The 57,671-nt window shown below is 54.0% G+C and carries 48 protein-coding genes, 1 tRNA gene and 3 rRNA genes (2 of these 52 running past the window's edge); 38 read left to right on the plus strand and 14 right to left on the minus strand.

Annotation, left to right across the window (positions count from 1 at the left end):
* The 4 genes from ugpE to M495_RS01045 form a co-directional block, all read left to right on the plus strand.
* On the plus strand, positions 1-497 hold the 3' portion of the coding sequence (gene ugpE / locus M495_RS01030) for a sn-glycerol-3-phosphate ABC transporter permease UgpE (RefSeq protein ID WP_020824827.1). It extends 349 nt beyond the left edge of the window; only the last 497 of its 846 coding nucleotides appear in the window; the start codon falls outside the window, past its left edge; its stop codon occupies positions 495-497.
* Between the two features lie 16 nt (positions 498-513).
* Positions 514-1,473, plus strand: coding sequence for a sn-glycerol-3-phosphate import ATP-binding protein UgpC (locus tag M495_RS01035; protein ID WP_407694258.1), 960 nt, complete (start codon positions 514-516; stop codon positions 1,471-1,473).
* Between the two features lie 112 nt (positions 1,474-1,585).
* A complete protein-coding gene (gene ugpQ, locus M495_RS01040) occupies positions 1,586-2,332 on the plus strand; it encodes a glycerophosphodiester phosphodiesterase (protein WP_020824828.1) in 747 nt (248 codons plus the stop codon).
* Positions 2,333-2,437: 105 nt separating this feature from the next.
* Entirely contained in the window at positions 2,438-3,394 is a 957-nt protein-coding gene (locus tag M495_RS01045; protein WP_020824829.1) for an AEC family transporter, read from the plus strand.
* On the opposite strand, the gene M495_RS01050 is transcribed toward M495_RS01045, so the two are convergent.
* Entirely contained in the window at positions 3,375-3,704 is a 330-nt protein-coding gene (locus M495_RS01050) for a hypothetical protein (RefSeq protein ID WP_020824830.1), read from the minus strand. The genes M495_RS01045 and M495_RS01050 overlap by 20 nt on opposite strands.
* A gap of 150 nt (positions 3,705-3,854) precedes the next feature.
* Between M495_RS01050 and M495_RS01055 the strand changes: the two genes are divergently transcribed.
* Positions 3,855-4,718 (plus strand): carboxylate/amino acid/amine transporter, encoded by an 864-nt coding sequence (locus M495_RS01055; RefSeq protein WP_020824831.1) that lies wholly within the window; start codon positions 3,855-3,857, stop codon positions 4,716-4,718.
* Positions 4,719-4,750: 32 nt separating this feature from the next.
* Here M495_RS01055 and metR read toward each other — a convergent pair whose 3' ends face one another.
* Positions 4,751-5,701, minus strand: a complete 951-nt coding sequence (gene metR, locus M495_RS01060; RefSeq protein WP_020824832.1) for an HTH-type transcriptional regulator MetR — start codon at positions 5,699-5,701, stop codon at positions 4,751-4,753.
* Between the two features lie 90 nt (positions 5,702-5,791).
* Between metR and metE the strand changes: the two genes are divergently transcribed.
* On the plus strand, positions 5,792-8,083 hold the full coding sequence (gene metE / locus M495_RS01065) for a 5-methyltetrahydropteroyltriglutamate--homocysteine S-methyltransferase (protein ID WP_071846546.1): 2,292 nt from the start codon (positions 5,792-5,794) through the stop codon (positions 8,081-8,083).
* Positions 8,084-8,175: 92 nt separating this feature from the next.
* On the opposite strand, the gene M495_RS01070 is transcribed toward metE, so the two are convergent.
* Positions 8,176-9,012, minus strand: coding sequence for a dienelactone hydrolase family protein (locus M495_RS01070; protein WP_020824834.1), 837 nt, complete (start codon positions 9,010-9,012; stop codon positions 8,176-8,178).
* 512 nt (positions 9,013-9,524) lie between these two features.
* Here M495_RS01070 and udp point away from each other — a divergent pair.
* The 12 genes from udp to hemB all read left to right on the plus strand — a co-directional run bounded on the left by udp (position 9,525) and on the right by hemB (position 20,189).
* Complete coding sequence (udp, locus tag M495_RS01075) at positions 9,525-10,286, plus strand: uridine phosphorylase (RefSeq protein WP_020824835.1); 762 nt, start codon at positions 9,525-9,527, stop codon at positions 10,284-10,286.
* Positions 10,287-10,457: 171 nt separating this feature from the next.
* Positions 10,458-11,240, plus strand: coding sequence for a tyrosine-protein phosphatase (locus tag M495_RS01080; protein ID WP_020824836.1), 783 nt, complete (start codon positions 10,458-10,460; stop codon positions 11,238-11,240).
* 87 nt (positions 11,241-11,327) lie between these two features.
* On the plus strand, positions 11,328-11,858 hold the full coding sequence (locus M495_RS01085) for a DedA family protein (protein WP_020824837.1): 531 nt from the start codon (positions 11,328-11,330) through the stop codon (positions 11,856-11,858).
* A 140-nt stretch (positions 11,859-11,998) separates the two neighbouring features.
* On the plus strand, positions 11,999-13,546 hold the full coding sequence (rmuC, locus tag M495_RS01090) for a DNA recombination protein RmuC (RefSeq protein WP_020824838.1): 1,548 nt from the start codon (positions 11,999-12,001) through the stop codon (positions 13,544-13,546).
* A 79-nt stretch (positions 13,547-13,625) separates the two neighbouring features.
* A complete protein-coding gene (gene ubiE, locus M495_RS01095) occupies positions 13,626-14,381 on the plus strand; it encodes a bifunctional demethylmenaquinone methyltransferase/2-methoxy-6-polyprenyl-1,4-benzoquinol methylase UbiE (protein ID WP_020824839.1) in 756 nt (251 codons plus the stop codon).
* A 13-nt stretch (positions 14,382-14,394) separates the two neighbouring features.
* Positions 14,395-15,003, plus strand: coding sequence for a ubiquinone biosynthesis protein UbiJ (gene ubiJ, locus M495_RS01100; protein WP_020824840.1), 609 nt, complete (start codon positions 14,395-14,397; stop codon positions 15,001-15,003).
* A complete protein-coding gene (gene ubiB, locus M495_RS01105) occupies positions 15,000-16,631 on the plus strand; it encodes a ubiquinone biosynthesis regulatory protein kinase UbiB (RefSeq protein WP_020824841.1) in 1,632 nt (543 codons plus the stop codon). The genes ubiJ and ubiB overlap by 4 nt, the downstream gene beginning before the upstream one ends.
* 80 nt (positions 16,632-16,711) lie before the next feature.
* On the plus strand, positions 16,712-16,975 hold the full coding sequence (tatA, locus tag M495_RS01110) for a Sec-independent protein translocase subunit TatA (RefSeq protein WP_020824842.1): 264 nt from the start codon (positions 16,712-16,714) through the stop codon (positions 16,973-16,975).
* Positions 16,976-16,978: 3 nt separating this feature from the next.
* Positions 16,979-17,545, plus strand: coding sequence for a Sec-independent protein translocase protein TatB (gene tatB, locus M495_RS01115; protein ID WP_020824843.1), 567 nt, complete (start codon positions 16,979-16,981; stop codon positions 17,543-17,545).
* Positions 17,546-17,548: 3 nt separating this feature from the next.
* Positions 17,549-18,319, plus strand: coding sequence for a Sec-independent protein translocase subunit TatC (gene tatC, locus M495_RS01120; RefSeq protein WP_020824844.1), 771 nt, complete (start codon positions 17,549-17,551; stop codon positions 18,317-18,319).
* Positions 18,320-18,369: 50 nt separating this feature from the next.
* Positions 18,370-19,152 (plus strand): 3'-5' ssDNA/RNA exonuclease TatD, encoded by a 783-nt coding sequence (gene tatD, locus M495_RS01125; protein ID WP_041415158.1) that lies wholly within the window; start codon positions 18,370-18,372, stop codon positions 19,150-19,152.
* 14 nt (positions 19,153-19,166) lie between these two features.
* Positions 19,167-20,189: a porphobilinogen synthase gene (gene hemB, locus M495_RS01130; protein WP_020824846.1), complete on the plus strand. Its 1,023-nt coding sequence runs from the start codon at positions 19,167-19,169 to the stop codon at positions 20,187-20,189.
* Between the two features lie 45 nt (positions 20,190-20,234).
* Here hemB and rfaH read toward each other — a convergent pair whose 3' ends face one another.
* The gene (gene rfaH, locus M495_RS01135; protein WP_020824847.1) at positions 20,235-20,723 is read right to left on the minus strand and encodes a transcription/translation regulatory transformer protein RfaH; all 489 of its coding nucleotides are present in this window, start codon (positions 20,721-20,723) and stop codon (positions 20,235-20,237) included.
* 244 nt (positions 20,724-20,967) lie between these two features.
* On the opposite strand from rfaH, the gene pepE reads away from it, so the two are divergent.
* From pepE to fre, 3 genes are all read left to right on the plus strand, one after another.
* Positions 20,968-21,693 carry a dipeptidase PepE gene (gene pepE / locus M495_RS01140; protein WP_020824848.1) on the plus strand — a complete coding sequence of 242 codons (726 nt, stop codon included), beginning with the start codon at positions 20,968-20,970 and terminating at the stop codon, positions 21,691-21,693.
* Positions 21,694-21,756: 63 nt separating this feature from the next.
* Positions 21,757-23,277 (plus strand): 4-hydroxy-3-polyprenylbenzoate decarboxylase, encoded by a 1,521-nt coding sequence (gene ubiD, locus M495_RS01145; protein ID WP_020824849.1) that lies wholly within the window; start codon positions 21,757-21,759, stop codon positions 23,275-23,277.
* 174 nt (positions 23,278-23,451) lie between these two features.
* Positions 23,452-24,153: an NAD(P)H-flavin reductase gene (gene fre, locus M495_RS01150; RefSeq protein WP_020824850.1), complete on the plus strand. Its 702-nt coding sequence runs from the start codon at positions 23,452-23,454 to the stop codon at positions 24,151-24,153.
* 168 nt (positions 24,154-24,321) lie between these two features.
* Here fre and fadA read toward each other — a convergent pair whose 3' ends face one another.
* Both fadA and fadB read right to left on the minus strand, forming a co-directional pair.
* Positions 24,322-25,485, minus strand: a complete 1,164-nt coding sequence (gene fadA / locus M495_RS01155) for an acetyl-CoA C-acyltransferase FadA (RefSeq protein ID WP_020824851.1) — start codon at positions 25,483-25,485, stop codon at positions 24,322-24,324.
* Between the two features lie 10 nt (positions 25,486-25,495).
* Positions 25,496-27,685: a fatty acid oxidation complex subunit alpha FadB gene (gene fadB, locus M495_RS01160; protein WP_020824852.1), complete on the minus strand. Its 2,190-nt coding sequence runs from the start codon at positions 27,683-27,685 to the stop codon at positions 25,496-25,498.
* 233 nt (positions 27,686-27,918) lie between these two features.
* On the opposite strand from fadB, the gene M495_RS01165 reads away from it, so the two are divergent.
* The 9 genes from M495_RS01165 to rrf all read left to right on the plus strand — a co-directional run bounded on the left by M495_RS01165 (position 27,919) and on the right by rrf (position 38,791).
* Entirely contained in the window at positions 27,919-29,115 is a 1,197-nt protein-coding gene (locus tag M495_RS01165) for an MFS transporter (RefSeq protein ID WP_041414122.1), read from the plus strand.
* A gap of 117 nt (positions 29,116-29,232) precedes the next feature.
* Complete coding sequence (gene pepQ, locus M495_RS01170) at positions 29,233-30,564, plus strand: Xaa-Pro dipeptidase (RefSeq protein WP_020824854.1); 1,332 nt, start codon at positions 29,233-29,235, stop codon at positions 30,562-30,564.
* Positions 30,564-31,178, plus strand: a complete 615-nt coding sequence (locus tag M495_RS01175) for an IMPACT family protein (protein WP_020824855.1) — start codon at positions 30,564-30,566, stop codon at positions 31,176-31,178. The genes pepQ and M495_RS01175 overlap by 1 nt, the downstream gene beginning before the upstream one ends.
* A gap of 35 nt (positions 31,179-31,213) precedes the next feature.
* Positions 31,214-32,665 carry a Trk system potassium transporter TrkH gene (gene trkH, locus M495_RS01180; RefSeq protein ID WP_020824856.1) on the plus strand — a complete coding sequence of 484 codons (1,452 nt, stop codon included), beginning with the start codon at positions 31,214-31,216 and terminating at the stop codon, positions 32,663-32,665.
* A gap of 22 nt (positions 32,666-32,687) precedes the next feature.
* Entirely contained in the window at positions 32,688-33,221 is a 534-nt protein-coding gene (hemG, locus tag M495_RS01185) for a menaquinone-dependent protoporphyrinogen IX dehydrogenase (protein ID WP_020824857.1), read from the plus strand.
* Positions 33,222-33,658: 437 nt separating this feature from the next.
* Positions 33,659-35,199 (plus strand): 16S ribosomal RNA (locus M495_RS01190).
* A gap of 145 nt (positions 35,200-35,344) precedes the next feature.
* Positions 35,345-35,420: transfer RNA gene (locus M495_RS01195), tRNA-Glu, on the plus strand.
* A 245-nt stretch (positions 35,421-35,665) separates the two neighbouring features.
* Positions 35,666-38,573 (plus strand): 23S ribosomal RNA (locus tag M495_RS01200).
* Between the two features lie 102 nt (positions 38,574-38,675).
* A 5S ribosomal RNA gene (gene rrf / locus M495_RS01205) occupies positions 38,676-38,791 on the plus strand.
* Together the 16S, 23S and 5S rRNA genes with 1 tRNA gene alongside form the textbook arrangement of a ribosomal RNA operon.
* Positions 38,792-38,989: 198 nt before the next feature.
* Here rrf and actP read toward each other — a convergent pair.
* The 3 genes from actP to acs all read right to left on the minus strand — a co-directional run bounded on the left by actP (position 38,990) and on the right by acs (position 43,001).
* Entirely contained in the window at positions 38,990-40,642 is a 1,653-nt protein-coding gene (gene actP / locus M495_RS01210) for a cation/acetate symporter ActP (RefSeq protein WP_020824858.1), read from the minus strand.
* Complete coding sequence (locus tag M495_RS01215; RefSeq protein WP_020824859.1) at positions 40,639-40,950, minus strand: DUF485 domain-containing protein; 312 nt, start codon at positions 40,948-40,950, stop codon at positions 40,639-40,641. Before M495_RS01215 ends, actP begins: the two co-directional genes overlap by 4 nt.
* Before the next feature lie 92 nt (positions 40,951-41,042).
* A complete protein-coding gene (gene acs, locus M495_RS01220) occupies positions 41,043-43,001 on the minus strand; it encodes an acetate--CoA ligase (RefSeq protein ID WP_020824860.1) in 1,959 nt (652 codons plus the stop codon).
* A gap of 833 nt (positions 43,002-43,834) precedes the next feature.
* Between acs and gltP the strand changes: the two genes are divergently transcribed.
* Positions 43,835-45,151, plus strand: a complete 1,317-nt coding sequence (gltP, locus tag M495_RS01225; protein ID WP_041414125.1) for a glutamate/aspartate:proton symporter GltP — start codon at positions 43,835-43,837, stop codon at positions 45,149-45,151.
* Positions 45,152-45,222: 71 nt separating this feature from the next.
* On the opposite strand, the gene actS is transcribed toward gltP, so the two are convergent.
* On the minus strand, positions 45,223-45,972 hold the full coding sequence (actS, locus tag M495_RS01230; RefSeq protein WP_041414127.1) for an amidase activator ActS: 750 nt from the start codon (positions 45,970-45,972) through the stop codon (positions 45,223-45,225).
* A gap of 210 nt (positions 45,973-46,182) precedes the next feature.
* Between actS and M495_RS01235 the strand changes: the two genes are divergently transcribed.
* The 6 genes from M495_RS01235 (at position 46,183) to M495_RS25290 (ending at position 51,898) form a co-directional block, all read left to right on the plus strand.
* On the plus strand, positions 46,183-46,806 hold the full coding sequence (locus M495_RS01235; RefSeq protein ID WP_020824863.1) for a DUF2238 domain-containing protein: 624 nt from the start codon (positions 46,183-46,185) through the stop codon (positions 46,804-46,806).
* 79 nt (positions 46,807-46,885) lie between these two features.
* Positions 46,886-47,632 carry a sulfite exporter TauE/SafE family protein gene (locus M495_RS01240; protein ID WP_041415160.1) on the plus strand — a complete coding sequence of 249 codons (747 nt, stop codon included), beginning with the start codon at positions 46,886-46,888 and terminating at the stop codon, positions 47,630-47,632.
* A 532-nt stretch (positions 47,633-48,164) separates the two neighbouring features.
* Positions 48,165-48,734, plus strand: coding sequence for a fimbrial protein (locus M495_RS01245; RefSeq protein WP_020824865.1), 570 nt, complete (start codon positions 48,165-48,167; stop codon positions 48,732-48,734).
* Between the two features lie 11 nt (positions 48,735-48,745).
* A complete protein-coding gene (locus M495_RS01250) occupies positions 48,746-49,273 on the plus strand; it encodes a fimbrial protein (RefSeq protein ID WP_020824866.1) in 528 nt (175 codons plus the stop codon).
* A 69-nt stretch (positions 49,274-49,342) separates the two neighbouring features.
* Entirely contained in the window at positions 49,343-50,359 is a 1,017-nt protein-coding gene (locus tag M495_RS01255; protein ID WP_020824867.1) for a fimbrial protein, read from the plus strand.
* 624 nt (positions 50,360-50,983) lie between these two features.
* Positions 50,984-51,898, plus strand: a complete 915-nt coding sequence (locus tag M495_RS25290; protein WP_081667689.1) for a fimbrial protein — start codon at positions 50,984-50,986, stop codon at positions 51,896-51,898.
* A 130-nt stretch (positions 51,899-52,028) separates the two neighbouring features.
* Here the strand turns inward: M495_RS25290 and torD are convergent, their stop codons facing one another.
* The 3 genes from torD to torC are packed head-to-tail and all read right to left on the minus strand — an operon-like array spanning position 52,029 to position 56,393.
* Positions 52,029-52,670 (minus strand): molecular chaperone TorD, encoded by a 642-nt coding sequence (torD, locus tag M495_RS01265; protein ID WP_020824870.1) that lies wholly within the window; start codon positions 52,668-52,670, stop codon positions 52,029-52,031.
* Between the two features lie 12 nt (positions 52,671-52,682).
* Positions 52,683-55,217: a trimethylamine-N-oxide reductase TorA gene (torA, locus tag M495_RS01270; RefSeq protein ID WP_020824871.1), complete on the minus strand. Its 2,535-nt coding sequence runs from the start codon at positions 55,215-55,217 to the stop codon at positions 52,683-52,685.
* Positions 55,218-55,229: 12 nt separating this feature from the next.
* Positions 55,230-56,393 carry a pentaheme c-type cytochrome TorC gene (gene torC / locus M495_RS01275; RefSeq protein ID WP_020824872.1) on the minus strand — a complete coding sequence of 388 codons (1,164 nt, stop codon included), beginning with the start codon at positions 56,391-56,393 and terminating at the stop codon, positions 55,230-55,232.
* A 134-nt stretch (positions 56,394-56,527) separates the two neighbouring features.
* Here torC and torR point away from each other — a divergent pair, with 134 nt between their 5' ends.
* A complete protein-coding gene (gene torR, locus M495_RS01280; RefSeq protein ID WP_041414129.1) occupies positions 56,528-57,223 on the plus strand; it encodes a two-component system response regulator TorR in 696 nt (231 codons plus the stop codon).
* On the opposite strand, the gene torT is transcribed toward torR, so the two are convergent.
* Positions 57,134-57,671 carry the final stretch of a TMAO reductase system periplasmic protein TorT gene (gene torT, locus M495_RS01285; RefSeq protein ID WP_020824874.1) on the minus strand. It continues 581 nt past the right edge of the window, so only the last 538 of its 1,119 coding nucleotides appear in the window; the start codon falls outside the window, past its right edge — the gene reads right to left on this strand; the stop codon is at positions 57,134-57,136. The two genes, torR and torT, sit on opposite strands and share 90 nt — an antisense overlap.

The following is a 57,671-nucleotide window of genomic DNA, read 5'->3' on the forward strand; positions in this document are numbered from 1 at the left end:
TATTCCTCACCCTGATGTTGCCGGTTGAGGTGCGTATTTTCCCGACGGTGGAGGTTATCTCCAACCTCAACCTGCTGGACAGCTACACCGGCCTGACGTTGCCGCTGATGGCGTCGGCGACCGCCACCTTCCTGCTGCGCCAGTTCTTTATGACGTTACCGGACGAACTGCTGGAAGCGGCGCGGATTGACGGCGCCGGCCCGATGCGTTTTTTCTGGGATATCGTGTTGCCGCTGTCGAAGACCAATCTGGCGGCGCTGTTTGTCATCACCTTTATCTACGGCTGGAACCAGTACCTGTGGCCGATTCTGATCACCAGCGATGCCTCGATGGGCACCGCAGTGGCGGGTATCAAGAGCATGATCTCCACCTCCGGCGCGCCGACCCAGTGGAATCAGGTGATGGCGGCGATGATTCTGACTTTAATTCCACCGCTGACGGTGGTTCTTCTGATGCAGCGCTGGTTTGTACGCGGCCTGGTTGATAGCGAAAAGTAACGAGAGAAATTTTCACATGGCAGGTTTAAAACTACAGGCAGTCACCAAGTCTTACGACGGTAAAACGCCGGTGATCAAGCAAATTGACCTCGACGTGGCGGACGGCGAATTTATCGTGATGGTCGGCCCGTCCGGCTGCGGTAAATCGACGCTGTTGCGCATGGTGGCCGGGCTGGAACGCACCACCAGCGGCGATATTTATATCGACAGTCAACGCGTAACGGATATGGAGCCGAAAGATCGCGGTATCGCGATGGTGTTCCAGAACTATGCGCTGTATCCGCACATGAGCGTATACGACAACATGGCCTATGGCCTGAAAATTCGCGGCTTCGGCAAACAGCATATTCAACAGCGGGTGGAGGAAGCCGCGCGCATTTTAGAGCTGGAGCCGTTGTTGCAACGCAAGCCGCGCGAGCTTTCCGGCGGCCAACGCCAACGGGTGGCGATGGGGCGCGCTATCGTGCGTGAGCCGGCGGTATTCCTGTTTGATGAACCGCTGTCGAATCTGGATGCCAAGCTGCGCGTCCAAATGCGCCTGGAACTGCAACAACTGCATCGCCGGCTGAAAACCACCAGCCTGTACGTGACCCACGATCAGGTGGAGGCGATGACGTTGGCACAGCGGGTGATCGTCATGAACAAAGGCGTGGCAGAGCAAATTGGCACCCCCAGTGAGGTCTATCAGCGCCCGGCGTCGCTGTTCGTCGCCAGCTTTATCGGTTCGCCGGCGATGAACCTGTTGCCCGGCACGTTGAGCGCCGACGGCAGCCAACTGCAACTGGCCGAGGGGATGACGCTGAATTTACCGCAACCCAAAGCGCAGTGGGGCGGTCGCCGGTTGACGCTTGGCATCCGCCCGGAACATCTTCAATTGACCACCTCCGAGCAAGGGGCGTGCCCCTGGCGCTGCAAACGCTGGAGTTATTGGGCGCAGATAACCTGGCGCATGGGCAGTGGGGCGGTCATGGCGTGATTGCGCGTTTGTCGCATGAAACTATGCCGACGGCGGGCAGCACGCTATATTTGCAGTTGCCTGCACAGGCGCTGCACTTTTTTGATACCGATAGCGGATTACGGATGGAATCATGACCACAGCCTGGCCTTACCCCCACATTGTCGCCCACCGCGGCGGCGGTTCTCTGGCACCGGAAAATACCCTGGCGGCGATCGACGTCGGCGCACGGCACGGTCATAAAATGATTGAGTTCGACGTCAAGCTGGCGCAGGACGGGCAAATATTTCTGTTGCACGACGATACCTTGGATCGCACCAGCAACGGCTGGGGCGTGGCGGGTGAGCTGCCGTGGGACAAGCTGGTACAGCTGGATGCCGGCAACTGGTATAACTCCGCTTACAAGGGCGAACGTTTACCGTTGTTGGCCGAAGTGGCGGAGCGCTGTCAGCAGCACGGCATGATGGCGAACATTGAAATCAAGCCTACCACCGGCAGCGATGATGAAACCGGTCGTGTCGTGGCGCTAGCCGCACGTTTGTTGTGGCAGGGGCAGACCGATCCGCTGCTCTCTTCTTTCTCGATTGAGGCGCTTGAGGCGGCGCAGCGTACGGTGCCGGAACTCCCGCGCGGCCTGTTGCTGGATCAGTGGGACGACAACTGGCAGGCGTTGACCGAACGATTGGGCTGCGTTTCGTTGCACATCAACCATAAAGAACTGACGGCCGAACGGGTGTCGGCGCTGAAAGCCGCAGGGCTGCGCATCCTGGTTTATACCGTTAACCAGCCGGCGCGTGCGCGCTTGTTGTTGAACTGGGGCGTTGACTGCATTTGCACTGACCGGATAGATTTGATCGGACCGGACTTTCCCAACGCGTGATCCCGTTGCCACGGACGCAGTTTGCTGCGTCCGTGAGAAAGTCGTCGGCGCCTGTTGAATTTTGCGACGTCAGTCCTTTGCCGCCGCGCTAACGGAAGGGATGTGATGTCTGTTTTTATGGGTTCGTTATGGCATCAAATAGCGCTGTCTTTGCCGCTATTTGTGCTGATCGTGTTGGGATATGGGCTTATCCGCTGGGGTAAATGGCCAGCGACCATCACCGACGGTTTAACGCGTTTTGTCTTCTCTTTGGCTCTCCCCGCCATGTTGTTCCGCATGATGTGCGACTTTTCGCAGCGTCCAGCGGTAGATGCCCGCCTGTTGATCGCCTTTTTCGGCAGTTGCCTGATTGTGTTCGTGATCGGTCGCATCACCGCGCGTCGGGTGTTTAAACTGGATGGAGTGGCGGGATCGGTTTTCGCGTTGGGTGGAATTTTCTCCAATAACGTGATGCTGGGCCTGCCCATCGCCAGCGTCATGCTTGGCGAGGCGGCAATCCCATCGGTGGCATTGGTGTTGGTGTTTAACGGCCTGATCCTCTGGACGCTGGTGACTATCTCCATCGAATGGGCGCGCAATGGTTCGCCGACGCTGCAGGGCTTTATCAAAACGGCGCGTAGCGTGCTGACCAACCCGCTGATTATCGGCATTCTTTCCGGCACGCTGTTCAGCCTGACCGGGTTGCCGCTGCCGACGTTTGTCGACCAGCCGGTCAGCATGCTTGGTCAGGTTGCCGCACCGCTGTCGCTGGTAGTGCTGGGTATGGGGCTGGCGGAGTATCGCATCAGCGAAGGCTGGCGCCTCAGCAGCGGCATCTGTTTCCTCAAGCTAATTGTTCAACCGCTGATCATCTGGCTACTGGCCTGGATGATGGACCTGCCGCCGATGGAAACCCGGGTGGTGGTGTTGCTGGGTTCGATGGCGGTCGGGGTCAATGTTTACCTGATGTCACGCCAGTTCAACGTATTGACCGGGCCTGCCGCCACCAGCCTGGTGATGTCCACCGTGCTGGCAGCAGTGACTACGCCATTGATCCTGACCATCATGGGCGTGCGGGGCTAGCCGGCAGCGGTGCCTGGGGGACTGCAGGTGCTGTGCGGTTAAATGGGCTGCGCGGCTGGTTGCCGTTGGGTAACAACTTCCCACCGTTTGGCGCCGTTTGCTGCAGTTGTTGCTGGTTATTATCGAACTGCCGCTGCTGTTGCAGGCGGCGCTGATCCAGCTGCTGATTATTCAGCATACGCTGTTGCTGCGCCTGTTGAGTGCGTTGGTTGAGAAACTGCTGTTGCGAGCTGAGCTCGGTGACGCCGTTGGCCGCGGTGGCCAATCCGGACAGCAGCAACAGGCCATAGAGCAGATGATAACTTTTCATGATGTTCTCCTCGTCTTTTATTAAGCCTAACCCAGCGGTGCAAATTTGCTGAAAGTTTGTATTTTGCTCAGATGTAAACCTTCTTTTCGCTACACCCCTTTCTGCCTTCCGTTACAATCGCCCTTTCTGAATCTTTAGGGTGAACCCATCGTGCTGCTTCTGGTGATTACTACCATCCTGTGGGCATTTTCTTTCAGCCTGATTGGCGAATACCTGGCGGGCCAGGTCGACAGCTGGTTCTCGGTGCTGATGCGCATCGGCCTGGCGGCGGCGGTGTTCCTGCCTTTCCTGCGCTGGCGCAACATCAAGCCAAAAGTGATCCTGTTGTACATGCTGGTGGGGGCTTGCCAGCTTGGCATCATGTATCTGTTCAGCTTCCGCGCGTACATGTACCTGACGGTGCCGGAATTCCTGCTGTTTACCGTGCTGACGCCGCTGTACGTTACGCTGATTTATGACTTGATCAGTGGACAGCGCCTGCGCTGGGGTTATGTGTTCAGTGCGCTATTGGCGGTGCTGGGCGCTGCGATTATTCGATATCATCAATTGAGCGAGCATTTTTGGTGGGGGCTGTTGCTGGTGCAGGCGGCGAACATCAGCTTTGCCATCGGCATGGTCGGTTACAAACGGTTGATGGAAGTGCACCCGCTGCCGCAACACACCGCATTTTCCTGGTTCTATCTGGGGGCCTTGGTCGTGGCGGTGGTCGCCTGGTGCCTGTGGGGCAATCCGCAGCAGCTGCCAACCACTAACCTGCAGTGGGGCATTCTGGTCTGGCTGGGCGTAGTGGCTTCCGGGCTGGGTTATTTCATGTGGAACTACGGCGCAACGCAGGTGGATGCCGGTACTTTGGGCATCATGAATAACATGCATGTGCCGGCAGGACTGTTGGTTAATCTGGCCATCTGGCAGCAACAGCCGCATTGGCCAAGTTTCATTATCGGCGGGGCGGTGATTGTCGCTTCGCTGTGGGTGCATCGCCGTTGGGTGGCGCCTAAAATAGTCAGCAAATAAACGGGCAGCCCAAGCGCGAGCTGCCCTGATATTTAGGGTTGCGAAGCCAGCGGTTTGACGCTGGCGACACCGGCGCTTGGGCGTGCAGCATCACGCACGAATGGCAGATGGTTGCAGGCATGTTGCCGAGCCGAGCGGATAAAGGCTTCGGTGACGGCCTGGCGCTGTTCACCGTCGCGTACCGCCGCGTACAGGCGGCTCCAAAGCCCATCCCCCAGGGTTTTGGTCACCACTAACCCCTGGCGTTCAAAACTTTCCACCACCCAGTGTGGCAACGCCGCGATCCCCATGCGGGCCGATACCATCTGGATCAGCAACAGGGTGTTATCCACGTTTTTCAGCGCCGGGCTGATGCCTGCGGGCTGCAGGAAATGGCGCCAGATATCCAGTCTCTGACGCTGTACCGGGTAAATCATCAGCGTTTCGTCAATCAAATCTTCAGGCTCAATGTGCAGCTTGCTGGCCAATGGATGATCCGGCGCCAGCACCAGGCGTACTTCGAAATCAAACATCGGTGAATAGTGCAGCCCACTGCGCGGCAGAATGTCGGAGGTCAGCACCAGATCCAGTTCACCCTGTTGCAGCGCCGGCTGCGGATCAAAGGTCACGCCGGATTTGAAGTCCATGATCACCTGTGGCCAACTCTGACGGAAGTTATCCAGCGCGGGCGTCAGCCATTGAATGCAGCTGTGGCATTCAATGGCGATGCGCAACGTGGCCTGATGAGGTTCGTGACACGCCTGTAGCGCGTGCTGGATTTGCGGCAGTACCTGTTCTGCCAACTGCAACAGGATCTCTCCCTGCGCGGTAAAGCGCAGCGGCTGGCTTTTGCGAACGAACAGCTTGAAGCCCAGACGCTGCTCCAGATCGCTGAACTGATGCGACAGAGCAGACTGTGTCTGATGGAGTTGGGCCGCCGCGGCCGCCAGCGAGCCGGTATTGCGCAGCGCCTGCAGCGTCCGTAAGTGTTTCAGTTCGATCATGAGAGTCCTTCACAGTGACAGTGAATAAATTGCGCTTGTGGTTAATACAGTACCTGCGGATTATGGATGTGTAAACATCTGGACGGCTAAATGGGGAATATGACGATGGCAATTTTAAATCACACACTGGGTTTTCCTCGCGTTGGGCTAAGACGTGAGCTGAAAAAAGCTCAGGAAAGCTACTGGGCTGGTAACTCAACGCAGGAAGAACTGTTGGCGGTTGGCCGCGAGCTGCGCGCTCGCCATTGGCAACAACAACAGCAGGCCGGAGTGGATTTGGTGCCGGTCGGCGATTTCGCTTGGTACGACCATGTATTGACCACCAGCCTGCTGCTGGGCAACGTGCCGGCACGTCATCAGAATGCGGATGGCTCAATCGATCTGGATACGCTATTCCGCATCGGCCGTGGTCGCGCACCAACCGGAAAACCGGCAGCGGCGGCAGAAATGACCAAATGGTTTAACACCAACTACCACTACATGGTGCCTGAGTTCCACAAAGGCCAGCAGTTCAAACTGGGATGGACCCAACTGCTGGAAGAAGTGGACGAAGCGCTGGCTCTGGGCCACAAAATCAAGCCGGTGTTGCTGGGGCCGGTGACCTATCTGTGGCTGGGTAAAGTGAAAGGCGAAGCGTTTGACCGTTTGTCGCTGCTGAAAGACATCCTGCCGGTTTACCAGCAGGTGCTGGCTGAATTGGCGCAACGCGGCGTGGAGTGGGTACAAATTGACGAGCCAGCACTGGTGCTGGAATTGCCGCAGGAATGGCTGAACGCCTTCAAGCCAGCTTACGAAGCGCTGCAAGGTCAGGTAAAACTGCTGCTGACCACCTACTTCGACAGCGTGGGCCATAATCTCGACACCGTCCGCGAGCTACCGGTTCAGGGGCTGCACGTTGATCTGGTTGCCGGTCATGACGATATCGACGCATTGAACAAGGCGCTGCCCAAAGCGTGGCTGCTGTCATTGGGCGTCATCAATGGTCGCAACGTCTGGCGTGCGGATCTGAGCAGTTGGTTTGAACGCCTGCAGCCGTTGGTCGGCAGCCGCCCACTGTGGATCGGCACTTCCTGTTCACTGCTGCACAGCCCTATCGATCTGAGCGTGGAAACTCGCTTGGACGAAGAGGTGAAAAGCTGGTTCGCCTTTGCTCTGCAAAAATGCACCGAATTGGCCCTGTTGAGCGCGGCGCTGAACGCACCGGGTGCAGAAAAGCAGGCCGAACTGGACGCCTATAGCGCACCAATCCGCGCTCGTCGCCAGTCCAGCCGCGTGCATAATGCGCAGGTAAGCCAACGCCTGGCGGCGATTACCGCACAGGACAGCGAACGTCAGCGCCCTTACGCCGAGCGTGCTCAGGCACAGCGTGCGCGCTTTAACCTGCCGGCCTGGCCGACCACCACGATAGGGTCTTTCCCGCAAACCACGGAAATTCGCGGCCTGCGTTTGGACTTCAAGCAGGGGCGTTTGGACGGCAATAACTACCGCACCAGCATTAGCGAACACATCAAACAGGCGATCGTTGAACAAGAACGCCTGGGGCTGGACGTGTTGGTGCACGGCGAAGCCGAGCGTAACGACATGGTGGAATATTTCGGTGAAAACCTCGACGGCTTCGTGTTCACTCAAAACGGCTGGGTACAGAGCTACGGTTCCCGCTGCGTAAAACCGCCGGTGATCATTGGCGATATCAGTCGCCTTGAAGCCATTACCGTCGAGTGGGCGAAGTATGCTCAGTCGCTGACCGACAAGCCGGTAAAAGGTATGCTGACCGGTCCGGTCACCATTCTCTGCTGGTCGTTCCCGCGCGAAGACGTGACCCGCGAAGTGATCGCCAAACAGATTGCCTTGGCGTTGCGCGACGAAGTGGAAGATCTGGAAAAAGCCGGTATCGGCATTATCCAGATTGATGAGCCTGCACTGCGCGAAGGTTTGCCGCTGCGTCGATCCGACTGGGTTGCCTATCTGAACTGGGCGGTGGAGGCTTTCAAACTGAACGCCGCTGTCGCGCAAGACGACACGCAGATCCACACTCACATGTGTTATTGCGAGTTCAACGACATCATGGACTCCATTGCGGCGCTGGATGCCGACGTGATCACCATCGAAACCTCGCGTTCTGATATGGATCTGCTGGAAGCCTTCAAAGAGTTTGAGTACCCGAATGAGATTGGCCCGGGCGTGTATGACATCCACTCGCCGAACGTGCCAAGCGTGGAATGGATCGAAGCGCTGCTGCGCAAAGCTGCGCAGAACATCCCGGCTGAGCGTCTGTGGGTGAACCCGGACTGCGGCCTGAAAACCCGCGGCTGGCCGGAAACCCGTCAGTCGCTGACCAACATGGTGCTGGCCGCACAGCGCCTGCGTGAACAGCAAGTCTGATAGCGACTTTTGGGTGTAGATTATTCTGGGCGCTTCGGCGCCCTTTTTCATATCGCAAATGACTGCCGATCGGGCAGCCTTAAGATGAGAGGCTATTTAACGCCTGGCACTCCGTGCTGTGCGAACCAAGCCAGCATACGTTGCCAGCCATCCTCTGCCGCTTCGGCGTTGTAGCTGGGCCGGTAGTCGGCATTGAAGGCATGGCCGGCCTCGGGATACACCACGATCTCGGCATTGGCGTTGGCCGCGCGGATCGCCTGACGCATGCTTTCCACCGTCTCCAGCGGGATGCTGCTGTCCTGGCCGCCGTAAAGTCCCAGCACCGGTGCCGTCAGCTGTGTCGCAACGTCGACCGGGTGTTTTGGCGAATTCAGCGTTTTTTCACCCACCAACCTACCGTACCAGGCCACCGCAGCCTTTAACTGCGGGTTGTGCGCGGCATAGAGCCAGCTAATACGCCCGCCCCAGCAGAAACCGGTAATCGCCAGCTTGCCGGCATCGCCGCCGTGGCGCGTTGCCCAATGGGCAGCATGATCCAGATCCGCCAGCACCTGACGATCCGGCACCTTGCTCACCAGATTCTGGAACAGTTCACTGATATCGGTGTATTCCCGGGCATCCCCTTGACGGAAGTACAGTTCCGGCGCTATCGCCAGATAACCCTGCTTCGCCAGACGACGGCACACATCCTGAATATGTTCATGTACGCCAAATATCTCCTGTACCACCAGAACGACCGGGAAGGGGCCGCTGTGGTCCGCCGGTTTGGCGATATAGGCAGGCAGGTTGTCACCCTGAGAAGGAATGGTGGTTTCCCCGGTATGAATGCCCTGCTCGTCGGTGAGGATGGTAGAAGCCGCCAGGGGGGTTACAGCCGGGGTGAATCCCCCCTGGGCCTGTTTTAATGTCATCACATGATCGGTTTTCATTGCGGTCTCCGTGCAATCAATAGAGAAAAGCGCTGCGATTAACTATAGGAAAGATTACCCGTTATTGGCATCGAGTGGAGCATTTTCAGTCAAGTCTGTAAAAAACGATTAAATATCCGGCTTTACCGCGTTTTTATTGTCTTTTTATCATGCTATTACGCAAGTTGACCTGCATTAGTACCATAAGGTGCGTTAGTTCCGCTTATTCGGGCTAAGTCCCCGACAAACCAAGGCTATTTTTCTGTGACTGCATAGAGGATTTATTGGCAAATCGCCTTGATAAACTCCAAGTAGCAGGGGAAACCGGCGGGGCGATTTGTCGACTAGACTGGTGGCTATTGGGGCCAACAGGCGGGCCTTCTTGCTAATTTTTGTGACTTTAGTCACAAGAGTTATGTAGATTGCATTCTGTTTCTTTGTCTGTAGTGATTGCCGTCACGAAATTGCGTGGCGATTTTCAGTAGAGTACTTTTTTGTTCCTCCCAATAAACATGATCTATGAGGAGTCTCGTATGTCTCAATCTGACGTTTTCCATCTCGGCCTGACCAAAAACGATTTACAAGGGGCCCAGCTTGCCATCGTTCCTGGCGATCCGCAGCGCGTAGAGAAAATTGCCAAGCTGATGGAAAATCCGGTGCACCTGGCTTCCCATCGTGAATTCACCTCCTGGCGTGCAGAGCTGGACGGCAAGGCAGTGATCGTCTGTTCCACCGGTATCGGCGGTCCTTCGACGTCTATCGCGGTTGAAGAGCTGGCACAGCTGGGTATCCGCACCTTCCTGCGTATCGGCACCACCGGTGCGATCCAGTCAGACATCAATGTAGGTGACGTTCTGGTCACCACCGCGGCGGTTCGTCTGGACGGTGCCAGCCTGCACTTCGCGCCGATGGAGTTCCCGGCGGTGGCCGACTTCGCCTGTACTACCGCACTGGTCGAAGCTGCCAAGGCAGCAGGCGCGACCACGCACATCGGCGTAACCGCGTCTTCCGACACCTTCTATCCAGGCCAGGAACGTTACGATACCTTCTCCGGGCGCGTCGTTAGCCGTTTCAAAGGCTCGATGGAAGAATGGCAATCGATGGGCGTGATGAACTATGAAATGGAATCCGCCACGTTGCTGACCATGTGTGCCAGCCAGGGCCTGCGTGCCGGTATGGTTGCCGGTGTGATCGTTAACCGTACCCAGCAGGAAATTCCGAACGCGGAAACAATGAAAAACACCGAGAGCAAAGCGGTGCAGATTGTGGTTGATGCGGCGCGTCGCCTGCTGTAATCCCTCCGCAATTCAACGGGCCGCCACGCGGTCCGTTTTTCCATTCAGCCGTAATCTGTTACGGTTATCATCATCAGCGCCATCTTACTGGCCACCTCTTTGACCCGTTGAGCCCGGTTTTACCTTGGCTCTCAGGTTGCGTTTTATCAGACAATAAACACGAGGACGTCTATGACCGCCCAGATCCTGCTTCATCCTTCATTGGCACCGCTTGATGGCGGCATTAACTTTCGCGATCTCGGTGGTAACAGCGTTGCTGATGGCCGCCGCATCAAGCGAGGATTACTGTTCCGTTCCGGGTCGCTGGAGCGCTTGACGGAAAACGACTGCGCCTTCCTGGCCGGCGTGCCGGTGCGATCGGTACTGGATTACCGCGATCCCGATGAAGTGCAGGCCAAGCCCGATATCCTGTGGCAGGGCGCGGATTACCACCATTTTCCTGCTAACCCGTTGAGCAATGAGGTTAATGCCAACCTGGAAAAACTGACCAGCGAAACGCTGGCCGGTTTCGATGCGCGGGCGTTTATGCTGGAGTTATATCGCCGACTGCCGTTCGGCAATCCGGCCTACCAACAGTTGACTCAGTTGCTGAGCCATACCGACAACGGTGCTATCGTCCAGCACTGTGCAGTCGGTAAGGACCGCACGGGGGTCGGATCGGCGTTGGTATTGTTCGCACTGGGTGCCGATGAGGCGACGGTGGTGGAAGATTACCTGCTGACCGAAACCACGTTGGCGACCTTCCGTGAACAAATGTTGGATCAACTGTCGATTCGTTTAAGTGACTCGGCATTGGGGCAGTTTGCCTATGTGCTTAGCGCCCGAGAAGAGTTCCTGATGACTGCCCTGGGTTGCATCCGTGACCAATACGGTTCTACCGACCGTTGGCTGGAGGTGGAATACGGGCTGGGGCAAAGCCAGCGAGCAGCGCTACAGGCGTTCTACCTCGAGTAAACCGCGTGGATGTTTAGCCGGGGTTTAACCGACGCCGGCTGGCATTGCGTATCCTTGGGGCAGTAAATCCCGCATCAGGAGCCCGTATTGAGCCTCAATGACATTATCCACTGGATCAGCGAGACCGTGCGTCAGCACGAAGGCTGGGCCATCCCGATTATCTTCTTCCTGGCGTTTGGCGAATCGCTGGCGTTCCTGTCGCTGCTGTTGCCGGCCACGGTGATCTTGCTGGCGCTGGGTGCGCTGATTGGCGAAAGCGGCATTGCCTTTTGGCCTATCTGGGCCGCCGCCGCTGCGGGCGCTTTCTTTGGTGACTGGCTTTCTTACTGGATTGGCTACCACTATCAAGATCGTGTGGCGCACATGTGGCCGCTATCGCGTAATCCGCAGTTGCTGACGCGCGGGCATGCGTTTTTTGAGCGCTGGGGCGTGCTGGGCATTTTCATTGGCCGCTTCTTTGGTCCGTTGCGCGCCGTGGTCCCGCTGGTTGGTGGCATTTGCGGTATGCCCCAGCGTTATTTTCAGGTGGCGAATATTACTTCGGCGATGATCTGGGCGTTCGGCATTCTCGCGCCGGGAGCGTTTGGCATCAAGTGGTTAAGCCAGTGGTTTGGCTAATCTTTGCCTGACTTGCGCAGCGGTTCGCAATAATGCGCCGTCGGGACGAAATCAGGCTGGACATCCATACAGCATCCCCTTAACGTGACGGGCAGCGGGCGGATAAAACGCCGGAACGGTCAGGTGTAACAGGAGGCAGGGTGGATACCAGTTTGGTTTACGGTATAGGCGGGGTGACGGTAGGCCTGCTGTTGGGCTGGTTAATCGCCAGCCTGAGGGTGCAGCAGTCCCATGCGCAGCATGAAACCGAGCTGCGGCTGCTGGAACAATCGCTGCAACAGGCGCAGCAGGAAACGGCATCCCGGCAAGAGACGCTCCTGCGCAATGAACAGCAAATGCGGCAGAACGATATGGAGCTGCGCAATTTGCACAGCCAGCTGGCTGCCGGGCACGAAAAGCTTCAGCAGCTTAATCACTGGCGCAACGAGTGCGAATTGTTGAACCAGGAACTGCGTGCCCAGCGTGAAGTGAACAGCGCCCAAGAAGCCGAGCTGCGTGAGGTGACCATCCGTCTGGAGGAAACCCGCATGGCGGCGGAAGAGAAGCAGCGCCTGTTGATCAATAGCGAGCAGCGTCTCACCACCCAGTTTGAAAATTTGGCCAACCGCATTTTTGAACACAGCGGTCGCAAGGTGGATGAGCAAAATAAGCAAAGTCTGGATCGTCTGCTGTTGCCGTTGCGTGAGCAACTGGACGGTTTTCGCCGCCAGGTGCAGGACAGTTTTGGCCAGGAAGCTCGCGAACGGCATACGCTGACCCACGAAATACGCAACCTGCAGCAGCTTAATGCGCAAATGGCGCGTGAGGCCATAAACCTGACCAAGGCCCTGAAAGGGGATAATAAAACCCAGGGTAATTGGGGCGAGGTGGTATTAAGTCGGGTGCTGGAAGCCTCGGGCCTGCGGGAAGGGCACGAATACGAAACGCAGGTCAACGTGCGGCTGGACCATCAGAGTCGGATGCAGCCCGACGTTATCGTGCGCCTGCCGCAGGGCAAGGACGTGGTGATCGATGCAAAAATGTCGCTGGTGGCCTATGAACGTTACTTCAACAGCGAAGATGAAGTGGAGCGTGAGACGGCGCTGAGTGAGCATATTGCCTCGCTACGTGGCCATATTCGTCTGCTGGGCCGTAAGGATTATCAGCAATTGCCCGGCCTGCGTTCGCTGGACTACGTGTTGATGTTTATACCGGTGGAGCCGGCTTTCCTTTTGGCCATAGACCGTGAGCCGGAGCTGATTAGCGAAGCGCTCAAGCACAACATTATGCTGGTGAGCCCAACCACCTTGCTGGTCGCCCTGCGCACCATCACCAACCTGTGGCGCTATGAACATCAGAGCCAGAATGCTCAACGCATTGCCGACCGGGCTGCGCGGCTGTATGACAAAATGCGGTTGTTCGTTGACGACATGTCGGCGCTTGGGCAGAGCCTGGACAAGGCTCAGGGGAGTTATCGCCAGGCGATGAACAAACTGAGTGAAGGCCGTGGTAATCTTATCGGCCAGACCGAGGGGTTCCGCGCGCTGGGGGTTGAGGTGAAAAGGCCTATCAACCCGCTGCTGGCCCAGCAGGCCAGCGCACAGCATGACGAAGAATTCGAGGCAGCGGGCGAAGATGACATTGACGCGCTGCCGGGGGCGGAGGATGACGACGCCGCAGAGCAACCACGCTCCGCATCGCAGGCATGACAGCCGCGGCGAGGTGGGGTATTTCGTGGGGTTCTGGTACACTCAACCACACTAAATTGACTGAATAGCAGGCAGGACAATGGCAGATCAACCGCAGGAAACCACCGATTTCGGTTTTCGCACCGTAGCTCGAGACGAAAAGCAGGCCATGGTGGCAGACGTTTTTCATTCGGTAGCGGCAAAGTATGACGTGATGAACGACCTGATGTCGTTTGGTATCCACCGTATCTGGAAGCGTTTTACCATTGATTGCAGCGGCGTGCGCCGTGGGCAGCGTGTGTTGGATCTGGCCGGTGGTACTGGTGATCTGGCCGCCAAGTTCTCCCGCATGGTCGGTGAGCAGGGGCAGGTGGTGCTGGCGGACATCAACGATTCCATGCTGAAAATGGGGCGCGAGAAGCTGCGGGACCGCGGCATTGTCGGCAACGTCAGCTATGTGCAGGCCAACGCCGAAGCGCTGCCGTTCCCGGACAACTATTTTGACTGCATCACCATCTCCTTCGGCCTGCGCAACGTCACTGACAAAGACAAGGCACTGCGCTCCATGTTCCGCGTGTTGAAACCGGGTGGCCGTTTGTTGGTGCTGGAGTTCTCCAAACCCTTGCTGGCCCCGTTGAGCAAGGCTTACGACGCTTATTCTTTCCACGTGTTGCCGAAAATCGGCGAACTGGTGGTGAAGGATCCAGAAAGCTACCGTTACCTCGCTGAGTCGATCCGCATGCATCCAGATCAGGAAACGCTGAAGGGTATGATGGGCGCTGCCGGGTTTGACAACGTGACCTATTTTAACCTGACCGGCGGTATTGTAGCCCTGCATCGCGGCTTCAAATTCTAATATGGACATGCCGATGCTGTTAACCCCTTTGTTGACCGGCGTGCTGGAAACATCGCTCAATAGCCTGCTGTTCCGCGATCGCAGCATGAAGGCTGCGCGTCTTCGCCTGGCTGGCAAGGTGCTGCGCATAGAGTTGCAGGAGCTTGCTTCGCCGTTGGTACTGATCTTCAGTGAGCAGCGAGTCGATGTGCTTGGTCAGTCTGACGATACCGCCGACTGCACGGTGCGCAGCCGCATATCGGTACTGCTGAAACTGCGGGACCGCCAACAGCTTTCGCCCTTGATGCGCAGCGGCGAGCTGATTGTTGAAGGTGATATTCAGGTGGTACAGCAGTTGGTTGGTCTGCTTGACCTTGCTGAGTGGGACCCGGCGGAATGGCTGGCGCCTTATATCGGCGATATTGCCGCACAAGGCGTCACTCAGGCGTTCGGCAAGGGCGCGAATTTGCTGAAGAAAGGCTTGCAGCGTCAACAGCATTACGTGGCCGAAACCCTGACGGAAGAGTGGCGTGTGGCTCCTGGCCCGCTGGAAGTGGTGTGGTTTAACGAAGAAGTTGACGCCACCGTTCGCAGTGCCGAAGCGCTGATTGCTCGCATGGACAAGTTGGAGGGTAAACGATGACCCCTGGCGAACTACGCCGCCTGTATTTGATCGTCCGCGTTTTCCTCAGTTATGGCCTGGATGAACTGATCCCCAAGATGCGTTTGACGTTGCCGTTGCGCTTTGGCCGACGTCTGCTGTTTTGGATGCCAAACCGCCACGCGGATAAACCGCTGGGGGAGCGTCTGCGGCTGGCCTTGCAGGAACTGGGGCCGGTATGGATTAAGTTTGGTCAGATGATGTCTACCCGTCGTGACCTGTTCCCGCCACAGATTGCCGATCAACTGACGTTGCTGCAGGACAGGGTTGCCCCCTTCGACGGCGCCCTGGCGCGCAAGCATATCGAATTGGCGATGGGCGGCCCACTGGAAACCTGGTTCGATGATTTTGACCAACAGGCGCTTGCTTCGGCATCCATAGCTCAGGTCCATACCGCACGGCTGAAAACCACCGGGCAGGAAGTGGTGCTGAAGGTGATCCGGCCGGATATCGGGCCGATCATCAAGGCCGACGTTCGCCTGATGTATCGTCTGGCGGCCTGGGTGCCAAAACTGATGCCGGACGGTCGCCGTTTGCGCCCGCGTGAAGTGGTGCGCGAATATGAAAAGACCTTGCTGGACGAACTGAACCTGTTGCGCGAAGCGGCCAACGCCATTCAACTGCGCCGTAATTTCGACGGCAGCCCGATGCTGTATGTGCCCGAGGTGTATTCCGATTACTGCCGCGAAAGCGTGTTGGTGATGGAGCGTATCTACGGCATCCCAGTTTCGGATATTCCTACGTTGGAGAAGCAGGGCACCAACATGAAATTGTTGGCCGAACGCGGGGTACAGGTGTTCTTTACCCAGGTCTTCCGCGACAGCTTCTTCCATGCGGACATGCATCCCGGCAATATCTTTGTCAGCTATGAGCATCCTGAAGATCCCTGCTACATCGGCATTGACTGCGGTATTGTCGGTTCGCTGAACAAAGATGATAAGCGTTATCTGGCGGAAAATTTTATCGCCTTCTTCAACCGCGACTACCGTAAGGTGGCAGAGTTGCATGTTGATTCAGGCTGGGTACCGCGAGATACCAACGTGGAGGATTTCGAGTTCGCTATCCGCACCGTGTGCGAGCCTATTTTCGAAAAACCGCTGTCGGAAATTTCGTTCGGCAACGTCTTGTTAAATCTGTTCAACACCGCGCGCCGTTTCAATATGGAAGTACAACCCCAACTGGTGTTATTGCAGAAGACCTTACTGTATGTTGAAGGTCTGGGACGCCAGCTCTATCCGCAGTTGGATCTGTGGACTACCGCCAAGCCTTTCCTGGAAAGTTGGATGCGCGATCAGGTCGGTATTCCGGCGGTGATCCGGGCACTGAAAGAAAAAGCGCCGTTTTGGGCGGAGAAACTGCCCGAATTGCCTGAATTATTTTACGATAGCCTGCAGCAACATAAGCTGTTGCAACAAAGCGTTGATAAGCTGACCAATCAGATGCAGGCTCAGCGCGTTCGCCAAGGGCAATCACGTTATTTGTTCGGCGTTGGCGCTACACTGTTAGTAAGCGGTACGATTTTGCTGTTGGGGGACGTCGAGGTGTTTCCCGCATGGCTGATGGCCGCCGGCATCGTATCCTGGGTGATTGGCTGGAAGCGAACCACCTGAATTGATTCGAAACTCTGGTAAAATCTGCCGTATAATGCGACGGATTTTGAAAAAACCCTGTAAAAATAGAGGTAATTGCAATGGGCGGTATTAGTATTACGCAATTGTTGATCATCGCAGTGATCGTGGTGCTGCTGTTTGGTACCAAAAAACTCCGTACTCTGGGGTCTGATCTCGGTGCATCAATCAAGGGCTTCAAAAAGGCGATCGGCGATGACAACACGCCGCCGACCAACACGGCTGAGAAAAGCAGCCTGGATGACGCTGACTTCACGGCCAAGCCTATTACCGATAAGCAGCCGGAAGTGAAAGCGGAAGAGTCGAAGAACAAAGAGCAGGTATAAACCGTGTTTGACATTGGGTTTAGTGAACTGCTGCTGGTTCTGGTGATTGGCCTGGTGGTACTCGGGCCAGAACGGTTGCCGGTAGCGGTAAGAACAGTTTCGGGCTGGATCCGCGCGCTGCGTTCGCTTGCGGCTTCGGTGCAGAACGAACTTTCTCAGGAACTGAAGCTGCAGGAACTGCAGGACAGCCTGAAAAAGGTAGAGAAGGCCGGCATGCAGAATTTGTCGCCGGAGCTGAAGGCGTCAATGGATGAGCTGAAAGACGCAGCGGAATCGCTGAAACGCTCTTATCAGGGCGACAGTGGCACCAAAATCGAACCTGCGCACACCATCCATAACCCTCTGGTCACAGACCCGGAAGCCATTCATGACGGCGTGACGCCGGCGGAAGCCGCGGCCGTAGCATCCTCTCCGGCTGCAGTGCCGGAGCCGGTTGTAACGGCAACGCCGCAGGCTGCGCAGCCGGTCATTGCACCGGTGAAACAACCGGTCGAGCCGGCTGTTCAGGTAACCCCAGAACCTGTTGTGGATAAAACCCCAGCGTCTCACCAACCTAGTGGCGATCGTTAAAACATGGCTGTTGAAGATACCCAACCCCTTATCAGTCATCTGATAGAACTGCGTAAGCGGTTGTTAAACTCGATTATCAGCATACTGGCGATTTTCCTGGTGCTGGTTTTTTTCGCCAATGATATTTATCAACTGGTGTCCGCGCCGCTGATCAAGCAGTTGCCTGCCGGGGCGAGCATGATCGCCACAGACGTGGCCTCACCTTTCTTTACCCCGATCAAATTGACGATGATCGTCTCGGTGTTCGTGTCCGCACCGGTTATCTTGTATCAGGTCTGGTCCTTCATCGCGCCGGCGTTGTATAAGCATGAACGTCGCCTGATGATGCCTTTACTGGTCTCCAGCAGCCTGCTGTTTTATCTCGGCATGGCCTTTGCCTACTTTATCGTCTTCCCGCTGGCGTTCGGCTTTTTTGCCAAAACCGCGCCGGCCGGGGTGATGATTGCCACCGACATCAATAACTATCTCGACTTCGTCATGGCGCTGTTTATGGCGTTTGGCGTGGCGTTTGAGGTGCCGGTTGCCATTATTTTGCTGTGCTGGAGTGGCGTCACCTCACCGGAAGATCTGAAAAAGAAACGTCCTTACGTTCTGGTCGGGGCTTTCGTGGTCGGCATGCTTCTGACCCCGCCGGATGTGTTCTCGCAAACCCTGCTGGCCATTCCGATGTATCTGTTGTTTGAAGTGGGCGTGTTCTTTGCCCGTTTCTACACCGGTAAACGTCGTCCGCAACCGGAAGAAGAAGACGAGGGTGACGAACCCCCGGAACCTTAAATTGTTTGCTCCTGAGCCGCCCGATGGGCGGCTTTTGCATTGGGAAAACCATGTTTGATATTGGCGTAAACCTCACCAGTTCACAGTTTGCCAAAGACGGCCCAGCGGTGCTGGATCGCGCACGAGCCGCAGGTGTGACAGGGCTATTGATTACCGGTACTGATTTGCAGGAAAGCCAGGCTGCTTGTGAACTGGCGCAGCAGCATCCTGGTTATTGCTGGTCCACCGCCGGTGTGCATCCCCATCAGGCCAGCAGTTGGAATGAGCAGACCGCGGAGCGGATCCGCGAGTTGGCCTCGCAGCAGCAGGTCGTAGCGATAGGTGAATGCGGGCTGGACTTTAACCGTAACTTTTCTACCCCAGAGCAGCAGGAGAGGGCATTCAGCGCCCAGCTGGCGCTGGCGGCGGAGCTGGAGATGCCGGTTTTTCTTCACTGCCGTGATGCGCACGCACGTTTTGCCGCACTGTTGACGCCGTGGTTGGATAAACTGCCCGCGGCTGTGGTGCACTGTTTTACCGGCACCGCCGAAGAATTAGAAAGTTGCTTGTCGCTGGGCCTGTCGATCGGGATTACCGGTTGGGTCTGTGATGAGCGACGTGGCCTGGAGTTGCGTGCATTGCTGCCGCAGATCCCGGCCGAACGTCTGTTGTTGGAAACCGACGCACCCTATCTGTTGCCCCGGGATTTACATCCGAAACCTGCATCTCGCCGCAACGAACCCTGTTTTTTGCCTCATATCGTCCGGCAGGTGGCTACCTGGCGACAAGAAGATCCCGAATGGCTGGGGCAGAAAACCGATGAGAACGCCCGCCGGCTATTCCGGCTGGAATGAGTTAGGAGAAAACTATGAGCTATGCATTTCCGGGTACCTTCCCGGGTCGCCGTATGCGCCGTGTGCGCCGTCACGATTTCAGCCGCCGCCTGGTGGCCGAGAACCAACTGACGGTTAACGACCTGATTTATCCGGTATTTGTCATGGAAGGCAGTAACCGTCAGGAAGCGGTGGCATCGATGCCCGGCGTATCGCGCATGAGCATCGATCTGCTGATCAAAGAAGCGGAAGCTATCGCCAAACTTGGCGTGCCGGTGATCTCCCTGTTCCCGGTGATTGAACCTGGCCTGAAGTCACTGCATGCGGAAGAAGCTTATAACCCGGAAGGTCTGGTACAGCGTACGGTGCGTGCACTGAAAGACGCGGTGCCTGAGCTGGGTATTCTGACGGACGTGGCGCTCGATCCCTACACCACTCACGGTCAGGACGGCGTTATCGACGAACAAGGTTATGTCATTAACGACATCACCAAAGAGATCCTGGTTCGTCAGGCGCTGTCTCACGCGGAAGCCGGAGCAGAGATCGTGGCACCCAGTGACATGATGGACGGCCGTATCGGCGCGATCCGCGATCGCCTGGAACATCAGGGCCTGGTGAATACTCAAATCATGGCTTACTCCGCCAAATATGCGTCTTGCTACTATGGCCCGTTCCGCGATGCGCTCGGTTCCAGCGGTAATCTGAAAGGCGGCAACAAGAAAACCTATCAGATGGACCCGGCCAACAGCGACGAAGCGCTGCAGGAGATCGCACAGGACCTGCAGGAAGGTGCGGATATGGTGATGGTGAAGCCTGGTATGCCGTATCTCGATGTAGTGCGTCGGGTGAAGGATACCTTTGGCGTGCCGACTTTCGCCTATCAGGTTTCCGGTGAGTATGCGATGCACATGGCGGCGATTCAAAATGGTTGGTTGCAGGAGCAACCGGCGGTGATGGAATCGCTGATGTGCTTTAAGCGTGCCGGCGCCGATGGCGTACTGACCTACTTCGCCAAGCGAGTCGCTCAGTGGATGCATGACGAAGCGATGCAGCGCTAAGGCGTAAGTCATCTATGTAAAAGGCGCCCTGGGCGCCTTTTTGCATTACAGTTTTTGGAATTGCCGGTTATCCACGCTTTGGCTGACCTGCTTGTTGATCAGATTCAGCAGCAGCATCGAACGGGCTTCGCCGTCCGGCTCGGTGTAAATCGCCTTCAGCCCTTCGAACACGCCATCGACGATTAACACGCTATCACCCGGCTGTGGCGTTTCCGGATCGACGTAGGTTTCACCGGTATGCGTCTGCAGCTCTTCGATGACTTTCTGCGGGATAGTGGTCGGCGTTGAACCAAAGCGTACAAAGTGGCTGACACCACGAGTTGCACTGATGGTGGTGGTGTGGATGCGCTCCGGATCGAACTTCACAAACAGGTAGTTCGGAAACAGGGGTTCGCTGACCGCAATGCGTTTACCGCGTACGATCTTTTCCAGCGTTATGATCGGACTCAGGCAGTTCACTTCCTGCCGTTCCAAATGGTCCTGCGCCCGTAAAAGTTGGCCGCGCTTGCAATACAGTAGGTACCAAGATTCCATAATTTCACATGCCTTTCTGTCAGCCGGTAAGCATATCAAAAGCCATTACGGATACATAGTGATGCAAGTTTCAGCATGTAACGGCCGCTATCTGCATGAATCGTTGGCAATTAGCGAGGGGTCACACACTTATTCGCACGGCTTGGGTATAACAGAGGGCTAAAAATTTGTTACCGTCGGAGTATGCCTTGTGCTGCTTTCGTCGGGTGTGACGTTATTCATCGTTTTCGATTGAGGGGGAAAAATGGAGTTATTTTTGTTGAGCAACGGCAAGCTGTCCGGTGAGGATGAGCTGCTGGGTTATGCCAAGAGCCACTTGCTGGCGATGATCGCGCGCCGTGGCATTACGTCCGCCGTATTTATCCCCTATGCCATGATCCGCAGCGATTACGATAAGCGTGCACAGGAACTGGCGAAAATTCTCGGCATCAAGGTCACCAGTATTCACCACGCCGACTCTCCCGCGGCGGCGATTGAACAGGCAGAATGCATTTTGGTCAGCGGCGGCAATACCTGGATGCTGAACCAGATGCTGCATGAAAACGGCCTAATCGTCCCGATTCAACGGGCGGTTCGTGAACGTAACGTGCCCTACGTGGGGTGGAGCGCAGGGTGTAACGTTGCCACACCAAGTATTCGCACCACCAATGACATGCCGGTGCGTAACAGCGTCGTACTGCCAGCGCTGAGCCTGTTCCCGGTGCAGATTAACCCACATTACATCGACGCCCATATTAGCGGCCACATGGGGGAAACCCGTGATGAACGCCTGGCCGAGTTCTGCGCGGTTAACCCGAGCGAATCCGTGGTGGCGCTGCGCGAGGGCAGCCTGTTGCACGTTGAGGGTAATGATCTGCGTTACTTTAGCGCCAGAGATCAAGGTTTCAAGGTGTTCCGCCACGGTGTGGAAACTCAGGAATATCGCGATACCCGGGCATTGCGTCCGCTGGTGCCCTTTACCTGCCACTAACGCCGACGATGTCTTTACCGGTGTTTAACAAAAGTGCAGCAACAACTGTGAAGAGGGCTTATAATGCCCTCCTCACTGGCCGTTATAATGATCAGCATGAAATACCGTGACTTACGCGATTTCCTCTCGTTGCTGGAAAAGAGAGGGGAACTAAAACGCATCAGCCAGCCGATTGATCCCTATCTGGAAATGACAGAAATTGCCGATCGTACTTTACGTGCGGGCGGCCCGGCACTGCTGTTCGAAAACCCTAAAGGGTACGATATGCCGGTGTTGTGCAATCTGTTCGGTACCGCCAACCGCGTTGCGATGGGCATGGGCCAGGAAGATGTCAGCTCGTTGCGCGAGGTCGGCAAGTTGCTGGCGTTCCTGAAAGAGCCAGAGCCGCCGAAGGGCTTTCGCGATCTGTTCGACAAACTGCCGAAGTTCAAACAAGTGTTGAACATGCCGACCAAGGTGTTGGGTTCAGCCCCTTGTCAGGAACAAGTATGGCAGGGCGATGACGTTGATCTCAGCCGTATCCCGGTGATGCACTGCTGGCCGGAAGACGCTGCGCCGCTGATCACCTGGGGGCTGACGGTAACCCGCGGGCCGCAAAAAGAGCGCCAGAATCTTGGCATCTATCGCCAGCAGGTGCTGAGCAAAAATAAAGTGATCATGCGTTGGCTGTCCCACCGTGGCGGCGCGTTGGATTATCAGGAATGGTGTCAGGCGCACCCTGGTGAGCGTTTCCCGGTTGCGGTGGCATTAGGGGCGGATCCCGCCACTATCCTCGGCGCGGTGACGCCGGTACCGGATACCCTGTCTGAATATGCTTTTGCCGGGCTGCTGCGTGGCAACAAAACCGAAGTGGTCAAGTGCCTCTCCTGCGATTTGGAAGTGCCGGCCAGCGCGGAAATCGTGTTGGAAGGCTACATTGAACCGGGTGAAATGGCACCGGAAGGCCCGTATGGCGATCACACCGGTTACTACAACGAGATCGACCACTTCCCGGTATTTACCATCACTCACATCACCCAGCGTCGCGATGCCATTTACCACTCGACCTACACCGGCCGTCCGCCGGATGAGCCTGCGGTGCTGGGCGTGGCGCTGAACGAAGTCTTCGTTCCCATTCTGCAAAAGCAGTTCCCGGAAATTGTCGATTTCTATCTGCCGCCCGAAGGCTGTTCTTATCGTCTGGCGGTGGTGACCATCAAGAAACAGTATGCTGGTCATGCTAAACGCGTAATGATGGGCGTCTGGTCGTTCCTGCGTCAATTTATGTACACCAAGTTTGTTATCGTCTGCGACGATGACGTCAATGCGCGTGACTGGAATGATGTGATTTGGGCGATTACCACCAGAATGGATCCGGCAAGGGATACCGTGATGGTGGAGAATACGCCGATCGATTATCTGGACTTCGCCTCACCGGTTTCCGGTTTGGGTTCGAAGATGGGGCTGGATGCCACCAATAAATGGCCGGGTGAAACCGAGCGCGAATGGGGCCGTCCGATTGAGATGGATGAAAAGGTGCGTGCGCGCATCGATGACATCTGGGATGAGCTCGCAATTTTCAGTGACAGAGAACCGACATTATAATGTACCCAAAATAATTGGAGTTGCATTGCGGCGGCAACGCAGCGCACCCCAAGAGCTTACTTGAGTAAGTGACTGGGGTAAGCGAGAAAAGCCAACAAAGATGCAGCTTCAAATATGAAGGGGATGTCAGGCTCTGTTCTCAGTTTTGCATTGATGACCCGACAGAGGGAACGCATGACAATATTGAGCTGTAAAGTGACCTCCGTAGAGGCCATTACCGATACGGTTTACCGGGTACGTTTGGTGCCAGAGGCGCCGTTTTCTTTCAAGGCAGGGCAGTATCTGATGGTGGTGATGGATGAGCGCGACAAGCGTCCGTTCTCGCTGGCATCGACCCCGACAGAGCAGGATTATATTGAACTGCATATCGGTGCTTCGGAACTGAATCTGTACGCCATGGCAGTGATGGATCGCATTCTGAAAGAGCAGGCGATTACCGTTGATATTCCGCACGGTGACGCTTGGCTGCGTGAAGAGGGCAGCCGTCCACTGGTATTGATCGCCGGCGGCACCGGCTTCTCATATGCGCGCTCGATTCTATTGGCCGCACTCGAGCAGCAGCCTGACCGCGATATCTCTATCTATTGGGGCGGACGCGAGCTCAAGCACCTGTATGATTTGAGCGAGCTGGAAGCGCTGTCAGTACAGCATCCGAACCTGAAAGTCATTCCGGTGGTTGAACAGCCGGAAGAAGAGTGGCGTGGCCGCAGCGGCACGGTGCTCAGTGCGGTATTGCAGGATTTCGGTACGCTGGCGGAGCACGACATTTATATTGCCGGTCGTTTCGAGATGGCGAAAATCGCTCGTGAACGCTTCTGTGCCGAACGTGGCGCGCTGGAAGCGCACATGTTTGGCGATGCCTTCTCGTTTATCTAAGCGGCGAAGTGGGTAAAAATGGGGTGGCCAATGGCTGCCCTTTTTTATTGGCCGTCTGCGGATTTCAGGCATAAAAAAACCCGCCCCTGACAGGCGGGAAGTACGGCAACTAAACTTGTTGGCGTGCTGCGGTTTAAAGTGTGACGCAGTCAGGCCAAATAGACACAGCTAAACGCGTTCAAAGACGGTGGCAATCCCCTGGCCCAGGCCAATACACATGGTCGCCAGACCGAACTGCACATCGCGGCGTTCCATGTTGTTCAGCAGGGTGGTAGAGATGCGGGAGCCCGAGCAACCCAGCGGGTGACCCAGCGCAATGGCGCCGCCGTTCAGGTTGATCTTGTCATCGATGCTGTCCAATAGGCCCAGATCCTTGATGCATGGCAATGACTGTGCAGCAAAGGCTTCGTTCAGTTCGAACAGGTCGATGTCCTGCACGGTCAGTCCGGCGCGCTTCAACGCCAGCTTGCTGGCAGGCACCGGGCCGTAGCCCATAATGGACGGATCGCAGCCGACGACCGCCATTGAGCGAATGCGTGCACGGGCTTTCAGACCGAGCGCTTTGGCACGAGATTCACTCATCAGCAGCATGGCGGATGCCCCGTCGGACAAGGCCGAAGAGGTGCCGGCGGTCACAGTGCCGTTGACCGGATCGAATGCCGGGCGCAGTGCCGCAAGGCTTTCAACGGTGGTTTCCGGGCGGATCACTTCGTCGAAGTCATAACGGGTCAGCACACCGTCGGCGTCGTGGCCGGTGGTGGGAATAATTTCATTCTTGAAGTAGCCGGCCAGGGTGGCGGCATGCGCACGTTGGTGCGAACGCGCGGCGAACTCGTCCTGCATCTGACGGCTGATATTGTGTATCTTGGCCAGCATCTCGGCGGTCAGGCCCATCATGCCGGCGGCTTTTGCCACGCTGCGGCTGAGCCCCGGGTGGAAATCCACGCCGTGGTTCATCGGCACGTGGCCCATATGTTCGACGCCGCCAATCAGGCTGACGTGCGCGTCGCCGACCATAATGGCGCGCGCTGCATCGTGCAGCGCCTGCATGGAGGAGCCGCATAACCGGTTGACGGTTACGGCCGGTACGCTGTGCGGGATCTCTGCCAGCAGCGAAGCGTTACGGGCGATGTTAAAGCCCTGCTCCAGCGTCTGTTGCACACAACCCCAGTAAATGTCGTCAATTTCGGCTGCGTCCAACGCCGAATTGCGGCTCAGTACGGCACGCATCAGGTGAGCGGAAAGATCTTCGGCTCGTACCTGGCGGAAGGCTCCGCCCTTGGAGCGGCCCATCGGCGTGCGTACGGCATCAACAATAACTACGTTTTCCATCTTTATGACCTCATGCCGGTTGGCCAGTGGAGACATCGGACAGCGGCGCTGCCACCGGGTAGTAGCTTTCATTACGTTCGGCTTTGGCGCGCAGGCCGGAAGGCACCTGATACAGAGCGCCAAGATGCGCGTAACGCTGAGCCAGTTCGACGTAATGGGTGGTGCCAAGCGTATCCAGGTAGCGGAATACCCCTCCGTGGAACGGCGGGAAACCGATGCCGTAGACCAGTGCCATATCTGCCTCGGCCGGGCTGGCGATGATGTTTTCTTCCAGACAACGCACCACTTCATTGATCATCGGGATCATCATGCGGGCGATAATTTCTTCGTCACTGACGGTCTGACGTGGCTGGCTGACGGTCGCCAACAGCGCATCGGTTTGCTCATCGTTGTCTTTACGCGGCTTGCCTTTGTTGTCCTGACTGTAACGATAGAAGCCCAACTGATTTTTCTGACCGAAACGCTGGTTATCGAACATCACGTCGATAGCGTCACGGTAATCTTTGCCCATACGCTCAGGGAAACCGGAAGCCATCACTGCCTGGGCATGGTGCGCGGTATCAATCCCCACCACGTCGAGCAGATAAGCCGGGCCCATTGGCCAGCCAAACTGTTTTTCCATCACTTTGTCGATCTGACGGAAATCCGCGCCGTCGCGCAGCAGCAGGCTAAAACCGGCGAAATACGGGAACAGCACGCGGTTGACGAAGAACCCCGGGCAGTCATTCACCACAATCGGCGTTTTACCCATACGACTGGCGTAGGCCACCACCGCAGCAATAGTGCTGTCGCTGGTCTGCTCGCCGCGGATGATTTCTACCAGCGGCATACGGTGTACCGGGTTAAAGAAATGCATGCCGCAGAAATTCTGCGGACGTTTCAGCGATTTCGCCAGATGATTGATCGGAATGGTCGACGTATTGGAAGCCAGGACGGTATCCTCGCCAATCAGACCTTCCACTTCGGACAGCACTGCCGCCTTGATCTTAGGATTCTCGACCACGGCTTCGACGATGACCTGTGCGCGCTCGATACCGGCATAGTCCAGCGTTGGCTGAATGGTCGACAGCACCTGGGCCATCTTCATGCCGTCCAACTTGCCGCGCTCCAACTGCTTGTTCAGCAGCTTGGCGGCTTCATTCATGCCGAGCGTCAGGGATTTGTCGCTGATGTCTTTCATGATTACCGGCACGCCTTTCAGCGCGGACTGGTAGGCGATGCCGCCACCCATGATACCGGCCCCCAACACAGCAGCTTGCTTCGGTGCTTCAGCATTCAACGCCCGCTTCTTCGCCTGGCTTTTCACAAACTGATCGTTGAGGAAGATGCCGACCAGGGCGCGCGCCTCTTTGGAGCGGGCCAATGGCACAAAGCTGGCGGTTTCCAATTTCAACGCTTCATCGCGACCCAGCTTGGCAGCGGCCTCAATGGTTTTGACCGCGGTCATCGGTGCCGGGTAATGTTTGCCCGCGGTTTGCATCACCATGCCTTTGGCGGTGGTGAAACTCATGGCGGCTTCGATTGGGCTAAGCTTCAATGGCTCGAGCTTTGGCTGACGATAAGCGCGCCAATCCAGTTTGCCGTCGATCGCCTGTTGCAGCATTTTCAGCGCGGCATCGACCAATTTTTCCGGGGCAACCACTGCATCTACCAGGCCAACCTTCAGTGCGTCTTTGGCGCTGACGTCTTTACCGGCGGCGATGATCTCCAGTGCGCTGTCGTTACCCAACAGGCGTGGTAAACGTACGGAACCGCCGAAACCAGGCATGATGCCCAGTTTGGTTTCCGGCAGGCCAATGCGTGCATCCGGTGAAGCGACGCGGAAGTCTGTAGCCAAAATGCATTCGCAACCGCCGCCGAGCGCATAGCCGTTAATGGCCGAAATGGTCGGTACCGGCAGATCTTCCAACCGGTTAAAGATGCTATTGGCAAAGACCAGCCATTCCTGCAGTTTTTCTGCTGGAGCCGCAAATAAAGAAAGGAACTCGGTGATATCGGCGCCGACAATAAAGGCGGCTTTCGTGGAACGCAGCAGTAGGCCTTTCAGCTCGGTCTGCTTTTCCAAAACCGTGAGCGCTTCGCCCAGGCTGGCAACGGTGCGGGTATCAAGCTTGTTTACAGAACCTGGGGCATTGAACACCAGCTCGGCGATGCCGTTGTCGAGCCAGTGCAGTTGTAATGTTTCGCCTTGGTAGAGCATGTCTATCTCCTGAATCAGCGTTTGATCTGGTATGACCAGATGATGAGGAGTGTGGTTTTTATGTTAACAATATGCAAATAAGAGATTGCATTTTTGCAGGGCGGATCACATGACTATGGGTTAATATTTTGATTTAAAACGAAGTTATATTTTATGCCTTATGGTGATTTGCTGGTGTGGGAAACCCCTCATACACTTGCCGGAGCGAAGCGCTAAATACCCAGAGGTGCGAAATGAGTAAAGCGGTATGTGCAAAACAGAGTGGGTTTTGGAGTCTTCCCGCCAGAACCATGACGCTGGCCTGCTTGCTGGTCTTCATGGCGCAGATGGCGACAACGGTGTATCTGCCTTCGTTGCCGACGGTGATGCAGGAATTGTCGATGACGCGCCGTGCCACCGAGCTATCGATATCAATATTCGTCATTGGCGCCGCGCTACCGGTGCTGTTCTGGGGCGCGGCAGCCGATCGCTTTGGGCGGCGCCTGCCGCTGACGTTGTCGTTGGCGTTGTTTATCAGTTGCAGCGCGCTGCTGGCGTTTTGCAGCAATGGCACCCAATTATTGGTGCTGAGGGCACTGCAGGGCATTGCCGCCGGGGGCGCCGCGATCATCGCACGTATTATTGTTCGCGATAACTGGAGCGGCGACGAGCTGGCACGACGCCTTTCGGTGTTGTCGATTGCCTTTATCGCCGCGTTGGGCGGTGGGCAGTTTATCGGTGGGTTGCTGAGCCAATATTCGCACTGGCAAATGGGCTTTGTACTGATGGGGCTGACCGGGCTGGCGATCCTGCTGCTTATGCAGACGCTGCCGTTGGAAGCTGGCAGGGGGGCGGGGCCTCGTCCGCCGATGGCCACGGCCTATTGGCGCATTTTGCGTCGGCCTGGATTTTTCTGGCCGGCATGCGTCGGTGGATTAGGGTTCGCTACTACGGTAACCCTGCAAGAGGTGAGCCCGTTTATAATGCAGCAGGGGTTTGGTCTGAACGTGACGGCCTTTGGGGCGCTGGGATTGGTGATCGGCGTAGCTTACTTTACCGGGGCGATGGCGGTGAATCGGACGGTGGCGCGTTTCGGCGGCAAACGGCTAATGCAGGTAGGAGCGAGTATTGTCGCTATGACGACCGTCGCGATCATGCTGCTGTGGTGGAGCGGTGTGCTGGTGGGGCTTTCCGGTATGGCGTTATTCATTGTGCTGTACTGCCTGACGATTTTTGGCCAGGCGGTATTGTTCCCTAACAGTATGGCGATGGCCGTCAGCGATGCCAAAGAGCAGGGTGCCTATGCCATGGCGTTGTGTGGGTTTCTGCAGCAGTGCCTGGCGGGTATCGCTGCGGCCGGTGCCGTTTTGCTTGAGCATCACGGTCTGTGGGCCGCCGCGATCGCCTCGTCAGGTTTTATCGCCTGGTTAATTGTTAAGCTGCGGATGTAACGACATTTACAGTGATTTGCGAAGCGCCCCGCATGCCAGAGGGGATGAGGTTGGTACGCAGGAACGGTGTGCTAAGATGAGGCATTCCGTTCTAATGGTATGTAAAAGGGTATTGTGATGGAAACACTGGCTTCTTTGTATAACGACCACCTTGCAGAACTGCAAAAACGGGCGCGTGAAGTGTTAACGCGCAACAAACTGGACGCGTTGCTGATTCACTCAGGGGAACTGCAGCGGATATTCCAGGACGACCGCAGTTATCCGTTCAAAGTGAATGCGCATTTTAAAGCCTGGGTACCGGTGACTTCGGTTCCAAACTGCTGGCTGTGGGTGGACGGCGTTAACAAACCGAAGCTGTGGTTCTATTCGCCGGTCGATTACTGGCATAGCGTTGAGCCGCTGCCGGACAGTTTCTGGACCAAATCTGTTGAACTGATACCGCTGGCCAATGCTGACGATATCGCTCAGCAGCTGCCAGCCCAGCGTGAGCGCGTGGGCTATATCGGTTATGCGCAACAGCGCGCTCGCGATCTCGGTATTTCGGCAGAGAACGTTAACCCTAAAGCGGTGCTGAACTACTTCGACTTCCATCGCTCAATCAAAACTGGCTACGAGCTGGCCTGCATGCGTGAAGCGCAGAAGACCGCGGTTATGGGGCATCGTGCTGCCCACGAAGCTTTCCTGTCAGGCATGAGTGAGTTTGATATCAACCTGGCTTATCTCACGGCGACAGGCCATCGCGATACCGATGTGCCTTACGACAATATCGTTGCGCTGAATGAGCATGCGTCGGTACTGCATTACACCACGCTGGATCACCAACCGCCGGCTGAAATGCTGAGCTTCTTGATCGATGCTGGTGCGGAATATAACGGCTATGCGGCCGACCTGACTCGTACTTATGCTGGCCAGAGCGGCAGCGATTTCGCCCAGTTGGTTAAAGATCTTAATAACGAGCAGTTGGCGCTGATGGAAACCATCAAAGCCGGTGTGCGTTACACCGATTACCATGTGCAGATGCACCAGCGCATCGCCAAATTGCTTAAAAGCCACAAACTGGTGAGCGGTATCAGCGAAGAAGCCATGGTGGAACAAGGGCTTACCACGCCATTCCTGCCGCACGGTTTGGGCCATCCTCTGGGCCTGCAGGTACACGACTCAGCCGGTTTTATGCAGGATGAACAAGGTACTCACCTGGCAGCGCCATCTAAGTACCCATACCTGCGCTGCACCCGCGTATTACAACCTGGCATGGTGTTGACCATCGAACCTGGCCTCTACTTTATTGAATCCCTGCTTGCACCGTGGCGCAGCGGCGAATTCAGCCAACACTTTGCCTGGGATCGTATCGATGCGCTGAAACCTTATGGTGGTATCCGTATTGAAGACAATATCGTGATCCATGAAAAGCGCATTGAGAACATGACGCGCGACCTGAACCTGGCCTGATGCAGCCTTATCCGATCCCCGCAGGCCCCATTAGCGTCAGCGAGGAAATCAAGAAGAGCCGTTTTATCACCCTGCTGGCGCCGACCAGCGGGGTTGATGCGGCCAAGGCGTTTATTCAGCAGGTACGTGATGAGCACCCGGCAGCGCGGCACCATTGCTGGGCATTTGTCGCCGGGCCGCCGACCGATTCTCAGCAATTAGGCTTCTCAGATGACGGGGAGCCCTCCGGCACGGCGGGTAAACCTATCCTTGCGCAGCTTATGGGTAGTGGCATAGGCGAAATCACCGCCGTAGTGGTACGTTACTACGGCGGTATCAAGTTGGGCACCGGCGGTTTGGTAAGAGCCTACGGCAGCGGGGTGCAGCTGGCATTAAAACAGTTGGCCGTAAGCTACAAGATCCCGCAGGCCGAATATACTTTGCAATGCGACTATGCTCAGTTGGCACTGGTAGAGAATCTGTTGCAGCAAACAGAAGGGCGGATTGTACAGGGGGAATATGGTGCCTCCGTCGTGCTGCATCTGGCTTTACCGGTCACCGGCGTTGAGGCGTTCGGGAATAAATTACGTGATCTCAGTCGCGGTAATTTGCAATTAACCCCCATTTCGCAATAATTCCCCCCAACTGAATTGCTAAGGATCGTGCTGAAATGCATTTTCGCGCTATTACCCGTATCGTGGGTTTGTTGGTCATCCTGTTCTCCGGGACGATGTTTATTCCTGGTCTGGTGGCATTGATATACCGCGATGGGGCAGGGCGGGCGTTCAGCCAGACCTTCTTTGTGGCGGTGACCATTGGCCTGATGCTGTGGTGGCCTAACCGTAAACAAAAGCACGAGTTGAAGCCGCGGGAAGGCTTTTTGATCGTGGTGCTGTTCTGGACGGTGCTGGGCAGCGTCGGGGCATTGCCGTTTTTATTTTCGGAGCGGCCTAACCTGTCGCTGACCGATGCCTTCTTCGAGTCGTTTTCCGGTTTGACCACCACGGGGGCGACAACCTTGGTGGGGTTGGACTCGTTACCCAAAGCCATCTTGTTCTATCGGCAGATGCTGCAATGGATGGGCGGGATGGGGATCATTGTGTTGGCCGTAGCGATACTGCCGATCCTCGGTGTCGGGGGGATGCAGTTGTACCGGGCAGAAATGCCGGGTCCACTGAAAGATAACAAAATGCGTCCGCGCATTGCCGAAACGGCTAAAACCCTGTGGCTGATTTATGTTCTGCTGACCATTGCCTGCGCGTTGGCGCTCTGGGGGGCAGGCATGTCGATGTTCGACGCCATAGGACACAGCTTCTCGACCATCGCCATTGGCGGCTTCTCTACCCACGATGCCAGCATCGGTTACTACGCCAGTCCCACCATCAACACCATTATTGCTATTTTCCTGCTGATCTCCGGTTGTAACTACGGCCTGCACTTTGCCTTGTTGAGCGGGCGCAGCCTGAAAGTGTACTGGCGTGATCCTGAGTTTCGCATGTTTATCGCCGTCCAGTTGACGCTGGTGGTGGTCTGCACTGGCGTACTCTGGGGGCATGGTGTTTACAAAACCGGTATGGAAACGCTCAATCAGGCATTCTTCCAGGTGGTGTCGATGGCGACGACGGCGGGCTTTACTACCGACAGCATTTCCAAATGGCCGTTATTCTTGCCGATGTTGCTGCTTTGCTCTGCCTTTATCGGTGGCTGTGCCGGTTCGACGGGGGGCGGCCTGAAAGTGATCCGTATTCTGTTGCTCTATTTGCAGGGCTCGCGTGAGCTAAAAAGGCTGGTGCACCCTAACGCGGTTTACACGATAAAATTGGGTAACCGCGCACTGCCGGAACGGATCCTGGAGGCGGTATGGGGATTCTTCTCGGCTTATGCGTTGGTCTTTATCGTCAGCATGCTGGCCATTATCGCAACCGGTGTGGATGATTTCTCTGCCTTCGCTGCTGTGACGGCGACGCTGAACAACCTGGGGCCGGGGTTGGGGGTGGTGGCGGATAACTTTACTACCATGCCTGCACCGGCAAAGTGGATCCTGGTTCTGACGATGCTGTTCGGTCGCCTTGAGGTCTTTACACTGCTGGTTCTGTTTACGCCGACGTTCTGGCGCGAATGACCTTGATAAAAGGAGTAACGCCGTGAAGGCACTGATTCTTTATTCTAGCCGTGATGGGCAAACACGTTCTATCGCCTCTTATATAGCAAACAAACTGCAGGATACGCTGCGCTGCGATGTGATCGATTTGCTGCAGGCGGATAATATTGACCTCACGCAGTATCAGCAGGTATTGATTGGCGCATCGGTGCGTTATGGTCATTTCCATCCGACATTGGGAAAGTTCGTCAAACGCCACGCTGAACAATTGAACCGGATGCCGAGCGCATTCTTTAGCGTCAACCTGACCGCCCGTAAAGCGGACAAACGTTCCCCGCAGACCAATGCTTATACCCGTAAGTTCCTGCTGGCGTCGCCTTGGCAGCCAAAACAGTGCGCCGTGTTTGCCGGCGCACTGCGTTATCCACGTTATCGCTGGCTCGATCGCGTAATGATTCAACTTATTATGCGTATGACCGGGGGCGAAACAGACAGCAGTAAAGAAGTGGAATACACCGATTGGCAGCAAGTGGAACGTTTTGCCCAAGAGTTTGGCCATATTCAGTATGAAAAGTGACGAAAACGCTGGCTTGTGCAGCGTTTTGTCGAAAAATACCGCGCTTGAAAAGTTTTTTGCATTTAGGGGTTGCGGCCTTCTGAGAACTCCCTATAATGCGCCTCCACTGACCGGGAACAACGACTCCTCTAACGAGAACCAGTCGCCCAGCCAGAAAGATTCAAGCCGGTGAAAACACCGTTTCTTAATAAGAAAAAAGCTTGACTCTTCAGGTGAAAAGCGTAATATACGCCACCTCGAGTTAGCAACCTAACTCACTGCTCTTTAACAATTTATCAGACAATCTGTGTGGGCACTCCACAAGACGATATCCAGAACCTTCGGGTTCAAAAAAATATCAAGTCTTGAAGAGTGACCAAGCAGTAATTCATTTAGTTGAATTATTACGAAAGTTAATTTTCGAGCATCGCTTCACGAGTTGAAGCAAATCAAGCTTTTAATTGAAGAGTTTGATCATGGCTCAGATTGAACGCTGGCGGCAGGCCTAACACATGCAAGTCGAGCGGTAGCACAGGGAGCTTGCTCCTGGGTGACGAGCGGCGGACGGGTGAGTAATGTCTGGGAAACTGCCTGATGGAGGGGGATAACTACTGGAAACGGTAGCTAATACCGCATAACGTCTACGGACCAAAGTGGGGGACCTTCGGGCCTCATGCCATCAGATGTGCCCAGATGGGATTAGCTAGTAGGTGGGGTAATGGCTCACCTAGGCGACGATCCCTAGCTGGTCTGAGAGGATGACCAGCCACACTGGAACTGAGACACGGTCCAGACTCCTACGGGAGGCAGCAGTGGGGAATATTGCACAATGGGCGCAAGCCTGATGCAGCCATGCCGCGTGTGTGAAGAAGGCCTTCGGGTTGTAAAGCACTTTCAGCGAGGAGGAAGGGTTCAGTGTTAATAGCACTGTTCATTGACGTTACTCGCAGAAGAAGCACCGGCTAACTCCGTGCCAGCAGCCGCGGTAATACGGAGGGTGCAAGCGTTAATCGGAATTACTGGGCGTAAAGCGCACGCAGGCGGTTTGTTAAGTCAGATGTGAAATCCCCGCGCTTAACGTGGGAACTGCATTTGAAACTGGCAAGCTAGAGTCTTGTAGAGGGGGGTAGAATTCCAGGTGTAGCGGTGAAATGCGTAGAGATCTGGAGGAATACCGGTGGCGAAGGCGGCCCCCTGGACAAAGACTGACGCTCAGGTGCGAAAGCGTGGGGAGCAAACAGGATTAGATACCCTGGTAGTCCACGCTGTAAACGATGTCGACTTGGAGGTTGTGCCCTTGAGGCGTGGCTTCCGGAGCTAACGCGTTAAGTCGACCGCCTGGGGAGTACGGCCGCAAGGTTAAAACTCAAATGAATTGACGGGGGCCCGCACAAGCGGTGGAGCATGTGGTTTAATTCGATGCAACGCGAAGAACCTTACCTACTCTTGACATCCAGAGAATTCGCTAGAGATAGCTTAGTGCCTTCGGGAACTCTGAGACAGGTGCTGCATGGCTGTCGTCAGCTCGTGTTGTGAAATGTTGGGTTAAGTCCCGCAACGAGCGCAACCCTTATCCTTTGTTGCCAGCGCGTAATGGCGGGAACTCAAAGGAGACTGCCGGTGATAAACCGGAGGAAGGTGGGGATGACGTCAAGTCATCATGGCCCTTACGAGTAGGGCTACACACGTGCTACAATGGCGTATACAAAGAGAAGCGAACTCGCGAGAGCAAGCGGACCTCATAAAGTACGTCGTAGTCCGGATCGGAGTCTGCAACTCGACTCCGTGAAGTCGGAATCGCTAGTAATCGTAGATCAGAATGCTACGGTGAATACGTTCCCGGGCCTTGTACACACCGCCCGTCACACCATGGGAGTGGGTTGCAAAAGAAGTAGGTAGCTTAACCTTCGGGAGGGCGCTTACCACTTTGTGATTCATGACTGGGGTGAAGTCGTAACAAGGTAACCGTAGGGGAACCTGCGGTTGGATCACCTCCTTACCTAATGATATTGATTCGCGTGAAGTGCTCACACAGATTGTCTGATAGAAACGTAATGAGCAAAAGCGCTACCTGTTGATGTAATGAGTCACTGACTCATGCTGATACGAACCGATTAAGACAGTCAGTTTAATCGGATTTTCGTGTCCCCATCGTCTAGAGGCCTAGGACACTGCCCTTTCACGGCTGTAACAGGGGTTCGAATCCCCTTGGGGACGCCATCCGATAATGAGTGAAAGACATTATCACCGGTTCTTGGAACCGAAAACATCTTAAAGATGACTCTTGCGAGTCGTGTTTAAGATATTGCTCTTTAACAATCTGGAACAAGCTGAAAATTGAAACATGACAGCTGAAACTTATCCCTCCGTAGAAGTATTGGGGTAAGGATTAACCTGTCATAGAGTCTCTCAAATGTAGCAGCACGAGAGTGTTCTCTGTTTACAGAAACACCTTCGGGTTGTGAGGTTAAGTGACTAAGCGTACACGGTGGATGCCTAGGCAGTCAGAGGCGATGAAGGGCGTGCTAATCTGCGATAAGCGTCGGTAAGGTGATATGAACCGTAATAACCGGCGATACCCGAATGGGGAAACCCAGTGCAATTCGTTGCACTATCGTTAAGTGAATACATAGCTTAACGAGGCGAACCGGGGGAACTGAAACATCTAAGTACCCCGAGGAAAAGAAATCAACCGAGATTCCCCCAGTAGCGGCGAGCGAACGGGGAGGAGCCCAGAACCTGAATCAGTTCTTGTGTTAGTGGAAGCGTCTGGAAAGTCGCACAGTAAAGGGTGATAGTCCCGTACACTAAAATGCATTAATTGTGAGTTCGATGAGTAGGGCGGGACACGTGACATCCTGTCTGAATATGGGGGGACCATCCTCCAAGGCTAAATACTCCTGACTGACCGATAGTGAACCAGTACCGTGAGGGAAAGGCGAAAAGAACCCCGGCGAGGGGAGTGAAATAGAACCTGAAACCGTGTACGTACAAGCAGTGGGAGCACCTTCGTGGTGTGACTGCGTACCTTTTGTATAATGGGTCAGCGACTTATATTTTGTAGCAAGGTTAACCGTATAGGGGAGCCGTAGGGAAACCGAGTCTTAACTGGGCGAATAGTTGCAAGGTATAGACCCGAAACCCGGTGATCTAGCCATGGGCAGGTTGAAGGTTGGGTAACACTAACTGGAGGACCGAACCGACTAATGTTGAAAAATTAGCGGATGACTTGTGGCTGGGGGTGAAAGGCCAATCAAACCGGGAGATAGCTGGTTCTCCCCGAAAGCTATTTAGGTAGCGCCTCGTGAACTCATCTTCGGGGGTAGAGCACTGTTTCGGCTAGGGGGCCATCCCGGCTTACCAAACCGATGCAAACTCCGAATACCGAAGAATGTTATCACGGGAGACACACGGCGGGTGCTAACGTCCGTCGTGAAGAGGGAAACAACCCAGACCGCCAGCTAAGGTCCCAAAGTCATGGTTAAGTGGGAAACGATGTGGGAAGGCATAGACAGCCAGGATGTTGGCTTAGAAGCAGCCATCATTTAAAGAAAGCGTAATAGCTCACTGGTCGAGTCGGCCTGCGCGGAAGATGTAACGGGGCTAAACCATGCACCGAAGCTGCGGCAGCGACGCTTAGGCGTTGTTGGGTAGGGGAGCGTTCTGTAAGCCGTTGAAGGTGACCTGTGAGGGTTGCTGGAGGTATCAGAAGTGCGAATGCTGACATAAGTAACGATAAAGCGGGTGAAAAGCCCGCTCGCCGGAAGACCAAGGGTTCCTGTCCAACGTTAATCGGGGCAGGGTGAGTCGACCCCTAAGGCGAGGCCGAAAGGCGTAGTCGATGGGAAACAGGTTAATATTCCTGTACTCGGTGTTACTGCGAAGGGGGGACGGAGAAGGCTAGGCTAGCCGGGCGACGGTTGTCCCGGTTTAAGCGTGTAGGGGGAGTGACCTGGTAAATCCGGTTACTTACTAACCCTGAGGCGTGATGACGATGCACTACGGTGCAGAAGTAGTTGATGCCAAGCTTCCAGGAAAAGCCTCTAAGCATCAGGTAACACAGAATCGCACCCCAAACCGACACAGGTGGTCAGGTAGAGAATACCAAGGCGCTTGAGAGAACTCGGGTGAAGGAACTAGGCAAAATGGTGCCGTAACTTCGGGAGAAGGCACGCTGGCGCGTAGGTGAAGAGACTTGCTCTCGGAGCTGAAGCCAGTCGCAGATACCAGCTGGCTGCAACTGTTTAATAAAAACACAGCACTGTGCAAACACGAAAGTGGACGTATACGGTGTGACGCCTGCCCGGTGCTGGAAGGTTAATTGATGGGGTCAGCCGCAAGGCGAAGCTCTTGATCGAAGCCCCAGTAAACGGCGGCCGTAACTATAACGGTCCTAAGGTAGCGAAATTCCTTGTCGGGTAAGTTCCGACCTGCACGAATGGCGTAATGATGGCCAGGCTGTCTCCACCCGAGACTCAGTGAAATTGAACTCGCTGTGAAGATGCAGTGTACCCGCGGCAAGACGGAAAGACCCCGTGAACCTTTACTATAGCTTGACACTGAACATTGAGCCTTGATGTGTAGGATAGGTGGGAGGCTTTGAAGCGTGGACGCCAGTCTGCGTGGAGCCAACCTTGAAATACCACCCTTTAATGTTTGATGTTCTAACTCGGCCCCATAATCTGGGGTGAGGACAGTGTCTGGTGGGTAGTTTGACTGGGGCGGTCTCCTCCCAAAGAGTAACGGAGGAGCACGAAGGTTAGCTAATCACGGTCGGACATCGTGAGGTTAGTGCAAAGGCATAAGCTAGCTTGACTGCGAGAGTGACGGCTCGAGCAGGTACGAAAGTAGGTCTTAGTGATCCGGTGGTTCTGAATGGAAGGGCCATCGCTCAACGGATAAAAGGTACTCCGGGGATAACAGGCTGATACCGCCCAAGAGTTCATATCGACGGCGGTGTTTGGCACCTCGATGTCGGCTCATCACATCCTGGGGCTGAAGTAGGTCCCAAGGGTATGGCTGTTCGCCATTTAAAGTGGTACGCGAGCTGGGTTTAGAACGTCGTGAGACAGTTCGGTCCCTATCTGCCGTGGGCGTTGGAAGATTGAGAGGGGTTGCTCCTAGTACGAGAGGACCGGAGTGAACGCACCACTGGTGTTCGGGTTGTCATGCCAATGGCACTGCCCGGTAGCTAAGTGCGGAAAAGATAAGCGCTGAAAGCATCTAAGCGCGAAACTTGCCTCGAGATGAGTCTTCCCTGGGCCTTTAAGGTCCCTGAAGGAACGTTTAAGACTAAGACGTTGATAGGCTGGGTGTGTAAGTGCAGCGATGCATTGAGCTAACCAGTACTAATGATCCGTGAGGCTTAACCTTACAACACCAAAGGTGTTTTAGAGAGATTGTAGAGATTTTCAGCGAGTTCCGAGATTGGTTTCAATGGCTGCGAGAGTAGCGGTTGGAATGAAACAGAATTTGCCTGGCGGCAATAGCGCGGTGGTCCCACCTGACCCCATGCCGAACTCAGAAGTGAAACGCCGTAGCGCCGATGGTAGTGTGGGGTCTCCCCATGCGAGAGTAGGACACTGCCAGGCATCAAATAAGCCAAGAGGCCATCCGCAAGGATGGCCTTTTTGCTATGCGCGAAAGAAAAAGGCGCAGCCAGGCTGGGTCTTGTATTCCTCGTCGTCAAATCCCTTTTCCAGCAACACCGTTAATCATCTTTATCCAAGAGAAAAGGCCCCGAAGGGCCTTTGATTAGGGTGTGTTTGCTTTTTTCACTTATTATTCGTTTAGTGCGAACTGCCCTGGGAGATCCCCAGCCCAGTTTGTGAACGTACAAATTGAGAACGGAAGCGCTCACGCTCTTGTTGCCCTGCCAAAGAGGTGTCGGTAACCGAGAATAGCCAGGTGCCAACGAACGCGACAATCATCGAGAACAGCGCCGGATATTCATACGGATAGATGGGTTTCTCGTGCCCCAAAATCTGCACCCAAATCGTCGGGCCGAGGATCATCAGGATCACCGCAGTGAGCAGACCTAACCAGCCGCCGATCATGGCACCACGGGTTGTCAGACGTGACCAATACATCGAAAGAATAATAATCGGGAAGTTACAGCTGGCAGCGATAGAGAAAGCCAAGCCGACCATAAAGGCGATATTCTGTTTCTCAAACAAAATCCCCAGAGCTATCGCCACGATACCCAGGATCACCACGGTAATCTTGGAGACCCGTAGTTCGTCACGCTCAGTCGCTTTGCCATTCTTAATCACGCTGGCGTACAAATCGTGAGATACCGCTGAAGCACCCGCCAACGTCAGGCCTGCGACTACGGCCAAAATGGTGGCAAAGGCGACAGCAGAGATAAAGCCGAGGAAGAAGTTGCCGCCCACGGCGTTGGCTAAATGCACCGCCGCCATATTGGTACCGCCCAGCAGCGCCCCGGTGGCATCTTTGAACGCCGGGTTAGGGCTGACCAACAAGATGGCGCCGAAGCCGATAATAAAGGTCAGGATATAGAAGTAACCGATAAAACCTGTGGCGTAGAACACGCTCTTGCGGGCCTCTTTAGCGTCGCTCACGGTAAAGAAACGCATCAGAATATGTGGCAGACCGGCGGTACCGAACATCAGTGCCAACCCCAGAGACAACGCAGAAATAGGGTCGGAGACCAAACCGCCTGGGCTCATGATGGCGAGGCCTTTTGGATGCACCTTCACGGCTTCGGCAAACAGGGTGTTGAAGTCGAAATTGACCGATTTCATCACCATCAACGCCATAAAGCTGGCACCGGCCAGTAACAGCACCGCCTTGATAATCTGCACCCAGGTGGTGGCCAACATCCCACCGAACAAGACGTACAGCACCATCAGAATACCGACCAGAATGACCGCCACGTGGTAATTGAGGCCGAACAGCAGCTGAATCAGCTTGCCGGCACCGACCATTTGGGCAATCAGATACAGTGCGACCACCACCAGAGAGCCACAGGCGGAGAGCGTACGGATTGGCTTTTGTTTTAACCGGTAGGAAGCCACGTCGGCAAAGGTGTAACGGCCCAGGTTACGCAGGCGTTCTGCAATCAGGAACAAAATGATCGGCCAACCGATCAGGAAACCGATGGAGTAAATCAGTCCGTCATAGCCGGAGGTGTACACCAGGGCAGAAATACCCAGGAAAGAGGCCGCTGACATAAAGTCGCCGGCAATCGCCAGACCGTTCTGGAGACCGGTAATTTTCCCGCCGGCGGTGTAATAGTCCTGACGTGAACGAGTACGTTTTGAGGCCCAATAGGTGATATACAGCGTGGCGCCGACAAACAGGATGAACATGACGATGGCCTGAATGTTCAACGGTTGGCGCTTCACTTCACCGCCAATGGCATCGGCAAAGACCAGACCCGGTAGCATCATCAGAGCGGCGGCGGACAGTAAACGCTTCATTTCTTCACCTCACGCAGGATTTCTGCAGTCAGGCGATCGAATTCGCCGTTGGCGCGGAATACGTAGATCCCGGTGAGCACAAAAGAGATCACGATCAGGCCAACGCCTACCGGGATCCCGCGAGTGATGGTCGATCCTGCGGCGATCGGGGTGCCCAACCACTGAGGATCGAAGGCGATCAATAAAATAAAGCCAACGTAGAGCGCCAGCGTAATCAGCGACAGCAGCCAGGCAAATCGGCTGCGTTTTCGCACCAGCTCGATAAAGCGCGGGTTTTCCTCAATCCCTTGATAAATGGTGTCATTCATCAGAGTGTCTCCAGTAGGTATTGAACGAATACGCCGCGCTTGAAGCCGATCATTGGGTTATCTTCCCGCCGATCGGCCAGAGGCGGCGTAAATTATGACGGCACTTTCATTGATTGTTTTTCTTCCAACAGCTTGTCGACTACGGCCGGATCCGCCAGCGTTGAGGTATCCCCCAGGTTGCTGGTATCGCCGGCGGCAATTTTGCGCAAGATACGGCGCATGATCTTGCCGGAGCGCGTTTTGGGCAGGGAATCTGTCCAGTGCAGCACGTCCGGGGTAGCGATCGGCCCTATTTCTTTACGTACCCAGTTACGGACTTCGGTATAAAGCTCAGGCGAAGGTTCCTCGCCGTGATTGAGCGTGATATAGGCGTAAATTGCCTGGCCTTTAATGTTATGCGGAATGCCGACTACCGCCGCTTCGGCAATTTTCGGGTGAGAGACCAGGGCGGATTCGATTTCGGCGGTGCCCAGACGGTGGCCGGACACGTTCAGTACGTCGTCGACGCGGCCAGTGATCCAGTAGTATCCGTCTTCGTCACGGCGCGCGCCGTCACCGCTGAAATACATGCCTTTAAAGGTGGAGAAGTAGGTTTGCTCGAAGCGATCGTGATCGCCGAACAGGGTTCGCGCCTGACCAGGCCAGGAGTCGGTGATCACCAGATTGCCTTCGCAGGCACCTTCTTGCGGCGTGCCGACATTATCGACCAGCGCCGGCTGTACGCCGAAGAACGGACGCGTTGCCGAGCCAGCTTTCAGCTCGGTGGCGCCCGGTAGTGGGGTGATCATAAAGCCGCCGGTTTCGGTCTGCCACCAGGTGTCTACGATGGGGCATTTGCCGTTGCCGATTTTATTGTAATACCACTCCCAGGCTTCCGGGTTGATTGGCTCACCCACCGATCCCATGATACGCAGCGAGTCGCGTTTGGTGCCTTCGATCGCTTTGTCGCCTTCAGCCATCAGGGCACGAATGGCGGTGGGCGCGGTGTACAGAATATTGACCTGATGCTTGTCGATCACCTGTGACAGACGGTTAACGCCAGGGTAGTTCGGCACACCTTCAAACATCAGGGTAATGGCGCCACAGGCCAGTGGGCCGTACAGCAGATAGCTGTGGCCGGTGACCCAACCGACGTCGGCGGTACACCAGTACACGTCGCCATCGTGGTAATCGAACACGTACTTAAAGGTCAGGGCGGCATAAACCAGGTAGCCGCCGGTGGTGTGCAGCACACCCTTGGGTTTACCGGTTGAACCTGAGGTATAAAGGATAAACAGCGGATCTTCCGCATTCATCTCTTCCGGCGGGCAGTCGGCTGAGACGCCTTCGGTCAGCTCATGCCACCACAAATCGCGGCCTTCCTGCCAATAGCCCGGTTTGCCGGTGCGCTGGAACACCACAACGTTGGCGACGCTTTTCACACCAGGATTCTTCAGCGCATCATCGACGTTTTTCTTCAAGGGTACGGCACGTCCGGCACGCAGGCCTTCGTCAGCGGTAATAACCAGTTTTGAGTTGGAATCGATAATGCGTCCGGCGACCGCTTCCGGTGAGAAACCGCCAAAGATGACCGAATGCACGGCCCCGATGCGGGCGCAGGCCAGCATGGCCACCGCGGCTTCCGGTACCATCGGCATATAGATAGCCACGACGTCACCTTTTTTAACGCCCAGCTTTTTCAGCACGTTGGCGAACTGGCAGACATCGTGGTGCAGTTGTTTGTAGGTCACTTTTTTTGACTGGGTGGGATCGTCACCTTCCCAGATGATGGCGGTTTGGTCACCACGTTCGGCCAGGTGGCGATCGAGGCAGTTGGCCGCCAGGTTCAGGGTACCGTCTTCAAACCAGCGAATGCTGATATGGCCCGGATCAAACGAGGTGTTTTTTACCCGGCTATAAGGCTTTATCCAGTCGAGAATTTTTCCCTGCTCGCCCCAGAACGTTTCTGGGTCTTGCACAGATTGTTGATAATATTGTTGATATTGTGTCGGACTGATCAGGGCGTGTTCTGCAATTGCAGAAGGAATAGCGTGTTTATGCACTTGGCTCATAGCTTTTCTCCTTGAAGTTGTTAATGATATGTCAACTGAAGGTTAAGTATAGTTTGCTCCGATTCTTTGTTTCTTTTTTGCGCGGCAGATCACGCAACGAAGATATTGATTTGTAATAGTTCTGCCCTATTTGTGTGAGGCATCTATCTGCTTGGCAGGAAAAAACGGTCAAATACCAAGTTTTCACCAGAAAACGCTATCTAAAGAACCAAAAAGAATAACCAATCCGCACATATGTCCGCCTTTTATCACTATTAGATAATGTAAAACACGGTGGTTAAAAATCTCATTTAAATCTTTTCGGAACATCGCCGGCCTTTAATATTCTATGTCGATATTAATAGCGGAGCTGTCAGTCGACCTTGCTAATAAGGGAAATACATAGGAAATATCCCAATAAATAGATGGGTTAATGCATTCATCGTTGCCTTTTTATTTTCACTTTTAAAACCTTGTATTAACAAAATAAAAACATCGACATCGGACTAAATATGCAAGATTAACGAAAATAAACGCACTTTTACGCGGTTTGAAAAGCAAAGTCTCTGGCTCTTAAGTCGTGCTCATCGCATAAAATTATGCTTTTAATAACAATAAATTATGCGTGTTTAAATTAAATACTGAATTCATTTCTGATTATATTTTACACAAAGCGTAGGTAAAACAAGGCTTGCAGAGCATGCCGTTCAGATGGTACAGATTTAAATAGCGTCGCACTAAGGGCAGGTGAACGCTGCTTTGTCATCAACATAAGCCTGTATTAAATGATTAAGTATTCTTTTCGGTGTATGGCCTTAAATATGCAGAAAAGAGTCTTTGAGGACTTTTTGGGTATGAAAAGTGTAAAAATCAGTCTTGCGTGGCAGATTCTTATTGCGTTAGCGCTGGGTATTATCGTTGGAGCGGTGCTTCATAATCAGACAGAATCAAGAGAGTGGTTAGTCAGTAATATTCTTAGTCCGGCGGGAGATATATTCATTCGCCTGATTAAGATGATTGTCGTGCCGATCGTTATATCTACACTGGTTGTCGGTATCGCCGGGGTAGGGGATGCGAAGAAGTTGGGTCAGCTCGGATTGAAAACCATTATTTACTTCGAAGTGATCACCACTATCGCCATCGTGGTGGGGCTGACGCTAGCTAATGTTTTTCAACCCGGTCACGGCATCGACATGTCGACGCTGACCGCGGTCGATATCTCGCAGTATGAAAAAACCACGGAGCAAGTACAAACGGGCTCGCATAGCCTGGTTGCCACTATCCTGTCGCTGATCCCGTCGAACATCTTCGCTTCGATGGCGAAGGGTGACATGCTGCCGATTATCTTCTTCTCGGTACTCTTTGGTCTTGGCCTGTCGTCATTGCCGAAAGAAACCAAAGAGCCTTTGTTGAAGGTGTTTAAAGCCGTTTCCGAAAGCATGTTCAAAGTCACTCATATGATCATGCGCTATGCACCGATCGGGGTATTTGGTCTGATTTCAGTGACGGTCGCCAACTTTGGCTTCGCCTCGTTGTTGCCTTTGGCCAAATTGGTGGCGCTGGTTTACTTCGCGATCGCCTTTTTCGCTTTGGTGGTGCTGGGTGCCGTTGCCCGCATCTGCAATCTGCGTATATGGACGTTGATTCGTATTTTGAAGGATGAACTGATCCTGGCCTTCTCCACAGCCAGTTCAGAAACGGTACTGCCGCGCATCATTGAAAAAATGGAAGCCTACGGCGCACCGAAGGCGATCACCAGTTTTGTGGTGCCGACGGGTTATTCCTTTAATCTGGACGGCTCGACGCTGTATCAGAGCATCGCCGCCATCTTTATTGCGCAGTTGTACGGTATTGAGCTGTCTCTGGGGCAGGAGATTGTCCTGGTGGTGACGCTGATGCTGACCTCTAAGGGCATTGCCGGCGTGCCGGGCGTTTCCTTTGTGGTGCTGTTGGCGACGCTGGGCAGCGTCGGGATCCCGTTGGAAGGTCTGGCGTTTATCGCCGGGGTTGACCGTATTCTGGATATGGCGCGTACCGCGCTGAACGTGGTGGGTAATGCGTTAGCGGTATTGGTGGTTGCGAAATGGGAGCACCAGTTCGACAGCAAAAAGGCGCGGGCTTACGAACAAGCGTTCTTGTCCGGCAAGGTAAAGCAGGTCAACGAGTCTTAACGGCTATTGCGCTTGTTTATGAAAAAACCCGCCTTGTGCGGGTTTTTTTTCGTTCATTTTCCACAGAGGAATTAACAGGAAGGTGCGGAACCTTGCGGTGGCAAGAAGCGCAGCGGATCCAGAGCGGTAGCGCGATAGCGTATTTGGAAGTGCAGCATGACCTTATCGGTACCTGTGCTGCCCATGGTGGCGATTTTCTGCCCGGCTTTCACTTCTTGCGCGTTGCGCACCAGCAGGGTGTTGTTATGCGCGTAGGCGCTGATGTACTCGTCATTGTGTTTGATCATAATCAGGTTGCCGTAGCCCCGCAGCTGGTTCCCCACGTACACCACTCGCCCTTTGGCTGCGGCAAATACCGGCTGCCCGCGGTTACCGGCGATATCAATGCCTTTATTGCCACCGTCGGCGGTAGAGTACTTGCTGACGATATTGCCCTGCGTTGGCCAACGCCAGCATTTGATGCTGCTGCGGATCGGTGGCGCAACTGCTGCAAGTTGGCCTGTCGATTTCGTTTTACGCGTTTTACCTTTCTGCGCCGTCGTATTATTCAACGCCAGCTTTTGGCCAATCTCGAGATTGTAAGGTTTGGGGATCTTGTTGCGTCGCGCCAGCTCGCTGACTTCGCTATTAGTGATCCAGGCAATATAGAACAAAGTATCACCGCGTTTAACGGTATAGGTGCTGCCGCTATAGCTGCCTCTGGCCAGGCTATCGTAATCGCGGTCATAGGTGTTGGACTTTTTCCCTGAACCACAGCCCATCAACCCAAGACAGACTATGCACACGGCAATCAGCCGCCATACAGCGAATGTGCTTCCCATACTCAAATGTCGTCCTTAAACGTCGTCGCTCTTATTAGTTATGCAGCCAGGCCGAGCCTGTGCGGCGGCATAGTGATCTTCATATAGTAACATCAACGGCTATGTGGTCAAAAAAGCTGCCTGGCGGTTTCACTGGACGGCGAAATATGCCGCCTTCATTTTGTCACTGTATAATAATGCGATAACTTTCACCGTCCTGGTAACTTCACCATGTCCCTCTTGTCTGCCCGTTATTTATTACCCACCGCCGCGTTGTTGCTGATTGCATTGCTGATTTACAGCGGTGTTAACCCTTATGATCGAGTGACCTGGCTGATGGAAGTCATGCCGGTTGTGGTAGCGCTGATAGTATTGTGGCTGACCCGGCGTCGTTATCCGCTCACTCCATTGTTGTATCAGCTGATTTTTCTCCACGCGTTAATTTTGATTTTTGGTGGCATGTATAGCTATGCGCGCGTGCCTGCCGGGTTTTATGTGCAGGAATGGCTGGGGTTGGGGCGTAACCCGTACGACAAGCTCGGGCACTTTTTCCAGGGGCTGGTTCCAGCGCTGGTGGCGCGGGAAATCCTGCTGCGTGGGGGCTATGTCCGAGGCCGGAAAATGTTGGGTTTCGTAGTGTGCTGCATTGCGCTGGCCATCAGTGCTGTTTATGAACTGATCGAATGGTGGGCCGCATTGGCGTTGGGACAAGGCGCCGATGAGTTTCTGGGAACACAGGGCGACCCATGGGATACCCAGTCTGACATGTTCTGTGCCCTGTTGGGGGCGGCATGGGGACTGTTGCTGTTCGGCCGTCGACAGGATCGGCAACTTGCTGGTTTAAGCGCGAAATAGCGTTCCTCCGTTTATCAACTAAAGTATTAGGTTTTAGCCTGCAGCTCGCTTCGGGGTAATGGAGTAGGCGGAAATGGATATGCAAGAAACCTTAACGCTCTCAAGCTATCTGGTACTGGCCGCCACCTTGCTGGTGGCCTATGTCATTTTCGGCATTGCCGGTTTTGGCTCGGCGTTGGTCGCCAGTCCGGTGATGGCGCTTTATATTCCGGTAGCGAAAATTGTTCCTTTGCTGGCGCTGCTGGACATGTGCGCGGCCATTGTTAACGTCAGCCGTGATGGTCGCAATGCACAATGGGCAGAATTAAAACGGCTGATCCCGGTGATGATTATCGGCAGCCTTGTGGGCGCGGCGATCCTGCTGAAAACCCGGCCGGATATTCTCTTGTTGGCGTTGGGTATTTTTGTGGTGCTCTATGCTCTCTATTCGCTCAGCGGTTTAAAACCCGATCGGCACTTTTCGCCCAAGGCTTCGGTGCCTTTTGGCCTGGTGGGCGGGATTTTCAGCGCATTATTCGGCAGCGGCGGCTTTATCTATGCCATCTATCTCAGCGGTCGTATTGAGAAGAAAGAGGCTTTCCGGATGACTCAAACCACACTTATCGGCATGAGTACGCTGACGCGGGTGGTTATTTTCACCTTTGCCGGTGTTTATCTGGACATTGATTTATTGCTACTGGCATTGGTGCTGCTGCCGGGGATGTTGGTGGGGATTACCCTGGGGCGTCATTTCACTTTGAAAATGTCACGTGAGCAATTCATGAAGCTAATCAATGTGATTTTGTTAGCCTCGGGTACCGTGCTGATGGTTAAGTACTTCAGTTGACATGCTGCCGGGGCGAGTGGCGACCGATCCCGCCTGCCATGTGGGCATTTTGCTCTGATTTTAGAGGATTAATTCAAATTTATAGGCTTTGTGTTCCAGGTTAGCGCTATCCTCGCTTAACTTAGCGTTTTCCTCTTGTTTAGATTAACTCTGCGATGCAAGGCATCGCAATATTAATTTATTTCTTTTATTGCAGGTTTATTCGTGTGAATTGACGCCATTATGAATAATTTTCTTTTTTCGCGGCTATCTGTGATGTAATATTTTCTGGTGATTTTGAGTAGGGGTAGAGTTTTTATTTAAGTGAATGGGTGTGTGCGATTTTTTATTTTTTTTCGATAAATCACCTTTCTAATGATTCTTTAATAGGTGTGTTCTTTCTTTTTTCATAATTTCTCATCCTGTCTTTCGTTAAATACCTATTTAAAATATACGAAGCAATTCAATTATTGAATTTATGAGGGCGATTATTTTTTTGCCCTTTATCGGGTTGCGAGCGCGATGGTTCACTGATGACTAAGGATGGAGCTTCATGAATAAACAGGCAATGTGGGAGAGGATATGGTCGGCTGAATGCCTGTCCAAATGCACCCGAGCCTTGCACCTGACCTTGGGGGGAGCGCTGCTGGTAGCCTGCGGTCTGTTTTTCTCCCCGCCGACGTTGGCCAAAATGGATGCGACCGACGTCAAAATCAATATCACCGGAACCGTGGTCGCCAATGGCCGCTGTAATTTCGCGGGTGGCAGCCCGATAACTGTGGAATACGGCGATGTATTTATCAGCGAAATTGTCGGCGACAAATATCGCCAACCATTGAATTACAACATCTCTTGTTCCGGAGATGCCGGTGGTAAAACCATCCAATTGCAACTGGACGGCTCCGGTGCGGATTTTGACGGCACCTTGTTAAGTACCAATGCGAAAGGCTTGGGTATCAAACTGCTACGGGACAACAACCCGATGGTGCCGGGACGTTGGTATGACCTTAACCCCTCTTCACCACCAAAGCTGGAAGGGGTTCTGGTGAAGCAAGGTGGTGCCGAATTTAATAACGGCCAGGAGTTCAGTGCCTCTGCCACCCTCAAGGTAGCTTACAACTAAGGATGCCTGGGATGACAACCAAACGATTACCGATTAGCGGCAAAATGTCCGCACTTTCTATGGCGGTGGTACTCCTCTTGAACAGCGCGATTATGACCGCGGCGAAGGCGGCCCAAACAGGCGACAGTAAACGAGTGAACTTTCACGGCACATTAAAGAAGAAGCCTTGCCATATCGCCAACGATCAGAACATTGACGTGTACTTCGAAAAAGTAGGGGTCAAGCGGGTGGATGGCCAACGCTATATGCAGCCGGTGCCCTATACCCTGAGCTGCGATGAGGTTGATCCATCCTGGATGTTAATGCTGTCAGTGCGGGGGATACCCACGGGGTTTGAGGACACCGCGCTGCAGACCAATGCGAATGGGCTGGGGATCCGTATCTTACAGGACGGCAAACAGATGCAGATTAATAAACCGATTGCCATTAGCTACGGCAGCCCGCCGATGCTGCAGGCAGTACCGGTACAGCAGAGTGGGGTGAAGTTGTCGGAGCAGACTTTCAGCGCTACGGCCACCCTGATGGCGGAGTATCAGTGAGAGACGGTTGTGAAAACATCACACTGGCTGGCAAGGGATTCTTAAAGTGTAGCAGGCAGGTAATCAATTATGATCACAGCACAGGCAGAGAAAAGCATTGTCTATGATATGCAACCCTCTTTCCGGTACGGGCGGAAATTATCTCCATTTGTAGGTTTTTTGGTTTGCATTTTGTGGAGTGGTAGCACGAGTGCATTTACCTGTTTTGGACCTGCTGGGCAATTAGGGTGGTCTGGTGGGGTTTCGAATATCAACGTGATAGTCGGGCCTAAACTTCATGAAGGGAAAAATACGATTGTTAATTTGGATGGGCAAGTTGCATGTCAAAATGATGTGCGCGATCCAAATTGGATCGATTATTTATGGGTAGACCCGGGTAAAGTCTCGTTAAACCCGGCCATTTTTAATGATCTAGCTGGTGGGATTACAGTATATGGTCGGGATTACGCCTTACCGACACCTGAGATAAAAATTTTTGAGCAAATAGGGTGGTTAGGCGCAGGTGTAACAAGGAAAGCAGTACCTGTTTCAATGTACTTCAACTTAAAAAGCGCTGGTTCGCAGTTGTATATCAAAAAAGGTGATTATCTTGGAGAGATAGGCTTGATTCAAGGACAAAATCAAAACTCAAATAGAGTACGTTATATCTGGCGTCTTTATGCATTGAATCAGATAGAAATTAACACCTCAAGCTGCTCTGTGAGCACCGGCGATCCCATCAATATCAGCTTTGGTGAGGTGGAACGTATGGATTTGAAAGTGTCCGGGACTGGAAATAACACAATAAAGAGATCTTTCGGTATTTCATGTACCGGCTCCGTTCCCGTGAACTTTAATATACGGATGAATTCTTCTCCGGCTACGTGGAACGGCGATGCGGTTCAGACCAGCAATAGCAATGTAGGTGTAGTCGTCCTTTGGGGAACGAATGTTATGACTAATGGCAGCACCCAGAGTTTAAGAGTCAATGGCAGTGCGACTACTACACTGAGTTTTACCCCGGTACGTCCAGCAAGTATATTACCAGAAAAAATATCTACAGGTGCTTTCACTGCTTCAGCTACCTTGATTTTATCCCAACAATAATTTATATCATTGCGATATACCATCGTTTTAATATTTAGATACCAAATAATTCCTATAAAAAAGGCCCGCAAGGGTTTTTTTTATAGGAACATCTGTCTACATATTCTTATGAATATGGTGTGTCAAACCTTACTCATCCCCGCTGATTAAAACTCGCAAAATTTCATCCTATATGGGTGCGATGACTTTCGTCAATGCTTTCAATGTATCACAGCAAAGTTCTCTAAGTTCGCCACGTTGCTGATTGTTAATTTAACTTGCGAGTTGTTACGATCTTAACTGTGGCTAATGCTGCTTGATGTGGCATTATCATCTTTGTTTTTAATTTATTGCGACGATAATAGTCGCAATATAAGAATGTATCTATCCTTGCAGGTCTATTAATTTGAATAGCTTTCAATGTGGGTAATTTTCTTTTGTTATCTTTATCTGCAATGTAGTATTCATAAGTGATATGGGTAGTTTGGCAATGGCTCTTGTTTTTATTTTAATTAAATTGATTTGATACGTCGTGTAGGTGAGGGTTCTGTATGCGTATTTAATAGATAACTATAAATTTTTACCCATATCGAGAACACCGTCGTTTGCAGTGTGTGGACTGGAACTAAGGGAAATAAGCTAACAATGAATACATGGAGAACGGTCATGTTGGGCTGCGCTGTCGCGTCGCTAATCATCCTATGCAGTTTTTATGTAAATGCGAGCCCATTGCTTGCACGCTGTACTGGCCCAGGTGGATATTGCAGCGCCGGTAGTGATGTCATTATTACCTATAACAATGGTGGTAACCTTTTAATAAACAAAAATCGGCGCTTTCCTGTCGTCCCTTCAATGGTTGTTGTTGGTTACTGTAATAAAAGTTCCGGCGGGCTGGCTGGTCATTGTGATTATATGAAAAGTACGGATATCGGAAGCAATATGGTAGACGGTAGCCACCCGTGGATAGAAACAGTTTCTATGGCTACTGGGACATTTCGTATGCCAGCCGTCACGGTGCCTGACCTGGGATACGGATATTGTGTGAGCGCGTGGGTTCGTCGCTCAGCAGGAACTGGAGATGCGCTCTCTTGGGGAGATAACTATTACTCTGACTCTGATTACGCACTCTGTTCCGGAGATGCTCCCCCGCCACCGCCGCCTAATCTTTGTTATGTTAATAGCGGAAACCCGGTTGAGGTAGCATTCGGCAATGTGGAGCGGATGGATATAGGCACTTCGCCAGGGGGCGCTTATGACAGACAAAAAGCGTTAACCGTAAATTGTATGGGGACAGGCACTCATGGCATCAACGTCAGGCTTAATATGTCGCCGACTAACTGGTCGTCGTCGCAGATTGCTACAAGCAACGGTACTTTGGGCGTGAGTGTATCGGCAGATGGCAAGACACTGAGTAATAATGACAGTTTTAACCTGTCGGTTAACGGTAGCACCACTTCAACGCTGACATTCTCACTGCTGCGCGATCCCAACAAAACGGCGACCGAGATTGCCACCGGTGCATTTAATGCGTCAGCATCGCTGATTGTGACGGAACCTTAGAAAGATTTAGGGTGGATATGATAAGGCGCTAACTGCGCCCGATTAAGAAAAGCAGCATCTGTGAAACGTCTTTCTGGCCGATGACGGCGGTGGCGCGGTTGGCCCTCAATGATGAGGGCCGGGTCGTGATTTACTGCATAGGCGTGCTGGCATCAAGGCGCATTAGTGCGAGCAGTAAGCCGCTGAGCGCGGCATAGAAACCAAAGTTATCGTTACTGCTGCAGCGTTGAGTAAACTCCGGCAGCCAACTCATGCAATGCACTAATGCTTCGCTACGCAGCTCTAGTAGCTCCCTGCGTTCATCCCCAGCTTCTGTTAACGCGAAATTAAGGTGACTTAACAGTTCAACAACCAGAGCTAAATGGTCTTCCGGTTCGCCAAAGGAATTCGCCACCGCCATGCCCGATTGTGCCAACAGCGCTTTCATTTGCGCGCTGGGTTCCTGCTTAAAACGCGAAGATTCCAACTGATAACAAGAGGAATAGGGTAACGCAGCGGATTTCTCCGTCATTAAGAACAGCCCGGCAAAGTCGGCGGCCAGTTCCAACCGGGCATCGGGCCGCTGCTGCAGAGTTTGGACTGCCTGTTTGAACTGGACTACCGGTGTCGTAAGCGCCGGGATGAGTTCAAGTACCGCCAACCAAGCAACCAGCTCAGGGCTGGTCAGTTCTGCAATCTGCACGTCGCTCAGCTCGCGGGCGAAACTGCCGGATAGCCAGGCATAGAGGCATGCGTAATGCGGGCTTTCCAACCCTGGAACCTGATCTTGCATAGAGCCTTCTCCTTACTGCGGCATGTTTGCTGGCGTCATCGATACATAGTCGCATCGAGCGACCATTTCGAACGGGCCATCAAACGCGGTAACGGGTTCGATTTTGCCATTAAAGCGTTCAATCTCAACGAGGGCCGTATGGGCGCTGGTCGCCTGAGCCAGTTCGGATGAGCCGATGTCCAACGTCAACACGTTTGGATTACCGTATTTGCACAGTGTGCCTGCCACGCCACCGCGTTCAGGATCGTACCAGGCACCTTCATGGATGCGGATCACGCCCGGCGAATAGCGATCTGAAACTACAGCGCCGGCTAAAACCTGGCCACGTGCGTTAAATACTCGTACAACATCGCCATTATTGATGCCGCGAGCAATAGCGTCCTGTGGGCTGATAAATACCGGCTCCTTGCCCGCGACGCTGTACTGCGCACGCAAGGTTTCAGATTCACACAGCTGTGAGTGCAGTCGGAAATCGGGATGCACCGACTGCAAATGCAGTGGATAGCTCGCTGAAAGCGGTCCGCCGTGTGAGCGTTCTGCTTTTTCAAACCACATTGGGTAACCTTTGCAGTTCTTATAATTCATATCGGCAATGCTCTTTGAGTAAATCTCGATCAGACCGCTTGGGGTACCTAAAGGCTCCAGGTCCGGATCTTGACGAAACGCCTGGTGACGCACGAACATTTCGGGATGATGGAACTCGACGTAGCCGTCACCATCCCAAAATTCATCGAATGCAGGCAAAGCCACGCCGCGTCCTTTGCCCTGGCGTGCGCCGTCCTGGTAGATACGTTTGATCCACCCCATTTCATCCAGGCCTTCGGTGAAATCACGTTCGCGATCGAACAGTTTGCAAAGTTCGCGCAGGATATCGAAGTCATTACGTGCCTCAAATTGCGGCGGTACCAGCTGTTTCATCGCGATAATGCCGCGATTGGAGTGGTTGCCAAACTGATCGAGATCGTTGCGTTCGAATTGCGTGGTGGCTGGCAGAACGATATCGGCAAAACGACAGGTTGAGGTCCACTGATTATCGATAGAAATGACGGTTTCCAGCTTCTGCCAGCCGGCAATCATCCGGTTAACCTGCTGATGGCGATGGAACGGGTTGGTACCTGCAAATACGCACATTTTCAGCATTGGGAGCTTGACGCGTTTGCCATTCCAATCGATCTCCTTGCCCGGGTCTAGCATGGCATCGATAAAGCGCGCGATCGGAATGGTACTGCTGTAACCTTTGAAATCCCCTTTGGCATAGCGTGCCGGTGTGTTGGTGGATCCCGAGAAACCGCTCAGGATCACTCCTTTGCGGCTTGGTGTGCCTGCGCCGTTGTAGTGCCAACCAAAACCGAACCCGCCACCAGGTAAGCCGATTTGGCCAAGCATCGCCGCCACCACTACCGTCATCCATGCCCATTGTTCACCGTGTTGCATGCGTTGCACACACCAGCCTGCAATGATTTGCGTACGGTTGGCTGCCATTTGGCGAGCCAGTGCCCGGATGATTTCGGCATCAATACCACACAGCGCCGATGCCCATTTGGCATCTTTGGGCTGGCTGTCCGTTTGGCCCAACAAGTAAGGGAGAAACTGATCGAAGCCAACGCAATAGGTTTTGAGGAAGTGGGCATCATGCAGATTCTCGCTGTACAGTGTGTGCGCCAGCGCTAATTGCAAGGGCACATCCGTTTGCGGGTTTATTGCTATATGCTGCACATGTTCGCGACCTAAAAACTCATGGGTAGATGACACCACAGGGTCAATGCTGACGACGTTGATTTCACCTTTGGCCGCCTTGGCCTTTAGCTCGGCGTAATACTCATAGACATCATGATCTGGGCACCACCAGTTGGCCTGCTGATTTTTGACCAGATCCGAGCCCCAGAGCACCAGCGTTTTGCTGTTTTTCAGCACCAACGGCCAGGAGGTTTGCTGTTCATATACTTCCATTGATCCCACGACCCGCGGCAAAATCACCTGAGCGGCACCGGTTGAATAGTCACCGCCGGTACCGACAGAATCTCCGTGCAGGGCCAGCGCCCGAGCCAGCATGCCCGCGGCATTGTGGAACATGCCGGTCGATTGCCAACCGGTGCCGGATAGCAGAGCAGACGGGCCGTAGGTTTTTTGCATCCGCTCAAGCTCTTGATAGAACAGGTTCAGTGCTTCATCCCAACTTACCCGCACAAAGCGGTTATCGCCGCGCTGGGTGGTATCACTCAAATGGCGTTTGCGCAGCCAGTCAATTCTCACCATCGGGTAACGGATGCGTGCTGTGCCATGAACGTGATCGGGCAGGCCCGCAATCATTTTTGAGGGATATTTATCCATTTCAAAGGGTTTGGCGGCGATAAACCGCCCGTCCATCACGGTGGCACGGATAGCCCCCCAGTGGGAGCCGGTCAGTATGCCTTCTTGCAGGCCACCCTGGGCCAGTGCGTTTTTGGGCACTAACAGCGAAGGACCAATCATGCCAATGGCCGTTAATCCGCCAAGCTGAGCCAGAAAGCGACGGCGGGACAAGCTGATATTCTGTGATGATTTCATGTGCATTCTCCCTTAGTGTTTCTGGTCTGCGCCGCCGGTATCGGAAGCATTCATCTGCAAATACTTCAGCAAGGTGCGTTCTTCGCGCTTATCAAGGCTGGTAAAGCCCACCATGCCGTTCAGCGTTCCGATCCAACCGTTGGCATCAAAGTGCGCAATGTCAGGGGCACCGTGACACTGGTTACAGGTGCCGGTGTACAGTGCGCTGGTGTAGGCCCAGATAGGCTTGATATCGTTGACCAGATCGCCTTTTTGTACCCATGCGGTAGTTTGCAATTTGCTCCACTCCGCACCGGTGGCGGCTACCGTGGTTTTTTCAAGCGTTTGGGCGTGTTTTTGCACTTCATCACGAATGGACGACACAAAAATGCGTTTGCCAGGCAGCAGCGACAGTACGCGTTGGCGCCCCTCGGTTTCTGTCCAACCCACGATTTGCACTTCGAGCCAATCGCCGTCACGTTTTAAGACCTTAACTTCTGAGGCCGGCAGCAGTGAGCCAGCCGGTTCTTTATCGCCTTTGGCCGCGTAGATAGGTTTCATGTCCAACGTATACAGCGTGTTGCCGTCGCTGTTTTCGTCGGCGCGCAGGCGCATATCTTCAAACTGTTTGCGGAAACCGCTACTCATGTCCGGCAGTTGGTGAGCAATCCCCTTGTGACAATCAACGCAAGACTGATTGTCTTTCGCTGCGATGCTCATCTGTTTGGCCGCTTCCGGGTGCTGCTTGCTGTGCTCCATGGCTTCGTAGTTATGGCAGGAACGGCAGCCGACGGAGTTGTTGTCTTTCATGCGCTTCCATTCGCGCTTGGCCAGCTCGGCACGTTTCGCTTCGAATTTTTCCGGGGTATCGATCGAATGAGCAATAAAGTTTTGATAGAGATCGTTGGCTGCTTCCAATTTGCGCCACAGCATGCCCGGAACATCCGGTGGGATATGGCAGTCACGGCATTCTGCGCGTACGCCGGACGCATTTTTAAAGTGAACGGACTGTTTATATTCTTGATATACCGGCTGCATCGCATGACAACTGACGCAAAATTCCGTATTGCTGGTCAGCTTAATGCCAGCGTGCGGCACGATGATGATGGCCAATCCGAGAATACAACCGATCCCTAACAGTGCCAGCACTGACCACTTGGCACTGGGCCGTGTCAGTTTTCGCCAAAGTTTGCTCATAAATAAACCTTCTCGTTATTATGGGTACTCCTTTAGTAGGATATTGAGTAAATATGAACGGGGTCACGGGTCTGGATGAATGGAATAAGTCAGAATATGAATGGATATGAACAGACTGGGGCGGGAGTGAAATCATGAGCCATCACATTGTTATCGTTGAGGACGATCCGGTTACGCAAGCGCGCTTACGTGATTATTTTGTTCATGAGGGCTATCAGGTTTCTGTGGCTGAAAGTGGCGCGGGGCTGAAGGAAATTATGCTGCTTCAGCCGGTGGATTTGGTGCTGCTGGATATCAACCTGCCCAATGAAAATGGTTTGTTGTTGACACGAGCCCTGCGTGAACGTTCAAACGTCGGCATTATTCTCGTTACTGGGCGTTGCGATCAGATTGATCGGATTGTAGGGCTGGAGATGGGAGCGGATGACTATGTGACCAAACCACTGGAGTTGCGTGAGCTGGTGGTGCGGGTTAAAAACCTCCTGTGGCGCATCGATCTTGCCAAAATGCCTGCCAGGCAGGGGCAGCAGGAGAACTGCTATCTGTTCGCCGGGTATTGCCTTAATCCTTCCCGGCATACGCTGGAGTGTGAGGGGGAGCAAATTCGCCTGACTCGGGCTGAATATGAAATGCTGTTGGCCTTTATCACCAACCCGGGCACGGTATTGAGCCGTGAGCGGCTGTTACGGATGTTGTCATCCCAGCGGGTGGAACAGCCGGATCTCCGTACCGTGGATGTCCTAATTCGCAGATTGAGAAACAAACTGAGTCACGAACTCTTTGTCACTCGGCACGGGGAGGGTTACTTCCTGGCGGCCGAGGTCAGCTGACGGAAACAGGTACACCGGACGAAAACCCAGGGGAGAAAGGGACAACTTTACCTTCTCTGGGGTGATATTCGCCGGCGTCAGCAGCAGGATTTGCGGGCTGATATTATTTTCCACGCTTTGTTGCTGCAAAACTCTGATGGCTTGATCGATAGCCAGCTCACCCTGAAGCACCATCTGGTCACTGACCGCCATGATTATTCTGTTTCGTTTAAGTCCCCGATACACCTGATGTGACAGATAAAAAGAGACAATCCCCAAGGGATGAGGGCGATTGCGCGCCTCCCCCATGGCCACTTGCGCGGCGATGGCGTTCCCCGCGACCAGATTGATTTCAGGGTGTTTTTCCAACATGTCCTGCAACAAATTACGTTGGATCTCTACGTCATTATCGCCATAAACCACATCGACTATCTGTATCGAACTGCCTTCAACTGCGGTGCGAAACCCG

Origin of the sequence: Serratia liquefaciens ATCC 27592 (genome assembly GCF_000422085.1) — a bacterium.
Lineage (GTDB): Bacteria > Pseudomonadota > Gammaproteobacteria > Enterobacterales > Enterobacteriaceae > Serratia > Serratia liquefaciens.

Excerpts from the sequence above, each read along its gene's own strand:
- M495_RS01035 (WP_407694258.1), top strand. The coding sequence starts at position 514 with ATGGCAGGTTTAAAACTACAGGCAGTCACCAAGTCTTACGACGGTAAA.
- ugpQ (WP_020824828.1), top strand. The coding sequence starts at position 1,586 with ATGACCACAGCCTGGCCTTACCCCCACATTGTCGCCCACCGCGGCGGC.
- M495_RS01045 (WP_020824829.1), top strand. The coding sequence starts at position 2,438 with ATGTCTGTTTTTATGGGTTCGTTATGGCATCAAATAGCGCTGTCTTTG.
- M495_RS01050 (WP_020824830.1), bottom strand. The coding sequence starts at position 3,704 with ATGAAAAGTTATCATCTGCTCTATGGCCTGTTGCTGCTGTCCGGATTG.
- metR (WP_020824832.1), bottom strand. The coding sequence starts at position 5,701 with ATGATCGAACTGAAACACTTACGGACGCTGCAGGCGCTGCGCAATACC.
- metE (WP_071846546.1), top strand. The coding sequence starts at position 5,792 with ATGGGGAATATGACGATGGCAATTTTAAATCACACACTGGGTTTTCCT.
- M495_RS01070 (WP_020824834.1), bottom strand. The coding sequence starts at position 9,012 with ATGAAAACCGATCATGTGATGACATTAAAACAGGCCCAGGGGGGATTC.
- udp (WP_020824835.1), top strand. The coding sequence starts at position 9,525 with ATGTCTCAATCTGACGTTTTCCATCTCGGCCTGACCAAAAACGATTTA.
- M495_RS01080 (WP_020824836.1), top strand. The coding sequence starts at position 10,458 with ATGACCGCCCAGATCCTGCTTCATCCTTCATTGGCACCGCTTGATGGC.
- ubiE (WP_020824839.1), top strand. The coding sequence starts at position 13,626 with ATGGCAGATCAACCGCAGGAAACCACCGATTTCGGTTTTCGCACCGTA.
- ubiJ (WP_020824840.1), top strand. The coding sequence starts at position 14,395 with ATGCTGTTAACCCCTTTGTTGACCGGCGTGCTGGAAACATCGCTCAAT.
- ubiB (WP_020824841.1), top strand. The coding sequence starts at position 15,000 with ATGACCCCTGGCGAACTACGCCGCCTGTATTTGATCGTCCGCGTTTTC.
- tatA (WP_020824842.1), top strand. The coding sequence starts at position 16,712 with ATGGGCGGTATTAGTATTACGCAATTGTTGATCATCGCAGTGATCGTG.
- tatC (WP_020824844.1), top strand. The coding sequence starts at position 17,549 with ATGGCTGTTGAAGATACCCAACCCCTTATCAGTCATCTGATAGAACTG.
- tatD (WP_041415158.1), top strand. The coding sequence starts at position 18,370 with ATGTTTGATATTGGCGTAAACCTCACCAGTTCACAGTTTGCCAAAGAC.
- hemB (WP_020824846.1), top strand. The coding sequence starts at position 19,167 with ATGAGCTATGCATTTCCGGGTACCTTCCCGGGTCGCCGTATGCGCCGT.
- rfaH (WP_020824847.1), bottom strand. The coding sequence starts at position 20,723 with ATGGAATCTTGGTACCTACTGTATTGCAAGCGCGGCCAACTTTTACGG.
- pepE (WP_020824848.1), top strand. The coding sequence starts at position 20,968 with ATGGAGTTATTTTTGTTGAGCAACGGCAAGCTGTCCGGTGAGGATGAG.
- ubiD (WP_020824849.1), top strand. The coding sequence starts at position 21,757 with ATGCCCTCCTCACTGGCCGTTATAATGATCAGCATGAAATACCGTGAC.
- fre (WP_020824850.1), top strand. The coding sequence starts at position 23,452 with ATGACAATATTGAGCTGTAAAGTGACCTCCGTAGAGGCCATTACCGAT.
- fadA (WP_020824851.1), bottom strand. The coding sequence starts at position 25,485 with ATGGAAAACGTAGTTATTGTTGATGCCGTACGCACGCCGATGGGCCGC.
- fadB (WP_020824852.1), bottom strand. The coding sequence starts at position 27,685 with ATGCTCTACCAAGGCGAAACATTACAACTGCACTGGCTCGACAACGGC.
- M495_RS01165 (WP_041414122.1), top strand. The coding sequence starts at position 27,919 with ATGAGTAAAGCGGTATGTGCAAAACAGAGTGGGTTTTGGAGTCTTCCC.
- pepQ (WP_020824854.1), top strand. The coding sequence starts at position 29,233 with ATGGAAACACTGGCTTCTTTGTATAACGACCACCTTGCAGAACTGCAA.
- M495_RS01175 (WP_020824855.1), top strand. The coding sequence starts at position 30,564 with ATGCAGCCTTATCCGATCCCCGCAGGCCCCATTAGCGTCAGCGAGGAA.
- trkH (WP_020824856.1), top strand. The coding sequence starts at position 31,214 with ATGCATTTTCGCGCTATTACCCGTATCGTGGGTTTGTTGGTCATCCTG.
- actP (WP_020824858.1), bottom strand. The coding sequence starts at position 40,642 with ATGAAGCGTTTACTGTCCGCCGCCGCTCTGATGATGCTACCGGGTCTG.
- M495_RS01215 (WP_020824859.1), bottom strand. The coding sequence starts at position 40,950 with ATGAATGACACCATTTATCAAGGGATTGAGGAAAACCCGCGCTTTATC.
- acs (WP_020824860.1), bottom strand. The coding sequence starts at position 43,001 with ATGAGCCAAGTGCATAAACACGCTATTCCTTCTGCAATTGCAGAACAC.
- gltP (WP_041414125.1), top strand. The coding sequence starts at position 43,835 with ATGAAAAGTGTAAAAATCAGTCTTGCGTGGCAGATTCTTATTGCGTTA.
- actS (WP_041414127.1), bottom strand. The coding sequence starts at position 45,972 with ATGGGAAGCACATTCGCTGTATGGCGGCTGATTGCCGTGTGCATAGTC.
- M495_RS01235 (WP_020824863.1), top strand. The coding sequence starts at position 46,183 with ATGTCCCTCTTGTCTGCCCGTTATTTATTACCCACCGCCGCGTTGTTG.
- M495_RS01240 (WP_041415160.1), top strand. The coding sequence starts at position 46,886 with ATGCAAGAAACCTTAACGCTCTCAAGCTATCTGGTACTGGCCGCCACC.
- M495_RS01245 (WP_020824865.1), top strand. The coding sequence starts at position 48,165 with ATGAATAAACAGGCAATGTGGGAGAGGATATGGTCGGCTGAATGCCTG.
- M495_RS01250 (WP_020824866.1), top strand. The coding sequence starts at position 48,746 with ATGACAACCAAACGATTACCGATTAGCGGCAAAATGTCCGCACTTTCT.
- M495_RS01255 (WP_020824867.1), top strand. The coding sequence starts at position 49,343 with ATGATCACAGCACAGGCAGAGAAAAGCATTGTCTATGATATGCAACCC.
- M495_RS25290 (WP_081667689.1), top strand. The coding sequence starts at position 50,984 with ATGAATACATGGAGAACGGTCATGTTGGGCTGCGCTGTCGCGTCGCTA.
- torD (WP_020824870.1), bottom strand. The coding sequence starts at position 52,670 with ATGCAAGATCAGGTTCCAGGGTTGGAAAGCCCGCATTACGCATGCCTC.
- torA (WP_020824871.1), bottom strand. The coding sequence starts at position 55,217 with ATGAAATCATCACAGAATATCAGCTTGTCCCGCCGTCGCTTTCTGGCT.
- torC (WP_020824872.1), bottom strand. The coding sequence starts at position 56,393 with ATGAGCAAACTTTGGCGAAAACTGACACGGCCCAGTGCCAAGTGGTCA.
- torR (WP_041414129.1), top strand. The coding sequence starts at position 56,528 with ATGAGCCATCACATTGTTATCGTTGAGGACGATCCGGTTACGCAAGCG.